Source organism: Streptomyces sp. NPDC051913, assembly GCF_044593635.1.
Classification (GTDB): domain Bacteria; phylum Actinomycetota; class Actinomycetes; order Streptomycetales; family Streptomycetaceae; genus Streptomyces.
In genome coordinates, this window is sequence record NZ_JBIUCI010000003.1 from 226024 (window position 1) to 280644 (window position 54621).

Here is a 54621-nt window from a genome sequence, read left to right on the forward strand (position 1 = left end):
GGCACCCCTGCGTCGGCGAGGTGCGCGGCGTCGGCATGTTCTGGGCGCTGGACCTGGTGAAGAACAGGGAGACCCGCGAGCCGCTGGTGGCGTACAACGCGGCCGGGGAGGCGAACGCCCCGATGGCCGCGTTCGGCGCCGCCGCGAAGAAGCACGGCATCTGGCCGTTCATCAACATGAACCGCACCCATGTGGTGCCGCCGTGCAACGTGTCCGAGTCCGAGCTCAAGGAGGGCCTGTCCGCGCTGGACGCGGCGCTCTCCGTGGCGGACGAGTACACGGAGTAGCCGCAGGGGGCGCCCTGAGGGTCGCTGCGCGGGTAACCACGGGAAACCCGAACGCGTAAGGTGGCGTGCTCGTAGACATGTACGTGCACGCCACCCGAACGCCCCCAGGGAGAGGCCCGACCATGCCCGGCAGCAGCGGCAACGGCGCCGTGACCCGCAACACCCTGCGGCAGCAGATCGCCGACGCGCTTCGCGACGAGGTGCTGGGCGGCCGGCTCCAGCCGGGGCAGGAGTTCACGGTCAAGGAGATCGCCGAGCAGTACGGGGTGTCCGCCACCCCGGTGCGCGAGGCGCTCGTCGATCTCGCCGCTCAAGGACTGCTGGAGGCCGACCAGCATCGCGGCTTCCGGGTCCACGAGTACTCGGTCGAGGACTACCGCGGCATCATCGAGGCCCGCAGCCTCGTCATCGACGGCATGTTCCAGGCCCTGGACCGCGGTCACAAGGGCTTTGTGAACGACCCCGACGGGACCCGCGTCCTCGCCGTCCTCACCGGGGTGAGGCGCCGGGGCGAGGAGGCGCAGCGGGCGGCCGCGGCCGGTGACCTCACCGTGCTGATCGGCTATGACCTGCGGTTCTGGCGCGAGTTGAGCTCGGTCTTCGGCAACCCCTACCTCGCCGACTTCCTGCACCGGCTGCGCGTGCAGTCCTGGGTGTGCGCGGTGCAGCATCTGCGCCGGCTGACCGATCTGCGCGGACAGCTGTGGGCCGACCACACCGAGCTGGTCGACGCCCTGGTCCGCCGGGACACCGCCGCCGCCCGGGAGATCGTCGGCGCGTACAACGCGCAGTCCCTCGCGGTCATCGAGCGCCTGGCCGGGGAATGAACGATGCGCACCGGCTTTGGGTATGGGACGTTCACGACTACTCTTCCCTGACCGCTTCGCTACACGGAGCTATGACCGCCGTGCCGCACCGAGCTATCCGAGGAGCCCTCTTTGGCCTGTGACCTGTGGCTGGTACCGCTCGTCGACGTGTTGTGCCACACGCCCGACAACCCGTTCGCCGAGGAACTCGCGCAGTACAACAAGGTGCTGGCCGAGTCCGGCCTGCCGCCGGTGCCGGTGTACCAGTACATGCCGGGACTGTCCGGCGAGGTCGCCCCGGTGGCCGGCTTCGACTACGACGCCCTGCACTTCCTGCGCCGCGCGTATCTGCTCCAGGTCTGCGGGCTGCCCGTCACGCCGGTCGACGAACTGGGCGGGGACTACGAGCAGTTGCTGGAGATGTTCGAGACGACCGCCCAGCAGTCGCACCTGGTCTGGCACTACGACCACGCGGGCGCGTACGTCCCCGTCGACTTCCCGCACCCGCTGGCCAACGACGAACTCCTCGCGGGCGGCGGTCCCTTGGGTTCCGCGCAGACCCTGCTGCGGGAGCTTCAGCTGGTCGGCCCGTCGATCGGCATAGACCCCGGCAACCCCCCGGCGGCACCCCAGCCACCCCTGGGGCCCACGGAGTTGGAGGAGCCGGCGGTCCCCGCGCCGTACGACCCCAGCCCCTTCTCCCGTGAACGGCACGTCTGGCTTGGCCTGCACGCGGCGGCGACCCGGAGCCTGGCACAGGGCTCGATGATCATCTTCAGCTGACGGAAGCTACCGCAGCTGGGACAACCCCTTCTGCAGATCCTCGGCGTTCATGACCGGAGTCAGGTCCAGCTCGGCGTCGAGGTCCATGAAGAAGGGCTCGCCGAACGGCGGCATCTGGGAGCTGTCCTGCATGTCGAAGACCAGGTAACAGGTGCGGACACCATGGTCGAGGGTGAAGTAGGCGGCCTCGGGCTTGATGTTCCCCAGGGCTTCCTGCATGAGCTGGGGCATTTTGCCGCTGCGGATGACCTCGTTGGCCTTCTCGGTGTTCATGGACGCCTTGAGCAGGACGCGCATCGCACTCACCTTCTTCCGTCGGTGGACACGCGCATGTTTACAGCGTAGGCGCGCCCGCCCGATATGTCCCTTTTCCGTGGGGCCCCTACTCCTCCGGGAGACCCCGGGACGCCTCCCCGGGTGCGACGCGCGCCGAGCCGTCCGGGAGCACGCTGAAGCCGTACCCGAAGGGAGATACGGCGATGATCCTGGTGACCGGTGCGACAGGGCATGTGGGCGGCGAGCTCGTACGACGGCTGGCGGCGTCCGGCGAGCCCGTACGGGCCATGACGCGGCGCCCGCGCGAGGCCCGCTTCCCGGCCGGCGTGGAGCCGGTGTACGGCGACGCGGCCGACCCGGCGAGTCTGGCGGCGGCGTTCGCGGGTGCCTCCGCGGCCTTCCTGATGTCGGCCCAGCCGGTGGGCACGGCCCCCGCCCCCACCCACGACCTGGCCCTGGCGGAGGCGGCGCGGGAGGCGGGCGTACGGCGCCTGGTGAAGCTGTCGGTGCTGGACGGAGGCGGCACGGGCGGCGACGAAGACGGTGACGGCGACCCGATCGTCCGCTGGCACGCGGCGGCGGAGGCGGCGATCATCGACCGGTTCCCGGTCTGGACGCTCCTGCGCCCCGGCCGCTTCATGTCCAACGCCCTGCAATGGGCACCCCGGCTCCGCGCCGGCGACGAGGTGGCGATCCCCTTCGCCGACCGCCCGGCGGCGAGCATCGACCCCGCGGACCTGGCGGAGATCGCGGCCCTGGCCCTGACGACCGACGAACACGCGGGCCTGACCCATGAGCTGAGCGGCCCCGAGTCCCTGACCCCGGCCGAGGAACTCTCACTCCTCGGCCACGTCATCTCCCGCGACCTGCGCGTCCGCCCCGTCCCGCCCGAGGCGGCCCGCGCGGCCATGGAGCGCTACGGCTTCCCACCCGACGTCGTCGACGCGATCCTCCACCACACCCTCGACGACGACCGCGGCACGGAAGTCCTCCCGACGGCGGCGAAGGTACTGGGACGACCGGCACGGACGTTCACGCAGTGGGCGGGGGCGCACGCGGACGCGTTCCGAACGGGGCGACAGGCAGCCGGATCGAACCGCGGGCTGAACGGCTGGTTCACGCGGCAGGTGGGCGCGAGCAACGCATGACAACGCGGCCCGGCCTCACCATGTCCCGGCGTCAGGGGCATGAGGGCTAGAACGTGCCCGCGTTCAACGCCGTCTGGAGATGGCGGGTGGTGTCCGCGCCCCACTGGCCGTCGACGCCCGAACCCACCTTCTTCTGGAGGGCCTTGATCGTGTTGGGGCCGATCACGCCGTCCGGCGTCACCTTCAGATAGGACTGGAGCGCCTTCTTGGTGAGCGGGCCGAAGGAGGCGTCGACGGAGAGCTTGGCGCCGTGCTTGTTGAGGGCGCGCTGGAGGGCCGCGGTGGTGGCGGGGCCGAAGTCGCCGTCCACCTTCAACTTTCCGGCGGCCGGCGGACGCGGGGTCGGCTGGGTGGGCTTGGTGCCACCCTTGAGCGCGGACTTCATGACGGCGGCGGACCGGGGCCCGTACTCGCCGTCGACCGTCAGCCCGTACTTCTTCTGGAAGGCCCGTACCGCGGTGTCGGTGGCCGAGCCGAAGTCACCGTCCACGACGAGGCCCGACTTCATGACGGTGTTCAGGTTGCTCTGCAACGTCTTGACCGCCGCGCCCTTGGAGCCCTTGCGCAGGATGCCGTCGGTCGACGGCAGCGGGCTGGCGTCGCCGTAACTGGGCCGGCCGTAACCCACCACACAGGCGGAGTTGCGGCTGCGCCGCTGGCACTTGTCGCTGGTGTTGCCCTCGATGGTGGTGATGGTGCCGTTGGAGTGCACCGCCTCGACCACACCGACATGGTCGATGCGGCTGATGCTGCGGCTGCCGTCCCAGTCGAAGAAGACGATGTCCCCGGGGCGGATGCCGCCCAGGCCGTAGTGCCAACGGCCCCGCGACTGGAAGTTGTTGGCGTGCGCGACGGTGTACGCGAACTTGCCGCCGACCGCGCTGAGGTTGTCCGAGTGGGCGGCGGCGTAGCTGACGGTCATGTCGCACCACGCGTCGTCGAAGCCGTACCAGTCGGTGACCTTGTTGCTGTTGGAGCCGGGCGGGTACTCCCCGGTGCCGATGAGTGCGCGCATCTGCGCGAGCATCCCCGCTACGGAACCCATCTCAGACCTCCGCGTTCTCGGGGAAGACGGAGATGTCCCCCTTGACGACCTTCTTCGGGTCCTGGCTCACCCCGGACTGGTCCGGGTCGACATCGAACACCCCGGCGCCACCCCGCGGTTCGACGGGCTTCTGCGCGCTCGCCGCCGCAGCGGCGGCGACGGCTTCGTTCTCGGCCATACGGTTCCCCCATGGATGTGAATGCGGTTGGTGCTGGTTCTCATCCCTGAGTCTGCTGAGCCGCGAGGGGAGTGTCGTTGGCGGTACGCGCACTGTTTGTTGGCAGGGAGCGCACCCGGAACGCCGACGGCGCCACGCCGTACGCGGTGCGGAACGCCCGGCTGAAATCGGCGGGTTGGGCGAACCCCCAGCGGGCCGCGATGAGATGCACCGGCACATGGGCGAGGCGCGCGTCGGCCAGGTCGCGGCGGCAGCGCGCCAGCCGCTGCGCCTTGATCCAGGCGGCCACGGTCAGGCCCTCACGCTGGAAGAGCCGATGCAGGTAGCGGGTCGAGATGTGGTGCGCGGCGGCCACGTCGTCGGGAGTGAGACGGCCGTCGCCCAGGTGTTCCAGGATGTAGGCCTGGATCCGCGGGAGGTGGGGTTCCGGGCGGACCTGCGAGGGCTTCAAGTCCAGCAGCGCGCCCGCGAGTTCGAGCACCGCCCGGCCCAGCCGCCGTTCTTCCGCGGGCCGGTACGGGGTGGTGTCCCGGGCCAGTGCCGTCAGTAACCCGGCGACCAGCCCGCCCAGCCCTTCCCGGCCACTGAACGTACGCGCCACACACCGCGCCGGATCGCCGGGGACGACGGGCAGATGGGCGGTGACGACCGTGTTCCGGGGCGCGGTGAACGCCAGCCGGAACGGCCGTCCCCCGTCCAGCAGCACCAGCTCCCCGCACCCGGTCCGTGCCGTCCGGCCCTCCTGGTCGAGGACGAGCTCCCCGGCCAGCAGCAGCGCCAGATGGTACGGCCCCCCGCCGCCCCCGGCCAGCGACCGGGCCGGGCAGCGCACGGCGGACACCCGCACCCCGCCCAGCTCCCGCACGCTCCCCGGTCTGCCCAGCTCGCCGATCCAGCCTTCCGTATCCATCGGTCCCCCCGAAGCGAATGAGTACGTCCGGTACCAGAGTTACCAAGTCCTCATAAACGTCCGGTGGACGCCTGTGTCCCCGTCAGAACACAGGCGTGCCGTCCTGCGTGAGCTTCCAGTTCGTCGCCGCGAAGTCGGCCGGGTCCAGCGTCCCCTTCGCCGTCACGTAGTCGATCATCAGCTGGCGGATCTCGTTCGTGGAGCTGTACGCGATGTCGGCGGTCGCGATGTGCGGGTATCCCGAACCGCCGTTGGCCCGGTAGTTGTTGACGGCGACGACGAAGACCTGGTCGTCGGCGACGGCCGTACCGCCGTAGGTCAGGTTCCTGATCCTGGACCCCTCCGGCGCCGCGATGTCGATCTCGTAGGAGACGCCCGCGGCGGTGTCGTACATGTAGTCCCAGAAGCTGTTGGCGTTGGTGAGCGTGGCGGTGTCCACGGCCGTGCCCGCCGGGACCTGGTGGTAGTACTTCGCCGCGTACTCCAGGTAGTCCCTGAGCTGGGCGCCGGTGAGCTTCTTGCCGTACAGGGTGTTGTCGTAGATGTAGAGCCCGGCGATGTCCTTGATGGTGACGCTGCCGGCCGGGATGTCGGCGGTGCGGGAGAAGGGCGCGGCGACGGAGATGAGCGGCAGCGCCGCGTCGGACGTCGACAGGCCCGTCCTCACCGTGTCCAGCTGCACCTGGTGGATGAAGTCCATGATCGGGACGTCCTTCCAGCAGGAGTCCGCGGCGGACAGGTCCTGTGTGCACGTCCCCACGGCCGTGTTGACGTACTTGACCACCAGCTCGTGGTCGGCCTCAAGGAGCCTCCTGATCTCCGGGTCCTCGTCGACGCCCTTCGGGTCGAGGGTCTGCGCGGTCTTCCTGGTGACCTTCCAACGCCCGTGCTCCAGCTCGACCTCGAAGTCGAAGACGCTGAGCCGGTAGCCCCAGCAGTACGGTTCGGACAGGAGCACCTCCTCGCCCGTCTCGGCGTTCTTCACGGTGTACGACGGGACCTCGACGTGGGTGTGGCCGACGAGGATCGCGTCGATGCCGGGGACCTGCTCGGCGACGAGGTTGGAGGCGTTCTCGACGTACGGGAGCGCGTCGCCGTACGAGGTCGAGCCGTCGAGTCCGGAGTGGTCGGTCAGGAAGACCACGTCACACCCCAGCGCCCGCAGCCGCGGCACGTACTTCTTCGCCTGCTCGACCAGCCCCGGGAAGACCATCCTCCCGCTCACGTTGTCCTTGTCCCACAGGGCGATACCGGGGTTGGTGAGTCCGAGGACGCCGACCTTGATGTCCGGCGCGCCCGGCACACAGATCCGCTTCACGGTGTACGGCGGGAAGGCGGGCCTCAGCGTCCTGGCGTCCAGCGCGTTGGCACCGAGGAGCGGGAAGCGGCACTGCTCCTCGAACTTTCGCAGCACCTCGATGCCGTAGTTGAACTCGTGGTTGCCGAGGGCGGCGGCGTCGTAGCGCATGTGGTTCATGGCGACGGCCATCGGGTGCTTCGGCGCGCCCTTGTCGGTGATGGGCCGCACGCGCGCGAAGTAGTAGGCCAGCGAGGTGCCTTGGATGATGTCTCCGGCGTCGACGAGCAGGACCCGGTGCTCGCCCTTGGCCGCGCGCTGCTGCTTGATGAGCGTGGCGACCCGGGCGACCCCGACCGAGTTGCCCTTGGCGTCGCTGTAGGCGGCGTCGTTGTAGTAGTCCCAGTCGAAGACGTGGCTGTGCAGGTCGGTGGTGCCGAGGACGGAGAACGACCAGGTGCGGGGCGGGTGTTCGGCGGCCTGCGCCTCGCCGGTGGCGAGTGTTCCGGCGACGGCGACGGCCGCTCCGGTGGCGGCTGACTTCTGCACGAACTCACGGCGGTTCATGGGCGGGACGGGCATGGAGGGCTCCTGGGACGGGAGAGGGAGGAGGGCGCAACTACCCGCGTAGATAGTTGCCTTCCGCCACTTCCCGACGGAACCAGGAACACCCCAGAAACAAGCCATGGGCCGGTCAAGGAGTTCCATGACCGGCCCATGGGCGTTGATACGACCTACAGGAACGAGTTGATCTCGATCGTCTCGTCCCGGCCCGGGCCCACGCCGATCGCGGAGATCGGGGCGCCGGACATCTCCTCCAGCGCCTTGACGTAGTTCTGGGCGTTCTTCGGCAGGTCGGAGAAGGACTTCGCCTTGGTGATGTCCTCGGACCAGCCCGGCAGGGTCTCGTAGATCGGCTTCGCGTGGTGGAAGTCGGTCTGGGAGTACGGGAGCTCCTCGACGCGCTTGCCGTCGATCTCGTAGGCCACACAGACCGGGATCTGCTCCCAGCCGGTGAGGACGTCGAGCTTGGTGAGGAAGAAGTCCGTGAGGCCGTTCACGCGGGTCGCGTAGCGGGCGATCACCGCGTCGAACCAGCCGCAGCGCCGGTCACGACCCGTGGTCACACCACGCTCGCCACCGATCCTGCGCAGCGCCTCGCCGTCCTCGTCGAACAGCTCGGTCGGGAACGGGCCCGAGCCGACACGCGTGGTGTACGCCTTCAGGATGCCGATGACCCGGCTGATCTTCGTGGGTCCTACGCCGGCACCGGTGCAGGCGCCGCCCGCGGTGGGGTTGCTGGAGGTCACGAAGGGGTACGTGCCGTGGTCGATGTCGAGGAGCGTGCCCTGGCCGCCCTCGAAGAGGACGACCTTGTCGGCCTCCAGCGCCTGGTTCAGGACCAGGACCGTGTCCGCGACGTACGGCTTCAGCCGGTCCGCGTAGGACAGCAGCTCCTCGACGACCTGGCCGACCTCGATGGCACGCCGGTTGAAGACCTTGGTCAGCAGCTGGTTCTTGCCGTCGAGCGCCGCCTCGACCTTCTGGGTGAGGATCGACTCGTCGTACAGGTCCTGGATCCGGATCCCGACACGGTTGATCTTGTCGGCGTACGTCGGACCGATGCCGCGTCCGGTCGTGCCGATCTTCCGCTTCCCGAGGAAGCGTTCCGTCACCTTGTCGACGGTCACGTTGTACGACGTGATGAGGTGGGCATTACCGCTGATCAGGAGCTTGGACGTGTCGACGCCTCGCTCGTTCAGCCCGTTCAGCTCGGAGAACAGGACCGACGGGTCGACGACGACACCGTTGCCGATGACCGGAGTGCAATCCGGGGACAGGATTCCGGAAGGGAGCAGGTGCAGGGCATACTTCTGGTCGCCCACGACTACCGTGTGGCCGGCGTTGTTGCCGCCCTGGTAGCGCACCACATAGTCAACGGATCCGCCTAGCAGGTCCGTCGCCTTTCCCTTGCCTTCGTCACCCCACTGAGCACCGAGCAGCACAAGTGCGGGCACGCGCGTACACCCCTTCCGGGCGGGGCATGTCCAAGGTCAGGGGCGTACGCGGCACGGCCTTGTGCCTCGTACACCGGCGACCTTCTTCGGCCACCGTCGGCCGTGGTCGGCCGCGAACCCGTCGGACCCGGATGCCCCGGAATAGACGAAGCCCCTGGCGCAATAGCGCAAGGGGCTCTTGCACAAAGATGCTACCCGAGGAAGCGAGGCAGGACCGAGGTGGCGACTTCAGCGACTTCCGATCAGCTGCTGGTGGTCATCGATCCGGTCGCCCGGAGGACCGACGGCGAGTCCGTCCGCATCGCGAAAGACGTGCTCAGCGCGGGTGCGACCACGAAGGTCTGTATGCCGGAGGGCCCCGAGGAGTTCGCCCGCGCACTGGCCCGCAGGGGCTCCAGGCGCCCCGTGGTCGTCGGCGACGACCGGGCGCTGGTGCGCGCGGTGTCCCTGTTGCACCGGCAGCGGGAGCTGGCCGGATGTGCGCTGTCCTTCGTGCCGGTGGGCGGTGCGCTCTCGGTCGCCCGCTCGCTGGGTGTGCCGACGGGCGCGGTGGCCGCCGCGCGGACGGTCCTGGACGGGGTGGAACGCCGCCTGGACCTGCTCGTCGACGACAGCGACGGGGTGGTGCTGGGCGCGCTGCGCATCCCGCCGCTGCACGCGCCGGTGACGCCGGAGGAGGAAGCACAGGTGCTGCCGATGGGCACCCGGCCCTGGCTGCGGACCTGCCAGTCCCTCGTCCGCACCCTGGTCCCGGTCCGCCCCGCCCGCGACCCCGCGCCGCCCGCGCCCGGCCCCTCCCGGCTCCGGGTGGAGGTGGACGGGGTGACGCTGGTCGACCTGGGCCAGCCCGTGGAGGCGGTGTCGGTGACACCGGGCGACGGGGGGCTCGCCGAGGTCGAGGTGCGCCCGGTGTCGGTAGGCGCGGAGGCCTCCCCACTGCGGGCCAGCGGCCGCACGGTGACAGTCACCGGCACGGACTTCCGCTACCGCGCCGACGCGGGCGTGGCGGGCCCGGTACGACGCCGGACCTGGACGGTGTGGGAGGGGGCGCTGGGCCTGACGCTGCCGGGCCGGTGACGGGCCCGGGCCCGCTTCATCGGGCGGGCCGGTGCGGTGCCGGGAGAACGGCGCGCGTTGCGAGGCGTCCGACGGGGGCGGCATGGCGTTGCGAGACGTCTGAGGGCGAGGTCGGCGCGCAGGAGTCACGGCGCGGGTCCATCAGGCGTCCGGCGGGAAGCGGCCGGGGTTCATCCCGCGGGCGGGTTCACCTGGCATCCAGCCGGACGCGGCCGGCGTTCGCCCCGCGGCGCCGTCCGTCAAGCGCCCCCTCCATCAAGCCCCGGCATGCCGTGCGCCTCCCGCCACGCTGCCATCGACGTGTTCCACTCCTCCCCCGACAGAGCCGTCAGTGATGCCGGGAACAGGCCGTCCTCCTCCTTGGTGATGTGATGGTGCAGTTCCTGGACGGTCGTCGTCAGGGTGCGTACGTCGGCCGGGTCGGTGAGGTCCAGGGTCGGCAGCAGCGCGGCCAGCTCGCGGTGCTCGGTGACGAGGGCGTCGATGTGGTCGGCGTACTCAGGGTCGGCCCGCATCACCGCGAACAGGCCGTTCTCCTCGCCCCGCCAGTGGCTGTCCAGCTCGGTGGCCATCGTGTCGACCAGCTCCCGCGCCCGCCCGCTCTCCCCGCGCTCCAGCGCCCGCAGGGCGTCCCCGGCGGCGTCGGTGACCCGTTCGTGCTCGGCGATGAACTCCTTGATGAGCGGAATGTCACGGCACCCGCAGTAGTGGCACATGGGGTTGTTGTTACCGTGCCGCTCCGTCGACCACACCGGAGGCACCACCAGCCATGAGCCAGTACTTCGACCTCGGCGACGAGAGCGCCGAGACCCTGTGGAACCCCTCCGACGGGGCCGCCCGCCTCTTCCTGCGCCATGTGCGGCTCTACGAGGAGGAGCTGGGCCTTCCCTCGGGGTTCGGGCCGATGGAGAACGACGAGTGCGCGATCGACCCGGCGGCCTTCGGGGCCTACGTGGACGCCCTGCTGGCCCTGCACGACCGCACCCGGCACGGCATCATCGACGCCCTGTCCGAGGGGTTCGTGGCGACCGTGCTGGTGCTCGCGGAGCGGGCCGGCGTCGAGGTGCGGCGGCCGGTTGCCGCGGACGGGCCGGAGGGGTTGAGGGATGTGCAGGTGCCGCTGAGCGACCCGGGGGACAGGGCCGGACGGCTGCGGGAACGGGCGGAGCTGCTCGGGCGCCGGATGCCGCGCTAGGCAGACGTCCGACTTGAAGGGCTCGTCTTCTTCCGATTCCTTCCGAGGCGGTCGGTGGCTACTCAAAGAAGCCGATCCTGTAGAACCCCGTCGTCGGTCTCGTCCTTCAACCCCACCCCCGTACCCCTCAGCTCCCGCCCTCTCGCCATCAACCCCGCCAGCTTCCCCGCCGCCCCCTGGTACGACAGCCCCGCGGGCGGCCGGATGTTGGACAGGCAGTTCCGGTCGGCGTCCGTGGTCACCCCCGGCACCGGCCGGTACGTCAGATACGCGCCCAGCGAGTCCGCCGCCGACATCCCGGGCCGCTCCCCCACCAGTACGACCACCATCTCCGCACCCATCGCGGACGCGACGTCGTCGCCCAGCGCGACCCTGGCCTGCTCGGCCAGCACGACAGGCGCGACCCGCCATCCCACGAGCCGCGTCACCGTCGCCCGCACCACCGCCGCCGCGTGCTCGTGCACCGCCCGGCTGGACAGACCGTCCGCGACGACGAACACCACGTCCCACTCCCCCACCGGCAGATGCGCCCGGTCGGTGGGATCCAACCGCCGCCCCAGGTCGGGGCGTTGGAGATACGTCAGCCGGTCATCGGCCGCGCTGCGGACCCGTACCGTCGGCATCCCCGGCAGCCCCGCCGCGACCGTGTCCGGATCGAACGGCGAGTGCACCGCGTCCCGGGCCGCCGCGTGCGCCGTCTGGAGCTCCAGGCGGTGCCGGGTCGGCAGCGCGGAGCCGGAGCGGCCGAGGCCGATGCGGGCCTGGGTGTGGCGGCGCAGGGACGTCCACAACTCGGCGTCACGCAGGGTTGCTTCACTCATGCCGCCAGTTCCCTTCCGATGGCCGTCAGCGCGTGGGAGTCGACCTCTCGGATGCCGCCGCCTTCGTCCAGCAGCCCCATCGACGCCAGCCACGCCTCGAACTCCGGCGCCGGGCGCAGCCCGAGGACCTCACGCAGGTACAACGCGTCGTGGTAGGAGGCCGATTGGTAGTTCAGCATGATGTCGTCGCCGCCCGGCGTGCAGATCACGAAGGACGCGCCCGCGACACCGAGCATGGTCAGCATGGTCGCCACGTCGTCGTCATCGGCGTCCGCGTGGTTGGTGTAGCAGATGTCCAGGCCCATGGGCAGGCCGAGCAGCTTGCCGCAGAAGTGGTCCTCCAGGGCGGCGCGGAGGATCTGACGGCCGTCGTACAGGTACTCCGGGCCGATGAAGCCGACGACCGTGTTCACCAGCAGGGGGTCGTAGCGCCGGGCCACCGCGTAGGCCCTCGCCTCCACCGTCTGCTGGTCCACCCCGTGGTGCGCGTCGGCGGAGAGGGCGGCGCCCTGGCCGGTCTCGAAGTACATGACGTTGCGGCCGACGGTGCCGCGCTCCAGCTTCAGGGCCGCCTCGTGGGCCTCGTCGAGCAGGGCGAGCGTGACGCCGAAGGAGGCGTTGGCCGCCTGGGTGCCCGCGATCGACTGGAAGACCAGGTCCACCGGGGCGCCGCGCTCCATCAGGTCCACGCTGGTCGTGACGTGGCACAGCACGCAGGACTGGGTCGGGATCGCGTACCGCTGGATCACCCCGTCCAGGAGGTCCAGCAGGTCCCGTACCGCCTTCGGGCTGTCCGTCGCCGGGTTGATGCCGATGACGGCGTCCCCCGATCCCAGCAGCAGCCCGTCCAGCAGGGCCGCCGCCACGCCCGCCGGGTCGTCGGTCGGGTGGTTGGGCTGGAGCCGGGTCGCGAGCCGCCCGGGCAGTCCGATCGTGGACCGGAACGCCGTCACGACCCGCACCTTCCGCGCCACCGCCACCAGATCGGCGTTCCCCATCAGCTTGGAGACGGCCGCCACCATCTCGGGCGTGAGCCCGGGAGCCACGGCCGTGAGCGCGGGCGGGTCGGCCGTCAACAGCCACTCCCTGAACTCACCCACCGTCAGCCGGGCCACCGGCGCGAAGGCCGCCGTGTCGTGCGTGTCGAGGATCAGCCGGGTCACGTCGTCGGTCTCGTACGGGATCAGCGGCTCGGTCAGGAACGTCGTGAGCGGCACCTCGGCCAACGCCCAGCGGGCCGCGACCCGTTGCCGTGCGCTCGTCGCCGCGAGCCCGGCGAGATGATCGCCGGAGCGCTCCGGGCTCGCGGCGGCGAGGAGGCGGGCGAGGGAGTCGAAGCGGTGGCGTTCGCCGCCGAGGGTGGACGTGTAGCTCATGTCGGGGACCGTACGAGCCGTGTGTTGCGAGGAGGTTGCGACAGATTTCCTCGAAATTCTAAAGGTCTGGTTGACAAACATTTAACGCATCGAGACCCTTGGCCGACTCATTTCGCCTACAGAGTTCCGGTCCAGCACACCAGCACACCAGTAGGAGAGGGGCCACCCCGATGGCAGTGGATGAGGGAGTCGCCCCGGCGGCGAAGACAGATGAGGGCGGCACCGTCCACCGGCTGAAGCCCAATGCCATCGGCCTGCTCGGCGTGGTCTTCATGGCCGTCGCGACCGCCGCGCCGATCACCGCGATGACGGGCAACGTGCCCTTCATGGTGTCGGCGGGCAACGGCATCGGCGCCCCGGCGAGCTACCTCGTCGCAATGGTCGTACTGGCAATCTTTTCCGTCGGCTTCACGTCGATGGCGAAGCACATCACCTCCACCGGCGCCTTCTACGGCTTCATCTCCTACGGCCTCGGACGCACCGTGGGACTGGCCTCCGGCCTCCTCGCGACCTTCGCGTACGTCGTCTTCGAGCCGGCCCTGATCGGCATCTTCTCGACCTTCGCGACGGAGACCCTGAAGGACCAGACGGGCGCCGACATCCCCTGGTGGGCGTTCGCGGTGCTGATGCTGGCGATCAACGCCACCGGCACCTGGTTCGGTGTCTCGGTCGCCGAGAAACTCCTCGTCGTACTCCTCGCGACCGAGGTGACCATCCTCGCCGCGATGGCGATCTCGGTCGCCTTCCACGGCGGCGGCCCGGACGGCTTCAGCCTCGACCCGGTCAACCCGGTCAACGCCTTCCAGGGGACGTCCGCCGGTCTCGGTCTCTTCTTCGCCTTCTGGTCATGGGTCGGCTTCGAGTCGACGGCGATGTACGGCGAGGAGTCCCGCAACCCGAAGAAGATCATCCCCAAGGCGACGATGATCTCGGTGCTCGGCGTGGGCGTCTTCTACGTCTTCGTCTCCTGGATGGCCATCACGGGCACCGGTGAGTCGAAGGCCGTCGAGGTCGCCACGGCCAACCCCCTCCAGCTCTTCTTCGGCCCCACCGAGCAGTACGTCGGCCACTGGGCGGTCGTCGTCATGCAGTGGCTGATGATCACCGGCTCGCTGGCCTGCGGCATGGCCTTCCACAACTGCGCCGCCCGCTACATGTACGCGCTGGGCCGCGAGGGCGTCCTGCCGTCGCTGAAGAACACCGTCGGCCGCACCCACGCCCGCCACGGCTCCCCGCACATCGCGGGCCTGGTCCAGACGATCGTCACCGCCCTGCTCCTGCTGGCGTTCGCGGCGGCGGGCAAGGACCCGTACACCGGTACGTACGTCCTGCTCGCGATCCTCGGCACCATGGCGATCCTGGTCGTGCAGGCGGTCTGCTCCTTCGCGGTGCTGGTCTACTTCCGCCGCCACCACCCCGAGAGCCGGCACTGGTTCCGCACCCTCACCGCTCCGCTCGTCGGCGGCGTCGCGATGCTCGCGGTGGTGGCGCTGCTGGTCTCCAACATGGGCGCGGCGGCCGGCACGGAGTCCGGCTCACTGGTGCTCAAGGCGACGCCGTGGCTGGTGGCGCTGGTGGCGGCGACGGGGATCGGGTACGCGCAGTATCTGAAGCGCCGGGACCCGGCCCGTTATCTGCTGCTGGGCCGGACGGTCCTGGAGGAGACCAGGGAACGCTAACGGTCGCCGAACAACTCGGCCCTGCGCACCTGCCAGCGCTCCATCATCTCGGCGACGTCCTTCTCGATGAACTCGAAGAAGGCGAGCGTCTCGGCCAGCCTGTGGCCGGCCGGTGTGCCGGCCCCCAGGCTGGCCACGCCCTCGCGCAGGGCGTCCTCCCACCGCTTGATGATCGCCTCGCGGTTGGTGAGGGCCTGGTACCACTGGTCGCTGTGGACCCGGTACCGCTCGCGGCGTGAGCCGGGTTCCCGCTCCCGCGACAGCATGTGCACCTGGGACAGATAGCGCACGGCCCCCGAGACGCCTGCCGGGCTGACTTGCAGCTGTTCGCCCAGTTCGGCGGAGGTCAGGGCGCCGCTGTCGGAGGCGAGCAGCGCGGCGAAGACGCGGGCCGGCATGCGGGGCAGCCCCGCCTCGACCAGCTGCGCCGCGAACCGCTCCACGAAGTTGGACACCGCTTCAGGGTCCCGACCTGCCACCTCACTCATCCCCTCACCCTATCCGGCGTTCATAGGTTTCCTTAACTTCACAAATTTCTGAAATAAGCGTACGTTCGGAACCATGACGAAGGCAATCAGCGTCTCCGGCCTCCACAAGGCCTTCGGCAAGACGCAAGCGCTGGACGGGCTGGACCTCACCGTCGAGACCGGCGAGGTGCACGGCTTCCTCGGCCCGAACGGCGCCGGCAAGTCCACCACCATCCGTGTCCTGCTCGGCCTCCTGCGCGCCGACTCCGGCGCCGCCCAGGTCCTGGGCCGCGCCCCCTGGGCGGACGCGGTCGAGGTGCACCGCCGGATCGCCTACGTCCCCGGCGACGTGACGCTGTGGCGCAACCTGTCCGGCGGCGAGGTCATCGACCTCATGGGCCGCCTCCGCGGCGGCCTCGACACCAAACGGCGCGCCGACCTGATCGACCGCTTCGAACTCGACCCCACCAAGAAGGGCCGCACCTACTCCAAGGGCAACCGCCAGAAGGTCGCCCTGGTTGCGGCCTTCGCCTCGGACGTGGACCTGCTGGTCCTCGACGAGCCGACCTCGGGCCTCGACCCCCTCATGGAGGAGGTCTTCCAGCGCTGCGTCGAGGAAGAGCGCGACCGGGGCCGTACCGTCCTTCTCTCCTCCCACATCCTCAGCGAGGTCGAGGAGTTGTGCGACCGCGTCAGCATCATCCGCAACGGCCGTACGGTCGAGACGGGTTCCCTCGCCGACCTGCGCCATCTGACCCGCACCAGCGTCGCGGCCGAACTGGCGGGCGCCCCCAACGGGTTGGCGTCGCTCCCCGGCGTCCACGATCTCGACATCCAGGGCAACCGGGTCCGCCTCCAGGTCGACACCGACAAACTCGACGCCGTACTGCGGCAGTTGAGCGAGTCCGGCGTGCGCTCGCTGACCTCGACACCGCCCACCCTGGAGGAGCTGTTCCTGCGCCACTACCAGGAGGCGGCCTCGTGATGACCTCCCTCGCGGGCACGGGCGTGCTCCTCCGCTTCTCCCTGCGCCGCGACCGGCTGCTGATCCCCGCCTGGGTCGCGGTGAACGCGCTGATGGTCCTCTCCATGCCGAGCAGCATCGAGTCGCTGTACGGCACGGCCGCCGAACGCGCCGACCTGGTCCACCAGGTGGAGACCAACGCGTCCTTCCGGGCCCTGATCGGCCCGGTCCTCGACACGTCGACCGGCGCGCTGACGGCCTGGCGCGTGGGGGTCTACGCGGGCCTGCTGGCGGCCGTCATGAGCCTCCTGATCGTCGTACGGCACACCCGGGACGAGGAGGAGAGCGGGCGGCAGGAGCTGGTGGCGTCCGGCATGGTGGGCCGGCGGGCGGCACTGACGGCGGCGCTGCTGGCGGCGGCCGTCGCGAACGGGTTCCTCGCGCTGCTGGTGACGGCGGGCCTGGCCGGTCAGGGGGCGGTGGGCGCCCTGGCGCTCGGCCTCGGGGTGGCCGCGGTCGGCATGCTCTTCGCGACGATGGCGGCGATCGTCGCCCAGCTCACCGAGAGCGCGCGGCTGGCACGGGGCCTGACGTCGGGCGTGCTCGGCCTGGCCTTCGTGCTGCGCGCGGCCGGCGACTCGGCTTCGGACGACGGCAGTTCGGCACTGACGTGGCTCTCCCCGCTGGGCTGGCTGGAGAACCTGCGGCCGTACGCGGACGAACGCTGGTGGGTGCTCCTGCTGTTCACCGCGGCGATCGGCGGACAGGCCCTTGCGGCCTACGCGTTGGCGGGCCGCCGGGACGTCGGAATGAGCTTCTTCCCGACCCGCCCGGGCCCCGCCACCGGCCGGCTGTCGACCGCGGGCGGTCTGGCCTGGCGACTGCAACGCGGGAGCGTCTACGGCTGGAGCGTCGCCTTCTTCGTCGTGGGCGTGGTCTACGGCGGTCTGACGGACGGCGTGGCGGACCTGGTCGGCGACAACGAGAACGCGCGCGAGATCTTCGAGCGGATGGGCGGCCGGTCCGGCCTGGAGGACGCGTTCCTGGCGTCGATGGTCGGGATGATGGGCCTGATCGCGGCGCTGTACATCGTGGGCGGCGTGCTGCGCCTGCACGGCGAGGAGACCTCGGGCCGCGCGGAGCCGGTGCTGGCGAACTCGGTCGGACGGCTGCGCTGGGCCGCCGGGCACCTGGTGGTGGCGTTCGGCGGGGCGGTCCTGCTCATGCTGCTGACGGGCCTGGGCTTCGCGGTCGGCTACGGCAAGGAGGCCGGCCCGATCCTCGGGGCCTGTCTGCTCCAGGTCGTCGCCGTGTGGGTGATCGGCGCACTGGCGGTCGCCCTGTACGGGCTGCTGCCGCGGGCGGCGATGGCCGCGTGGGGTGTCGCCGGGGCGGTCCTGCTGATCGGCTGGGTGGGCCCGGCGCTGGACGCGCCACAGGCGGTGCTGGATCTCTCCCCCTTCGGGCATCTGCCGAAGTTGCCCGGCGGGGAGATGAGTTGGGGGCCGGTGCTGGTGCTGCTCGGGCTTGCCGCGGCGCTGGTGGCCGGGGGGCTGGCGGGGCTGCGGCGGCGGGACATGACCGCCTGACGGGGCGCCGGGAACCTCTGCGCGGCCCGCGCGCGTCCGTCCTGGGCATGGGACAACGTGCGCAGGCCGCCGCAGGATGTCTGACCGCGGCCGTGGGTGCCGGAGCGGGACTCGCGTGCTGGTCCGTCGGCGTCCGCGGACGGTTCCGGCGCTTCGAGCAGGCCCCCGACTGGAGCGTGCTCTACGCCGAGCTGCCGCTCATGGTCCTGGGCGGCGTGGCCGCCGCCCTGGCCGTCTGGGCCGTACTGCGCTCCCTCAGACCGCGACGGTGAGCCCCTCCAGCCCCCTGATCACGAAGTTCGGCTTGCGAACCGGCTCCGCCGCCAGGCTCAGGCTCGGGGCGCGGTCCAGCAGCGCCGTCATCGAGGCCGCCAGCTCGATACGGGCCAGCGGAGCGCCGATGCAGTAGTGGATGCCCGCACTGAAGGAGATGTGGGGGTTGTCCGCGCGGCTGAGGTCCAGGCGCTCGGGGGCGTGGAAGACGGCCGGGTCATGGTTGGCGGAACCGAAGAGCATGGCGATCTCGGCGCCGCGCGGGACGGTGGTGCCGTCGATCTCGATGTCGTCCAGGACCCAGCGCTCGAAGAGCTGGAGCGGGGTGTCGTAGCGCATCAGTTCTTCTACGGCCGTGGGGACGAGGGAGTGATCGGCACGGAGTTTCGCCAGCTCCCCCGGGTTGCGGAACAGCGCGTACCAGCCGTTGACGGTGGCGTTGACCGTCGCCTCGTGCCCGGCGTTCAGCAGCAGCACGCAGGTCGAGATCATCTCCTGCTCGGTGAGCCGGTCGCCCTCGTCGTGGGCGGCGATGAGCCCGGAGATCAGATCGTCGCCGGGTCGGTCGCGGCGTACCGCGATGAGCCCCCGCAGATACTCCGAGAACTCGACCGAGGCACGCACCGCCCGCGCCGCGATCTCCTCCGGAGGGTTCAGCTCGTACATTCCGCAGATGTCCGCCGACCAGGGCCGCAGCGGCGCCCGGTCGGCCTCCGGGATCCCCAGCATCTCGGCGATGACCGCGACGGGCAGCGGCTCGGCGACATCGCGGAGCAGATCACCGCCGCCCTTCTCGACGAGCTGCTCCACCAGCTCCCCGGCGAGCCGTGTGACATACGGCCTGAGCCGCTCGACCGTGCGCGGCGTGAACGCCTTCGACACCAGGCGCCGGATACGGGTGTGGTCCGGCGGCTCCAGGTCGAGCATGCCGTGGTCGTTGAGCGTGTGGAACGGCTCGTGCTCGGCGGGGGGCGGGGTGCGGTCGAAGTCCTCGTGCGAGAACCGGTGCTGATACGTCCGCCCCAGCCGCCGCTCCCGCAGCAGCGCCGACACGTCGGCGTGCTGCGGGACGAGCCACTGGTCGGTGGGCTCGTAGTAGTGCACGCGGCCCTTGGCACGCAGGTCGGCGTAGGAGGGGTACGGGTCGGCGAGAAAGTCCGGGTCCCACGGGTCGAAGGCTGCCATGCCGGGACGCTAGCCCGACCCTCCCCCTCCTGACCAGGGGTGTCAGACCCAGACCGGGACGTGTTCCGCGGCGTAGCGGGCACCGAAACCGCCGTGGGGGAGGATCTCGGCGATCGCTTCGAGGTCGGCGTCGGTCAGGGTGAGGTCCGCGGCGGCCGCGTTCTCCTCGATGCGGCGCACGCTGCGGGTGCCGGGGATGGGCACGATGTGCTCGCCACGGGTGAGGAGCCAGGCCAGGGCCAGCTGGGAGACGGTGGCGCCCTTGGCCGCGGCGAGGGCGGCGAGGCGCTCGACGGCCGCCACGTTCTTCTCGAAGTTGCCGGGCTGCCAGCGCGGGTCGCTGCGGCGCATGTCGGTCGTGTCGTACTCACCGGCGGGCTTGGCCGTGCCGGTGATGAAGCCACGGCCCAGCGGGGAGTACGGGACGAAACCGATGCCGAGTTCGTCGAGGACCGGGAAGAGCTGCTCGACGTCCCGCTCGAAGAGGCTGTACTCGGTCTGGAGCACCGACACCGGCTGTACGGCATGGGCGCGGCGGATGGTCTGCGGACCTGCCTCGCTGAGCCCGAAGTACTTCACCTTGCCCGCGTCGATCAGCTCCTTGACCGTCCCGGCGACCTCCTCGATCGGCACGTCCGGGTCGACGCGGTGCTGGTAGAAGACGTCGATGTGATCCACGCCGAGGTGGCGCAGGCTGTTGTCGGCGACCTCGCGGATGTTGTCGGGGCGGCTGTTGAGCCCGAAGCCCTTGGACAGGTCCGAGAGATCGAAACCGAACTTCGTGGCCAGCACGACCTCGTCCCGGAAGCCCTTGACCGCCTTGCCGACCAGGATCTCGTTGGAGCCCGTGCCCCAGCCGTAGAGCTCGGCGGTGTCGATGAAGGTGACACCCAGCTCGTGGGCGCGCTGGATCGCGGCGACTCCTTCCTGCTCGTCGCCGGGCCCGTAGGCCATGGTCAGGCCCATCGAGCCGTAGCCGAGCGCCGAGACGGTGAGGCCCTGGCCGCCGAGTGTCCTCTGCTGCATGACGTACTCCTGCCCATCAAGTCAAACCAAAATGTTTGCTTTGACCGACTGTACGCCCGGGAGGCAGCCATCGCCAAACAGAACGTTTTGGCTGGGTAACCTCGACGCATGACCTCTTCGACGCCCCCGGACTCGACCCGCGACCGCATCGTCACCGCGGCGCGGGCCGAGTTCGCCCGGTACGGGATCGCCGGCGCCCGCATCACCCGTATCGCCAAGGCCGCGAAGACCAGCACGGAACGTCTCTACGCGTACTTCCGCAGCAAGGAAGAGCTCTACGGCTTCATCGCCGAACGGGAGCTGGCCGCGGTCTCCGAGGCGACCCGCCTGGACCCGACCAACCTCCCCGAATACGCCGGCCGCGTGCACGACTACTTCATCCAGCACCCCGACCGCTACCGGCTCGTGAGCTGGGGCCGGCTGGAACTCGCCGGCGACACCGCCGACGACCCCGCGATGAGGGAGACCATCCGCCGCAAGACCGAGCAGATTCGCAAGGCGCAGGAGGCCGGCCAACTGGACCCCTCCTGGGAGCCCATCGACATCCTCGTCTTCCTCAACCAGATCGCCTCGGCCTGGGCGGGCCAGCTCGACCTGGTGGACGCGGTGGCGGACCAGGTCCGCGACCAATCCCTGACGGCGCGCAGGGCGGCGGTGGTGAGAGCGGTGGAACGCCTGTTCCCGGCCACGGGGTCGTAGCGGTCCGGGTTGACCGACGTCGGGACGCCGACCGCGACACGCAACCGATGGTTGCGCGTAATCACCGCCCGGGTCTACAGTGATACGCAACCAAAGGTTGCGAAAGGGCCGGGTGGGAGACATGGAGTACGGCAGCATCGAGCGGGAGATCCACATCGACGCCACGCCCGAAGTGGTCTACGAGGTCGTCAGCAGACCCGAGCACCTGCGGGAGTGGTGGCCGGACGAGGCCGAGCTCAAGCCTGTGCCCGGAGCCACCGGAGTCATCTCGTTCGGGGACAGGAACGCGCCGGACGCGAAGGTCGAATCGCTCACCGTCGTGGACGCCGATCCGCCCCGGCGGTTCTCCTTCCGGTGGGTGTACGACGAGGGCGAGGCCGCGACGCCCGCCAACTCCCTGCTGGTGACCTTCGAACTGACCCCCTCGGGCTCGGGCACGCTGCTGCGCTTCAGCGAAGCGGGGTTCCGGGAACGGGGCTGGGAGGCGGCCGTGCTCGAGAACGCCTACCGCGAGCACGTCACCGGCTGGGACCACTTCCTGCCGCGCCTCGTCGCCTACGTGAACCGGCTGGTGTCCACGCCGTGAGCGTCACCGTCGACGACGAGCTGTGGTCCGCCGTCGGAGACCCGACCCGGCGCCGGATGGTCGACCTGATGCTGGCCGACGGCTTCGGCACGGCGACCTCGCTGAGCGAACGGCTGCCGGTCACGCGCCAGGCGGTCGCCAAACACCTCGGCGTACTCCACCGGGTCGGGCTGGTCCATGCCACCCCGTCCGGACGCGAGCGCCGATACGAGGTGGACGAGGAACAACTCGCCCGTGCCACAGCCCAGTTGGCCTCGGTCGGGGCGAGCTGGGACGCGCGACTGCACCGCATCAAGCGCATCGCCGAGGCGATCCAGCGCGACCGGGAGAACTGACGCCGGCCATCAGGAACACCACATCAGAGAGAGGTACCGAGATGCCCGACATCCTGCACAGGATCGGAATCACCTCATCCCCCGACGCCGTCCACACGGCCCTGACCACCATCGAGGGGCTCGCGGGCTGGTGGACGCAGGACACGGAGGGCGACCCCGGTGTCGGGGGCGTCATCCGGTTCCGTTTCGTACCCGGCGGGTTCGACATGAAGGTCCTGGAGACTCAGCCCGCCGAGCGCCTGGTCTGGGAGGTCGTCGACGGCCCCGAGGAATGGATCGGCACCCGGGTCCGCTTCGACCTCAAGCAGGAGGACGACTTCACCATCGTGCTGTTCCGGCACGAGGGCTGGAAGGAGCCGGTGGAGTTCATGTACCACTGCAGCACCAAGTGGGCGACCTACCTGATGAGCCTGAAGAAGCTGATCGAGACCGGCAAGGGCGAGCCCTCGCCGCACGACGTCCAGATCAGCAACTGGCACTAGGGACTCAGCGGATCACGTCGAAGACGTTCTTCTGCAGGCCGTTCGCGTACGCCTCGTGCTCGACCAGCTTCAGCTGCTGCTTGTCCTTGTCCGTGGTGGAGAAGAGGCGCTTGCCGGCGCCGAGAAGGACCGGGAAGACCAGGAGGTGGTAGCGGTCGATGAGGTCGGCGTCCGCGAGGGAACGGTTCAGGGTGGCGCTGCCGTGGATGATGATCGGGCCGCCCTCGGTCTTCTTCAGCTCGGCGACCTCGTCGAGGGAGCGCAGGATCGTCGTGTCGCCCCAGTTCGAGACGAGGTCGCCCTCGGTGAGGGTCGTCGAGACCACGTACTTCGGCATCACCTTGTAGTCGGCGAACTCCTCCATGCCGGGCCACACCGGGCTGAACGCCTCGTAGCTGGCCCGGCCCAGCATCATCGCGCTCGCCTCCTTCTGCTCGCGGCCCTTGATCTCGAACGCCTCGGGGAGGAACTCGATGTCCTTGAAGGTCCAGCCGGCGTTGCGGTAACCGGGCTCGCCGCCCGGGGCCTCCACGACGCCGTCGAGCGAGATGAAGGCGGTGCTGATGAGGGTGCGCATGTCGGTTCCTCCGTCGTCTGTCTGTGAGTCTGCGTGTGCGGTGTTCAGCTGTGATCTACGACCGCTGATCATGGAGAAACTCATCGGCTGACGCCCACCCTATTTTTTCCGGATCCCCTACGCCCCCTATCCCGGCGTCACCAAGCGCGCCTCGTACGCGAACACCGCAGCCTGCGTCCGGTCCCGCAGCCCCAGCTTCACCAGGACCCGGCTGACATGCGTCTTGATCGTCGACTCCGCCACCACCAGCCTCCCCGCGATCTCCGCGTTCGACAGGCCCTGCGCGATCAGGACCAGGACCTCCGTCTCGCGTTCGGTCAGATCGCCGTAGGCCGCGTGGGCGGAGGGCATCAGACGGGGGGCGTCGGAGAGCTTCGAGAACTCCGTGATCAGACGTTTGGTCACGGAGGGGGCCAGCAGGGCCTCCCCCGAGGCCACCACCCGCACCCCGTCGGCCAGTTGGCGAGCCGAGGCGTCCTTCAGCAGAAACCCCGAGGCTCCGGCCTTCAGGGCCTGGTAGACGTATTCGTCGAGGTCGAAGGTGGTCAGGACGAGGACCTTCGCCGCACCGTCCGCCGCCACGATCTCGCGGGTCGCCTCGATGCCGTTCAGCTCCGGCATCCGGATGTCCATCAGGACCACGTCCGGGCCCAGTTCACGGACCTTCGCCACCGCCTCACGGCCGTTCACCGCCTCGCCGACGACCTCGATGTCCGGCATCGCGTTGAGGAGCACCGAGAATCCCTCGCGCACCATCATCTGGTCGTCCGCGATCAGTACGCGGATCGTCATGCGTCACCCTCGCTCGTACTCGTACTCGTACTCGGCACCGGCAGGTACACCGCCACCTCGTAACCCCCCTCGTCCGTCGCGCCCGCCGTCATCTCGCCGTTCAGCATCGAGACGCGCTCCCGCATCCCCGTGATCCCATGGCCGGCGCCGGGTGACGGCTTCAGCAGGGCCCCGGCGGGCGGCGCGCCGTTGACTATCCGCAGGCCCAGGCCGCCGAGGACGTAACCGATCTCCACCTGCGCGGTCGCGCCCGGCGCGTGCCGCAGCGTGTTGCTCAGCGCCTCCTGGACTATGCGGTACGCCGACAGCTCCACGCCTTGCGGCAGCTCGCGCACCGCGCCGGTCACCGTCTTCTGTACGGACAGACCCGTGTCGCGCACATTGGCCAGCAGTCCGTCGAGGTCGGCGAGCGTGGGCTGCGGGGCGTCCGGGGCCTCGTAGTCCTCGGCGCGCACCACGCCCAGCACCCGGCGCAGCTCGGTGAGCGCCGCCACCGCGTTCTCGCGGATCGTCGCGAAGGCGCGCTCCAGCTCCGGCGGCGGATTCTCGACCCGGTAGGGGGCCGCCTCGGCCTGGATGGCGACGACCGACATGTGGTGCGCCACCACGTCGTGCAGTTCGCGGGCGATCGTCGAACGCTCCTCCAGCAGGGTGCGCTTGGAACGCTCGTGCGCCGTGACGGTCTGCTGGGCGGTCACCTCCTGGCGGGCCTCGCGGCGGGTGTGCCACACGGCGACGACCAGCAGGACCAGCGCGGAGAGGACCAGCATGGGGGCCGTGTCGTCGCCGTAGTAGTAGACCGGGCCGAGGATCACGTCCGCCACGAAGCCGTAGGCCGCGGTGACGGCCCACATGTACGCCGCCGTGCGCGGCTTGGTGCGTATCGCCACGACCGTCAGCACCGTGAGGTGACAGGCGAAGCTGGCCGGCAGCCAGGGGTAGCCGTCCATGTAGCTGCCGAAGACCTGACTGACCGGGGTGGCCGCCATCGACAGCCAGAACGCAGCGGTCGGCCGGAGCATGGTCAGCAGGATCGGAAGCACGGTGAGCGGAGCGAGCAACGGGGCCACGCTGGTGTCGACCGCCGCCAGGAGCAGCGTGATCAGGGCTGCCGCGGAGATCACGGCATGGGGTGTCCAGGCCGCGTACCCGCGCAGGGAGCCGGGCAGCCGCCGGGTCAGCGGGCCGTCGACCCGCATCCGGGGCAGCGGGCGGTAGGCGAAGGCGTCATGGAACAGGTCCTGCCGGAGCCCGCGCAGGGCGCTCGCGGCCAGCCGGTACTCCGGGCTGCGCGGCTTGGCCCCGTCCCCCGCCGGCGGTGTCTGCATGTGGGTCGTCTCGGTCACATACAGAACCGTAGGCCGAGGCCCGGGTCGGGGTCGTCACCAGTGAGAGGGGTCCTTCGGCATCCGTCTCAGGTACTACGGGTCCCGCGCGGACCACGGGCCCAACGGGCCATGGGGCCACCGGGCCATGGGGCCACCGCCCACCACGGCCCACCCGGTTCAATAGCCGGACGGCCGCACCAGCCCCGACTCGTACGCGAACACCGCAGCCTGCGTACGGTCCCGCAGCCCCAGTTTCACCAGGATGCGGCCCACATGCGTCTTCACCGTCTGCTCCGCCACCACCAGCCGCTGCGCGATCTCCGCGTTCGACAGACCCTGCGCGATCAGCGCCAGCACCTCCGTCTCCCGCTCGGTCAGATCGCCGACCCGTTCCTTCAGGGGCGCTCGGGGGCGATGGTCGAGGCGGGAGAACTCGGTGATCAGGCGCCGGGTGATGCCGGGCGCGAGCAGCGCGTCGCCGGCCGCCACCACCCGTACCGCCTCCGCGAGCTGGTCGGCGGAGGCGTCCTTGAGCAGAAAGCCGGAGGCGCCCGCACGCAGCGCCTCGTACACGTACTCGTCGAGATCGAAGGTCGTCAGCACCAGCACTCTGATCTGCGGAGTCGCCTCGGTGATCCGGCGGGTGGCCTCGATCCCGCCCAGCTCCGGCATCCGGATGTCCATCAGCACGACGTCCGGCGCGAGCTCGGCGACCTTCGCCACCGCGTCCAGACCGTCGACCGCCTGCCCCACCACGTCGATGTCCGGCTGGGTGTTGAGCAGCACGGTGAAGCCCTGCCGGACCATCTGCTGGTCGTCGGCGATCAGTACACGGATGGGGCTGCCAGGGCTGATGGGGCTGCTCGTCATACGGAGCCGTCCTTGGAGTCGGGGGCGGTGTCGGGGGTGGCGCCGGGGGCGGGGGCCTCGGCCCACGGGGGCGAGGTCGGCAGGTACGCGGCCACCTCGAAGCCGCCGTCGGGCGCCGGTCCGGCGCGCAGGGTGCCGCCGAGCATCGCCGCCCGCTCCCGCATGCCGAGCAGACCGTGCCCGGCGCCACGGGAGAACGGGGCGGCGCGGGTGGACGGCGAGTTGGTGATCCGCACATCCACGCCGTGCCGATGGTGGACGAGCCGGACCGTGGCCGTCGCGCCGGGCGCGTGACGCAGGACATTGCTCAGCGCCTCCTGCACGATCCGGTACGCCGACAGCTCCACGCCCGGCGGCCGCGGCAGCCGCTCACCCGCCACATCGACCCGGACGCTCAGTCCGGCCGCCCGGGTGTTCTCCACCAGCGCGTCGAGCCGGTCGAGGGTGGGCTGCGGAGTGTGCGGGGCGGTTCCGGTGCCGCTGTCGCCGCCAGGGCCGGCGCCCGGGTCCGCGGTGTCGGGATGTTCCGAGCGCAACACCCCCAGCACGCGGCGCAGTTCGGTCAGCGCCTCCAGCGCGTTCTCCCGGATGCCCTCCAGGTTCTCCTTGAGCTCGTCGGACGGGTTCTCGACCAGGTGCGGGGCGACCTGCGCCTGTATGGAGATCACGGACATGTGGTGGGCCACCACGTCGTGCAGCTCGCGGGCGATACGGCTGCGCTCCTCCAACAAAGTGCGCCGGGCTCGCTCCTCGGCCGTGAGGGAGGTCTGCTCGACGAGTTGCGCCTTGGCCTCGCGACGGCCGCGCAGGGCTGAGCCGAGGACCACGACGACGGTCAGCAGGATGACCGCGAGCAGCCCGGTGGGCTGGAAGTCGGCCGCGCCGAGCAACCCCTCGATGACGTACGTCAGCAGCAGGTTCAAGGCCAGCGCCTCGACCGACACCCGCGTGCGCACCCGCAGGGTGAGCAGCAGCAGTACGGCCATGTGTCCGATCAGCGCGGCCGCCGACCAGGGCCAGGCGAAATCGTGTGCGCCACCGGCCAGCAGCTGGCGACGGACCTCCAGCGCGCCCACCACCATGGCGATCGTCGACAGCCACCACGCGGGCAGGGGCCGCCACATCGCGCACACCACGGCGGCACCCTGCGCCAGTCCGATGAGGAAGGCGAGTTGGGCACCCACCCCGCCGTTGTCACCGAGCTGCGCCGTGGCGCCGAGGGTGACGCCGAAGGCGACCAGGCACAGCAGCCCGTGCGGCAGCCAGCGCAACCACAGGGAAGGAGGCAGCGGGTCCGCGCGGAGCGTGCACAGGTCCTCGCGCAGTACGCGCAGCCCGCGCCGCACCCGGCCCACGACCATGTGCTGGATCCCCGTTTCCGTCACGCGCCCCACCCTAGACACCGCGCACCCCCACGGACCTCGTCCTTTCGGTCGGCCGATGCCTGCGCACGACCCGTGAGGCCCCGCCCCGGCGACCGCCCTGCTCGTAGGAGCGGAACGCCGACCGGCAGACGGCGAGGGCCAGGGCGAACACCGGCAGCCAGGCCAGGCGGGCCGCGACCCAGTCGAGGCCGTCGGGGACGGTGTGCAGACCCGGGAGGTGCCCCACGAGGAGGCCGGTGGCCGTGGTCGCCATCAGTGCCGTCTGATGCCAGAGGAAGACCGTCATCGCGGAGAGGTTCACCAGGGCGACCGCCGCCCAGGCCAGGGGGCGGCGCATCGCCCCGCGCAGCCGGTCGCGCAGCAGCAGCGCCAGACCGCACTGGGCCAGACCGAAGGTGACCGCGGCCAGTGTCGGCGGGTTCAGGTTGGACACCGCGGCGCCGGGGACGCCGACCATCGACGCCGGATAGCCGGCCCACGCGACGAGTACCGCCGTCGCCACCGCACCGCCCGCCACCAGGGCCCAGCCCGCCCGCCGCCGCTCCAGCTCACCGCGCGTCCAGGCCGCGCCGAGCGTGTACGGCACCAGCCAGCCCGCGACCACGTTGACCCAGCCGAGCCAGGCCGGGCCGCCGAGGCCGAAGCGGATCAGGTCGACATGGAGGACGACGGCGAGCGGCCACAGCGGGCTCAGCCGGGTCAGCAGCGGCGTCGCCGCCGTCAGCGCGGCGAACACCACGAGAAACCACATGGGCGACAGCGCCAGCTTGACGAGGGTGTGGACCGTGCCGAACTCCGCGCCCGTCAGGAGCAGTCCGGCCGCCGCCACCGTCCACAGGGTGAGGACCGCCGCGACCGGTTCGAACAGCCGGGACAGCCGGGCGGTCAGCCATGCGCCGTACGTCGTCCCGCGGGCCCGCGCGGAGGTGTAGCTCCGGGTCGCCACATGACCGCCCACCAGGAAGAACACGGCGAGGGTCTGGAACGCCCAGGAGATCGGGGCGAGCCACGGCATGTGCTGCAACGGGCTCGCGGTGTGCAGGGCACCGCCGTCCGCCACGAGGGCGGTCACCAGCCAGTGGCCGAGGACCACGCCCAGGATGGCGAAGGCCCGCAGGGCGTCCACGGCCCTGTCCCGGTCGACGGGCGTCGCCGCGTCCAGACGGGCGGCGCCCTCGCCTATGTGCTTCCGGACCGAGCGCAGGATCGAGTGCGGGGCCGGGGCCTGGGGCCGTTCACGCATGGGTGACCTCCGAGGTCTTGCCCACAACGATCCGGGCCAGGTTCGTCAGGGCGACCGAGCCGGGGTCGAAGTAGTCGCTGTGGCCACCGTCGCCCGCCGCGAAGCGGCTCGCGCCGAAGGACGGGGACATGGGGTCGGAGCCGAAGCCGACGGTCGTGCCGAACAGGTCCGTCTTGATGTGCGGTACCTCCGCCACCCAGTCGTCGCTGCCGCGGCCGGCCCACACGCGGGCGCGGGTGTGCAGGGCCGCGGCGGTGTCCTCACCGGTACCGGGGCTGCCGAGCAGCACGAGATCGGTCGCGTCCAGGTGGGACGCGGCGCGGGCGCAGACGACCGAGCCGTAGGAGTGGCAGAGGAGGGAGACGGTCGGGGTCGGGCCGACGATGCCTCGGAGTTGGCGTATGAACTGCTGTAGGTGTGGGGCGGCTTGGTCGGCTCTGCCGGTGGTCGTGACCGTCGTGCTGATGGTGTCCGGGGTCTTGTAGCCGAGCCAGGTGATGACCGCCGTGCGGGGCGCTGTGCGGTTCAGCTCGCCGTGCAGGGCGGTCGCGTCGGCGCGGAAGCGGGCGTAGGTGTCGAGGGAGGTGTCGGAGCCGGGGACCAGGACGGCGATGTGGTCGGCGTGGGCCAAGTCGCCGAAGACCTCGGTGGCTTGGCCTTCGCCTCGGCCGTCGAAGTGGAGGAGGTGGTGGGTGGGGGCGGCCAGGGCTCGGTCGGCCGTGGCTCGGTGGGTGTCGCCGTGGGCGGAGGCCATGCGGGAGGCTTCGGCGGCGTTTTCTCTGTTCGCCGCGTAGGCCCTGTCCAGGGTGGACACCGTCAGGTGGGGCAGCGTGGCTGGAGCCGGAGCCGGTATCTCCGGGCGGGCCGCGGCGGAGAGAGGGAGTACTACCGCCGCCGTGATGAGGGTGGCGAGGGTCGCTCGGCGCCGTGTGTGGGTGCGGCGGCGTGGGGGTGCGGGTGGCGGCGTTTCGCGTGCCCGCGCTTGCGGGGTACCGCCTGCGCCCACCCGTGCCGCCCCAGCGGCACGACTGCCCGCAGGCTGCGCTGACATACGGTTGATCGAAAACCCCATGTCCGTCTCCCCCTCCCAGTCCGCCCGTCCATCGGGCCTCTCTGAGTGGGAAATTACGGATCCGGACACCTCGTCCGCGTCCCGCCGGGGAGCTCACATCCGCCGTAGCTCTCAGGTATTACGGGTATGAAAGGGGCCCGTCCTCAAAGCCCCCTCAAAGCCCGCTCAAAGCCCCCCACCGCACCCCCAACAACCCCTCACCACGCCAACTGCGCAATCTCCTCCGCCACCACCGCACACGCATCCGCCGCCGGATCGATCAGCGGGAAGTGGCCGACCTCCTCCAGCAACGTCACCCCCACCACCTCCCCCGCCTTCGCCGCCGCGTCCGCGTACGCGTCGGCGACCGCCTGCGGCACCACGTCGTCCGTACGCCCCTGCACCAGCGTCGTCGCGATCCCCGTCGGCAGCAGCAGCGCCGGGTCGGCATACGGCTGCCGGGTCGCGAAGTGCTCGTCGCCGCCCAGGAGTTGCAGCGAGGCACCCCCGCACACGCCCAGCTTCTCCGCCACCGTGAAGTCGGCGATGGGGGCCAGCGCCACCACGCCCCGCAGGGGTGGGGGCCGGTCCACGCGCCAGCCGGAATCGGCCGGCAGCACGTGCCGGGCCGCGGCCCACAGTGCCAGGTGGCCGCCCGCCGAGTGCCCGGTGACCACCGTGCGGCGCGGGTCGGCCTGCGGGAGAGCCGCTCGTACCAGCGCCGGCAACGCGTCCAGCGCCGCAGCCACGTCGTCGAACGTGTCCGGCCAGCGCCCGGCGACCGGCCCGGACGCGTTCCGCCCCCCGGAGGCGTCCTGGCCCCCGGAGGTGTCCTGCCCCGGCAGCAACGCCCCCCGCCGGTACTCCACGTTGGCCACGGCGAACCCCCGCCGTGCCAGATAGTCGGCGAACGGCGTGATGTGCCGTCGGTCGTACGGCGCCCGCCACGCGCCGCCGTGCAACACGACCACCAGCGGAGCGAGCACCCCCGCCGGGATCTCACCCTTCGGAGCGTAGAAGTCGATCACCTGGTCGGGGTGGTCGCCGTACGCGGAACTGACGTCGGGGTCGACGGGCGGGTGGGAGAACGCCGACTCCTCCTCGGCGGCGGCCCGGGCTGCTGCGGAGTCGTCGGGCATGCTCCAACCTCTCAGCGATGAAACGCATTTGGACGAGAATTCGACTGTAGGCGGGGACGGTATCAGGCCCGTGACGTGCGCGGACACACCCATGTCACGCTCGGTGAGGATTAAACGGTTCTGCTGTTTCGTTACGCTGAGCCCGACGCAGCCCGCGTCGAGGCCCGTCTCGTGCGACAGCCCCCACAACCGTCCCCATGGAGGCCGATATGTCCGCCGAACCCGGCACCGTACGTCCCGGAGGACGTACCGCCCGTGTCCGCGCGGCCGTGCTCCAGGCGGCCGGTGACGTCCTCGCCGAGCACGGGTTCGCGCATCTCGACCTGGCCGACGTGGCCCGCCGGGCCGAGGTCGGCAAGACCACCGTCTACCGGCGCTGGGGCTCGGTGACCGGTCTGGTCGCCGACCTCCTCGCCGACATGGCCGAGCAGTCGCTGCCCCGCGAGGACACCGGCACCGTGCTGGGCGACCTCCGCGCCAACGCCCGTCTCGTGCAGCGCACCCTCGCCGACCCCCGCCAAGGCGCCCTGTTCCGCGCGGTGATCGCCGCCGCGACCTGCGACGAACGGACGGCACAGGCCCTACGACGGTTCTACGACATCCGGGTCGCCGAGTGGGCACCCTGCGTTCAACAGGGGGTCGAGCGTGGGGAGTTGCCACCGAGGACGGACGCCGAGGAGGTCGTACGGGCCGTGTCCGCACCGCTCTACTACGCGCTGCTGACCACCGGAACGGCCCCGACCCCCGCCGCCGCCGACCGCGCGGCACACGCCGCTCACGCCGCCGCGACAGCAGGGGTCTACACGCAGGACTAGGGACGCTCCAGCACATCCCCCAACACCCGTGCCGCCCGCTCCACTTCACCGAAGCCGACGTACAACGGCGTGAATCCGAACCGCAGCACATCCGGGTGCCGGAAGTCGCCGACCACGCCCCGCGCGATCAGCTCCTTCATGACCTCCCCGGCGTCGTCGCACCGCAACGCGACCTGGCTGCCGCGCTCCGCGTGGGCCACCGGCGTCACCGACTCCACGCGTCCCGCGGGCGCGTACGCGGCCACGCACTCCAGGAAGAAGTCGGTCAGGGCGAGGGACTTGGCCCGCACCGCCTCGACGGAGACGCCGTCCCAGACCTCAAGCGCCGCCTCCAGGGCCAGCATCGAGAGGATGTCCGGCGTACCGACCCGGCCGCGCACCGCGCCCGCCGCCGGTTCGTACGCGGGCCGCATGCCGAAGGGTTCCGCATGCGAGTTCCAGCCGGGCAGCGGGGAGTCGAAGCGGGCCTGGAGGCCGTGCCGGACGTACAGGTACGCCGGTGAACCCGGGCCGCCGTTCAGGTACTTGTAGGTGCAGCCGACCGCCAGGTCGACCCCGTGCTCGTCCAGCCCGACCGGCAGCGCGCCCGCGCTGTGGCACAGGTCCCAGACCGCCACCGCCCCCGCCGCGCGCACGGCGGCGGTCAGCGACGGCAGGTCGTGCAGCCGGCCCGTGCGGTAGTCGACGTGGTTCAGCAGCACGGCCGCCGTACGGTCGCCCAGCACCCCGGGCACCTCCGCCGGTGTCACCGGGATCAGCGTGCACCCGGTCATCCGCGCCGCCGACTCGGCGATGTACCCGTCCGTGGGGAAGGTCGTGGCATCGACGACGATCTCGTCCCGGCCGGAACCGGGCCCGCCCGCGATCCGCACGGCCGCCACAAGTGCCTTGAAGACGTTGACACTTGTGGAGTCGCCGACCACGATCTGCCCGGCCGCCGCCCCCACCAGCGGAGCGATCCGGTCACCGATCCGCTCGGGCGCCGTCCACCAGCCGCTCTCGTCCCAGGACCGGATGCGCAGCTCGCCCCACTGGCGCCGGACGACGTCCTCGACCCGCCCCGGAACGGCGGCGGGCAGCGCGCCCAGCGAGTTGCCGTCCAGGTACACGACTTCGTCGAGCACGAACTTCCCGCGCACAGCAGCCAGTTCGTCACCGGCGTCCAGTTTCTCGGCCCTTGTCGCGAACTCAGACATGCGACCGCGCCGTCCACAGCTCGGGGAACACGTTCTTCTGCGCCCGCTTCTCCAGCCACGCCACCCCGGCGGAGCCGCCCGTGCCCGCCTTGGCGCCCATCGCGCGCCGGGTGGCCACCAGATGGTCGTTGCGCCAGCGCCACACCAGCTCGGCGACGTCCGTCAACGCCTCGCCCAGCCGGGCGAGTTCAGCGCTGCCGTCACCGGAGTAGAGGGCGGTCCAGACGGACTCGACCTCCGCCGACGGCTCGTACCGCAGCGACACGTCACGCGTCAGCACGGCGGCCGGGATCGCGTGCCCGCGGCGCGCCAGCAGCCGCAGCACCTCGTCGTACAGGCTCGGCTCGTGCAGCGCCTTCTCCAGCTCGGCGTGCACCCGCGGGGCGCCCCGGTGCGGAACCAGCATGGACGCCGACTTCTCGCCGAGCAGGAACTCCATCCGCCGGTACATCGCCGACTGGAAGCCGGAGCCCTCACCGAGCGCGGCCCGGTACGAGTTGAACTGGGCCGGGGTGAGCTGGCCGAGCGGCCGCCAGGAGGCGTTCAGCGCCTCCAGCTCCCGTACGGAACGCTTCAGCGCGTCGACCGCGACGGGCACGTCGTCGGAGCGCAGCGCCCGGGCCGCGGTCTCCCACTCATGGACGATGACCGTGAACCACAGCTCCATCACCTGGGTCGTGACCAGGAAGACCATCTCTCCGGGATCGTCGGAGAGGGTGTGCTGGAGGTGGGTGAGCACGTCCGCCTTGACGTAGTCCTCGTACGGCGTCGTGCCTTCGAAGTCGAGATGCGGGGTCTCGGGCTCCGGGATCTCGTGAGCCTCGTGGGACATCGCTGTCTCCTGTTGTGTACTCCGGGTAGCGGTCCGCCCCTGCCGTTACCGACACGGGGGCCCCGGTCCCCATCCGAATCCTCAGCCGTCACCCCCGAAGAGCGCAAGGCCCGACCGGATCACAGATCACAGCCGGGCCCGCACCGAAACAGAAGGCTCTAGCCCAGCGTCTGCGCCGCCGTCGGCGAGGAGTCCTTCAGGAACTGCGAGCAGCGCTCGTACTCCTCCTGCTCCCCGATGGCACCCGCGGCGCGGGCGAGGGCGTGCAGGGCGCGCAGGAAGCCGCGGTTCGGCTCGTGCTCCCAGGGGACCGGGCCGTGGCCCTTCCAGCCGCTGCGGCGCAGTGCGTCCAGGCCTCGGTGGTAGCCCGTACGGGCGTAGGCGTACGACTCCACGACGCTGCCCCGCTCGAACGCCTCGTCGGCGAGCTGGGCCCAGGCGAGGGAGGAGGTGGGGTACTTGGCGGCGACGTCCGCGGGTGCCGTGCCGGCGGCGAGCAGTTCACGCGGCTCGGGGTCGTCGGGGAGGTGGGTCGGGGGCGGGCCCCCGAGGAGGTTCTCGTGAATCGACATGAGGACAGTGTCTCTCGGTTGTCGGCTGCGGGTGCGTCGTGGCTGGTCGCGCTCACGCGGCGGTAGCCGCAAATTGATACAGCCCCGCGCCCCTAAAGGCCTTCGCCCAGCCGTCCCTTGGAACGCTCACCCTCCAGAGGGGGCGCGGTGATCGACCCATGGGTGATGCACTCCGGGCGCCTGCAATCCGGTGGCAGCGCCCGTACCGTCGTGAACGCCACCGCCGCCCCCACGACCAGCACCCCCGCGCACACCACCATCGCCCGCCCGAACGCGTCGTCGAAGGCGGCCGGGGTGCGGTACGCCTCCTCGCCCATCCCGGCGATCAGCGGGAGCGCGGCGACCGCGATGAGGCCCGCCGCGCGAGCCGCCGCGTTGTTGATGCCGCTGGCCAGACCCGCCCGGGCCACGTCCACGGAGGCGAGGACGGTCGCGGTGAGCGGGGCGACCAGGGTGACCATGCCGAGGCCGAGGACGAGGAGGGCGGGGAGGACGTCGGCGAAGTAGTTCGCGTCCGGCCCGACCCGGAGCATGAGCAGCATGCCGAGCGCGCACAGCAGGGGCCCGACCGTGAGCGGGATGCGCGGACCGATGCGGTCGGCCAGCTCGCCCGACCTGGCCGAGAACAGCAGCATCATCGCGGTCGTCGGCAGCAGGGCCGTACCGGCGCCGAGGGCCGAGTAACCGGCGACGACCTGGAGCTGGAGCGCGGCCAGGAAGAAGAACCCCCCGAAGGCCGCGTAGACGCAGAGGGTGACCAGGTTGACGGCGGTGAACTGCCTCGACGCGAAGATCCCGAGCGGCATCATCGGGTCGGGACGCCGCTTCTCGACGTAGACGAAGGCGACGCCGGTCAGCACGCCGAGCACCGCCGTGATCCAGTCCTCCTCGATCAGCGCGTACGTCACCAGCGCCAGCGCGAGCGCCCCCAGCAGGGCACCCAGCACGTCGAAGCCGGCGTGCTTGCGGCCGTCGCCTGATTCGGGGACGTGCCGTACGGCGATGGGGGCGCACAGCAGCGCGACCGGGACGTTCAGCAGGAAGACCCAGCGCCAGCCGGGCCCGTCCACCAGCCAGCCGCCCAGGAACGGCCCCACGGCCGCCCCGATACCACCGAAGCCGGACCACAGGCCGACCGCCCGCCCCCGGTCGTCGGGATGGAAGGAGGCCTGGATGAGGGCCAGGGAACCGGGCGTGAGGAGCGCGCCGCCCACACCTTGCAGCGCCCGTGCCCCGATCAGCACCCCGGCGTTCGGCGCGAGCCCGCACAGCAGAGAGGCCGCCGCGAACCACACCACACCCACGACGAAGACCTTGCGCCGCCCGTACCGGTCCCCCAGCGAGCCGCCGAGCAGGATCAGCCCGGCCAGCGTCAGCATGTACGCGTTGATCGTCCACTGGAGTGCGGCGAGGTCGGCGTCGAGATCCTCGCCGATACGGGGAAGTGCCACGTTGACGACGGTCGAGTCCAGCATCGCCATGCTGGAACCGAGCACGGTGGTGAGCAGGATCCACTTGCCCTGCGGTGAGGCCAGCCGGACATCGGGCATGACCCCAGTAAACAGTGAGCCCGGTGCCGAAGCACCGGGCTCACCATGAAGTACCGCTTACTTGATCTTCGTACCCGTCGAACGAAGGTCGGCGCAGGCCTGCGTCACACGGGCGGCCATGCTGCCCTCGGCGAGCTTGCCCCAGGTGCGCGGGTCGTAGGTCTTCTTGTTGCCGACCTCGCCGTCGATCTTCAGGACACCGTCGTAGTTCTGGAACATGTGGGCCGCCACCGGACGCGTGAACGCGTACTGGGTGTCGGTGTCGATGTTCATCTTGACGACGCCGTTGTCCAGCGCGGTCGCGATCTCCTCGGCGGTGGAGCCGGAGCCGCCGTGGAAGACGAAGTCGAACGGGGAGGTCTTGCCGTACTTGGCGCCGACACCCTCGTTGAGGTCCTTCAGCAGCTCGGGACGCAGGACGACGTTGCCCGGCTTGTAGACGCCGTGCACGTTGCCGAAGGAGGCGGCGAGCAGGTAGCGGCCCTTCTCGCCGAGGCCGAGGGCCTCCGCGGTGCGCAGGGCGTCGTCGACCGTCGTGTAGAGGGAGTCGTTGATCTCGTGCGAGACACCGTCCTCCTCGCCGCCGGTCGGGGTGATCTCGACCTCAAGGATGATCTTCGCCGCGGCGGTGCGGGCCAGCAGCTCCTGCGCGATGGCCAGGTTGTCGGCGAGGGTCTCGGCCGAGCCGTCCCACATGTGCGACTGGAAGAGCGGGTTCTCGCCGCGGGCGACGCGCTCCTCGGAGACCGCGATCAGCGGACGTACGTACCCGTCGAGCTTGTCCTTCGGGCAGTGGTCCGTGTGCAGCGCGACGGTGACGTCGTACTTCTTGGCGACGATGTGCGCGAACTCGGCCAGGGCTACGGCGCCGGTGACCATGTCCTTGTTGTGCTGACCGCCCAGGAACTCGGCGCCACCGGTCGAGATCTGGATGATGCCGTCACTCTCGGCCTCGGCGAAGCCGCGCAGTGCCGCGTGCAGGGTCTGCGTCGAGGTGACGTTGATGGCCGGGTAGGCGAACTTGCCTGCCTTCGCCCGGTCGAGCATCTCGTTGTAGACCTCGGGGGTTGCGATGGGCATCTGTCCGCTCCTTGGAGTGTGCGGGTTGGCGTACTACGTGCTTACGGCCCTGACCTAGACCTTGGTGTGGGGGTTGCGACGTCGTCGTCGGGCCCCATCTTTCCAGACGAACCGGGATGCTCGGAGCGGTCGGAAGTCCCGGTCGTCAGGCCTTTTCAGTCCAGGCCCAACTCGTCCTTGGAGAAGGCGAAGCGGTACGGCACCCCGGCGCCCTGTTCGATCTTCTCGGCGGCGCCGGTGGCCCGGTCGACGATCGTGGCGACGGCCACGACCTCGGCGCCCGCCTCCCGCACGGCCTCCACGGCGGTCAGCGGAGAACCGCCGGTGGTGGAGGTGTCCTCCACGACGATGACGCGTCGGCCCGCGATGTCCGGGCCCTCGACACGCCGCTGGAGACCGTGGGCCTTGGCGGCCTTGCGGACGACGAAGGCGTCGAGCCGCCGGCCCCGCGCGGCGGCGGCGTGCAGCATCGCGGCGGCGACCGGGTCGGCGCCCATCGTCAGCCCGCCCACCGCGTCGAACTCCAGGTCGGCGGTCAGGTCGAGCAGCACCTGCCCGACCAGCGGGGCCGCCTCCCCGTCCAGGGTGACGCGTCGCAGGTCGACGTAGTAGTCCGCCTCCAGACCCGACGACAGGGTCACCTTGCCGTGCACCACGGCCTTGTCCTTGATCTGCTGCAGCAGCGTGCCGCGTACGTCCGTCATGCCGCCCAGCTTAGAGGCGCCGCCAGCTCCAGGTGGTGGCGGCTTCGAGTGGCTCCAGGGGCGTGACCAGGCGCGGCAGCGTGTTCAGGCCGTTGGGCGGGCCGGTCTGCGGCTCCACGCACACGGCCTCGGCCTGCTCGTCGTAGACCACGACCCACTCCTCGCGGGAGGCGACCTTCAGCTCCAGCTGCCCCGGCCAGGTCAGGGTCACGTCGACGCCGCCGGGCATGCCGAAGCAGTCGTCCCAGGGCCCGGGCTTCGGGTCGATACGCCGCCCGGTGGGCAGGTGGTCGTCCCCGCGCTCCTCCTGCCACCCGGCCTCGAAGGCCACCCGCACGTCCTCGCCGCCGAGGCTGCGGTGGAACCACGGGTGCCAGCCGATCTGGGCCGGGAAGGAGGTGTCGTACGTCTCCACGGACATGGTCAGCGTGACGGAGTCGGGCGTCAGGGCGACGGCCTGGGTGACGCGGCCGGAGTAGGGCCACGGCTCGACCAGGTCGTACGTGATGACGGCCTCGTCGGCCGAGGTGCGCGCGACGCGCCAGGCGCCGTCGCGAGTGGTGCCGTGGATGGCGTGCGGCGGGGAGTTCAGCGGCAGCTGGTGCAGGGTGGCGCCGTTGCGGAACCGGCCGTCCCTGATCCGCCCGCACCAGGGCACCATCGGGAAGCAGCCGAATCGGTCGCCCTGCCGCAGCAGTTCGACCCCGTCGACGCGCAGCCCGCCGATCCGTCCGCCGTTGCCCGGCAGTACGGTCACCTCCGCGTCACCCGCGGTCAGCGTGATGGGTTCGTTACTCACGGGACGACCCTACTGGGGCGATCAAGAGGGCGATCGCGCCACCACCCCGGCGGCCCGTCAGCGCCGCTTGCGCAGCACCCGCCCCACCACGATCGCCGACGCCAGCACCACCGCCGCGGCGGGCGCGGCCCATCGAAGCGCCGGGTTCGGGGCGATGGTCTGCGGCGCGGGGACGGGCGCGTACCGGCCACGTGGCGGCGCGTGATCCACCTCCTCCGCGCTCCGCCCGATCATCGTCCGCCGCGCGTGCGCGGCTTCGGCGGGGAGGTCGCGGGGGGCGGTGAAGTCCTCGTCGGGGGTGGGGACTTGGGAGGGGGTGGGAGCCTCGGGGACCTCGGGGGCTTCAGGGGTCTCGGGGGCCTCGGGGGTCTCGGGCTCGTCCGACGCTTCCGGTGCCGCGGGGGCTTCGGCGGTCTCGGGTGCTTCCGGTGATCGGGGCGCCTCGGTGCCCTCCGTGGCCTCGGAGGCCGGACCCCGTGCCGCGTTCCCCAGGTTCTCCGCGAAACGGTTCAGCAACCGGCCCACGGCCGAGGTCACCGCGTCCCCCGGCAGCTCCGTGATGCGCCCGTCCGCCGAGGCGGTCCCCGTGAAGGTGAGGGTGGTTCCGCCCTCGGCCTGCGTCGGCCGCAGAACCAGCGCGAGCGTCACCGCACCGCTGCCGCGCGCCTCCACGGCGTCGCCCTCGATGCCGTACGTCCCGTCGTCCCGTACGGAGATCCGGGCGGACCCCCGATAGGTGATGGTGTGACCCCCGACGCGTACCTTCAGCCGCCCGGTGACGGGCTCGGCGCCGGCGTCCTGTTGGAGCCCGGGAACGGCCCGGGCGACCCGTAGGGGATCGGCCAGTGCCTCCCTGAGCCGCTCGGCCGGAACCGGAACGAACACCTCATGCTCCATGGTCCGCGAGCCTACCCAGAGGACCGCCGAGTGCACCCCCGTTGGTCGAAAGTGACCGCGCGTCGAACGGACACCCACTCCTCGGCGGGCCCGTCAGTAGCGCGGATGCACCAATGTCGACACCGTCGGCCCGGCCCCCGGCGCGCGCATCCGCTCCGCCGCCCTTCCGTCGGCCTCCAGGTCCTGCTGGGTCAGGGTCTTCAGAGGCGGCTCACGGGGGTCGAGGCGCAGAGGTGGGCGGTGGTGCGCGGCGGCGAGCACGAAGCCCCAGTCGCGGGGGGCGCGGCTGGCGGCCGTGGTGCGGTCGGGGCCGGCCGCGAAGCCCTCGTCACGGCCGCCGACCCGGTAGGGGGCGGTGTGCAGGCCCGCCGCGCGGATGGTCGCCTCGACCGTCCAGAAGACGCGGGGACGGGAGGAGAGCGGACCGGCGTGCACCACGAGGCGTCCGTCGGGGGCGAGCGCGCGGTGGGCGAGGCCGTAGAACTCCTGGGAGTAGAGCTTGGTGCTGGCGGTGATGCCCGGGTCGGGCAGATCGGCGATCACCACGTCGTACGCCGCCGGGCGCACCCCGCGCAGCCAGCCGAAGGCGTCGCCGGTGGTGACATGGACGCGCGGGTCGGCGTACGCGTGGCCGTTGAGGGCGGCGAGGGCGGGGTCCGTGCGGGCCAGCCGGACCACTCCGGCGTCGAGTTCGACGACGTCGACCCGGCGTACGTCGGGATGGCGCAGCACCTCGCGGGCCGCGAGTCCGTCGCCGCCGCCGAGGATGAGCACGCGGGTGTGCGGGCCGTTCATCGCGGGGTGGACGAGCGCCTCGTGGTAGTGGCGTTCGTCGCGGCCGCTGACGCGGAGGCGGCCGTCGAGGAAGAGGTCGAGGGGGCGGCCCTCGGTGCCGCCGGTGAGGACGACCTCCTGGACGTCGGTCTGGAGGGCCACGCGGACGTCGTCGCCGTAGACGGCGTGGCGCGCGGCGCGTTCGAAGTCGTCGACGAGGACGGCGGCCGCGGCGAGGATGCCGAGCACGGCGAGGTTGGCGATCACCAGCAGCCAGCGGGCCCGGCGGGTGAGGTCACGGCGGAACAGGCCGAGGACGAGGGCGCCGCCGACGATCGCGTTGACGGTGCCGGTGATCAGGGCGCCGGTCAGCTGGCCGAGCAGGGGCAGGAGCAGGAACGGGAAGGCGAGGCCGCCGACGAGGCCGCCGACGTAGTCCGCCGCGAAGAGGTCGGCGACCGCGCCGCCCGCGTCCTGGCGGCGGATGCGCTGGATCAGCTCCATCAGCAGGGGGACCTCGGCGCCGATGAGGAGGCCGATCGCGAGGGAGAACGCGACGAGGAGGCAGCGCGGTCCGTGGGCCCACAGGCCGCCCCAGTCGCCGGTCCAGGCGAAGGCGGCGTACAGCGCCATCGCGCTGCACCCGCCGACGAGGGCGAGCGCGGCCTCGATCGCGCCGAAGCCGGCCGCGGCGCGCCATCGCAGCCGCTTGGCGAGGAGCGAACCGACTCCCATCGCGAAGACCATCACGGACAGCACGACGGACGCCTGGGTGACGGAGTCGCCGATCAAGTAGGAGGCGAGGGCGACCAGTTCGAGTTCGTACACCAGTCCGCACGCGGCGCAGACGAAGACACCCGCCAGAACGAGGAACCGTCCGACCGCGGGCCGCACCGGAAGCCGCACGGGACCCGCCCAGGGCGGCGGGGCGCCGGGCGGGGCGGGTGCGTGCGGTTCGATCACGTTGCGACGGTACGTCACTGAAACGGCACGCTTCGTCACCCACACGTGTGGGACTCACGCGCAGCGGGCCGACGGGGGTTTGCGCGGCCGGGGAGGCGACTCGACTGCCAGGGCCTGTGCGGCGGATCCCGCCCTAGAGCGCGGCAGGAACCTTGACGCCGACCCTGGTCCGGGTGGCGACCAACTGGCCGTCCTGCGGATACGCGTGCCAGGTGCGCCAGAGGATCTGCCCCTCGTGGCGCTGGGCGAGGAGGGCCGTGAACGCGTGGGGGCTGCCGGGGAAGACGCCCGCGAGGCCGTGCGGATGGTCGGAGACCAGGGCCAGCAACTCCTGGGCGCGACCCGCGAACTGGCCCGGGGAGAGGAGCTCCACGCGGGCCGCGAACTCGTACTCCCAGTCGCCGACCCGCTTGGCGACGCCGAGCGGCAGGGGTGTGCTGCTGCCCGGGATGCACGCCACCGTCTCCGAACAGATGCCCCGCTCCTCCTCCAGGAGCACTTGGTGGGACGCGCCGAGGAGTCTCAACTGGAGCTTTGTCCCGGTCAGTTCCAGGTCGAGCGTGGCCAGCGCCGGAAGCGGCTCGCGTCCCAGGGCCCAGGCGAGGTCGGCCGCGCGCGTGTCGGTGTAGGAGGTGTTCAGGGTCGTGAGCATGGATCGGCTCCGCAAGCACGCAAAGAAAGGGCGGTGTGGGGGGCGCCGGCGCACCCGGGTCGACACCGGCGGGGATTCGGCCCGGTCGGCCCGGTCGGGATGTCACAGCTGAAGTGTCCTGAGGACGGCCGAGGGCCCGCGTTGGTGATTTAGAGGGAATCATGAACTGTGGCGCCGCCACAGCGTTTTTACCCAACTTCGTGGCGTTTCCATCCCTCAGAGGGCCCCACAGTTCAACTGTTCAACTACGGCGCACGCGGGGCCCGCCAGGGCGTACGCCGGGGCATCCGCGCCCCGGGCGCGAAAAGCCGGGCCCCAGTACCTCCGGGCCCGGCTCGTCCGGACGCGACAGGAGCTCAGCTGCCCCGTGTCAGCTGCCTCCCCCGCATCCGCCCCCACCTCCGCCTCCGTCCGCCCAGCTGTTGCCGCTGGTGTCGACGCCCCCACCGGCGCTGCCGAAGCGGTAGGGCCGCCGGCCCCCCTTTCGGTTCCGGCGCACCGACCATCTGATCAACCACAGGATCAGGGCCCAGTACAGGGCCACCAGGATGATGACGAGGGCCGTGATCACGGCGTCACCCTCCTTCCGTCCCCCCGAGGTCCCGGCCGCTCAGCTGCCGCCGCCGCAACCACCGCCGCCCCCGCAGGACGACCCGCCGCCACACGACGAGCCACCCCCGCAGGACGAGGAGGAGGAACCACAGGAGGAGGACGAGGACGAACCGCACGACGAACCGCCGCTGCTCGACCCCCCGTCGGCCCACCAGCTGCTGCCGCTGGCGCTGCCCCCGCGCCGACCCGCCCGCACCCCGTGCGAGCTCCCACTGGTCGCCCTCACGATGATCAGGACGACGAACCCGATGACCACCACTGCCAGGATGATGCCGAGAACCATGGCGCCACCCTCCTTCCGTGTCCCCCGAGACGACCCCCCGTGGGCGCCTAGGGTCTTGCGTGCGAGGGAGATGCCCCGGCGTCTCATCAGCCAAAGCAGAGTTGAGGAAGTCCAGAGCTTGGGCGCAGGATGACCGCCATGACCTCCACCGCACGCCCGCACCTCAACCGCCGGCTCGCCGAGTTCGGGACGACGATCTTCGCCGAGATGTCCGCGCTCGCCGTGCAGACCGGCTCGATCAACCTCGGCCAGGGTTTCCCCGACACGGACGGCCCCGAGGAGATCCGGGAGGCGGCCGTGCGGGCGCTGCGCGACGGGCGCGGCAACCAGTACCCGCCTGGTCCCGGCGTCCCCGAACTGCGCACCGCGATCACGTCGCACCAGCAGCGGCGATACGAACTGTCGTACGACCCCGACACGGAGGTCCTGGTGACGGCGGGCGCCACGGAGGCGATCGCCGCCGCGCTGCTGGCGCTGCTGGAGCCCGGCGACGAGGTCATCGCCTTCGAGCCGTACTACGACTCCTACGCGGCCTGCATCGCCATGGCGGGCGGCACCCGCGTCCCGGTCACCCTGCGCCCGGACGGCGACAGCTTCCGCCTCGACCTCGACGAGCTGCGCGCGGCCGTGACGGACAGGACCCGGCTGCTGCTGATCAACACACCGCACAACCCCACCGGCACGGTCCTCACCCGCGAGGAGCTCACGGCGATCGCCGAGCTGGCGGTCGAGCGGGATCTCCTGGTCGTCACCGACGAGGTGTACGAACACCTGGTCTTCGACGACGCCGAGCACATCCCGCTCGCGACCCTCCCCGGCATGCGCGACCGTACGGTCACGATCGGCTCGGCCGGCAAGACCTTCTCCTTCACCGGCTGGAAGGTCGGCTGGGTGACCGGCTCGCCGTCCCTGGTCAGCGCGGTGCGGTCGGCGAAGCAGTTCCTGACGTACGTCGCCTCCGGCCCCTTCCAGTACGCCGTCGCCGAGGCGCTCGCGCTGCCGGACAGCTACTTCGAGGCGTTCCGCGCGGACATGCGCGCCAAGCGCGACCTGCTGGCGGCGGGACTGACGGAGGCCGGCTTCGGGGTGTTCCGGACCGCCGGCACCTACTTCATCACCACCGACATCCGCCCCCTCGGAGAGACCGACGGTTTCGCCTTCTGCCGCGCGCTGCCGGAACGCGCCGGGGTCGTCGCCATCCCCAACGCGGTCTTCTACGACCACCGGGAGGCGGGCGCCCCCTTCGTGCGGTTCGCGTTCTGCAAGCGGACGGGGGTGCTGGAGGAGGCGACGAAGCGGCTGAAGGCACTGGCGGGCTGACGCCGCCCCGGCGAGCAGACACTGGGCGCACGATGCTCGCTTATGCCTGAGTTCTTATGCAATGTGCTGATGTGACCCATGTCAGCACGCTCGCGCCGCCCACCGTCACACAGCCCGGCACCGCCGAACGCACCAGGTCGCGCCACCCCCTCGCGGTGGCGCTCGGCCTGTTCGCCCTCGCGCGGCTCACCGGACTGGCCGTGCTCGCCGCGACCGCCTGGGCCACCGGCCACCATCCGCTCACCCTGCTCGGCCGATCGTGGGACTCCCGCTGGTATCTCGGCATCGCCGCGCACGGCTACGGCCACACCCTCCACCCGCGCCCCGGCGTCGTCTACAGCGACCTCGCCTTCTTCCCGCTCTACCCGGCGCTGGTACGCGCCGTGAGCGAGGCCGGCCCGCTGGGCGGCCCTGCGGCGGGCCTGCTCATCTCCTGGACGGCGGCCGCGGCGGCGGCCTGCGGCATCTACGCGATCGGCGCCCGGCTGCACGGCCGGGCGGTGGGCACCGCCCTCGTACTCCTGTGGGCCCTGCTGCCGCACTCGGTCGTGCTGTCGATGGCGTACACGGAACCCGTACTGACCGCGTTCGCCGCCTGGTCGCTGTACGCCGTCCTCAGCCGCCGCTGGCTGTGGGCGGGCACGCTGGCCGCGCTCGCCGGGCTGTCCCGGCCGAACGGGTTCGCGGTGGCGGCGGCGGTGCTGGCGACGGCGGCGTACGAGATCTTCCAGACCGTCCGGCGGCGCCGAAAAGTTACCCACAGCCTGTGGACGGGCGCGGCGCTCGCCCCGCTGGGCTGGCTGGCGTACGCCCTCTGGGTCGGCCACCGCAGGGGCGACCTGCTCGGCGGCTACTTCGCGGTGCAGCGCGGCTGGGGCTCCACCTTCGACCTCGGCCGCGGCTCGCTGCGCTTCGCGCGCCACGTCGTCCTCCAGGGCGACCGCCTGGTCTTCCCGATGACCCTGCTGATCGTCGCCGCGGCGGCCCTCCTGTACGCCCTGCTCCTCCTGGACCGCCCCCCGCTCCCCCTCGCCCTCTACACCGCCGTACTCCTGCTCATCACCCTCGGCGGCTCCGGCTTCTTCGAGTCCAAGCCCCGCTTCCTGCTCCCCGCGTTCCCGCTGCTGCTCCCGCTCGCCCGGGCCCTGGTCCGCACGGCGAGAGCCCGGCCCTGGCACGCGGTCGCGGTGACCGGTGCCCTGGCCGGGCTCTCGTTCGCCTACGGGGCGTATCTGGTCGTACTGGCGGATACGCCGCTGTAGCGGATCTTCAGGTCCTACTCGTCGCCGTCGGCGTCACCCTCGGGCTGCTCGGCGTCGTTGATCTCCTGCTCCAGGCCCAGCTGCTCCACGAGCCACTTGTCGAACTCGATCGCGGCCCGCACCCAGCTGACCGTCGACGACACGAAGTGCTCCAGGCTCACACCGGTGCCGATCAGCATCTGCGCCTCACCGATGAGGCGGACGGTGCCGTCGTCGTGCGTGTGCGTGTAGACCTTGGGCCACAGGGTGCGCCGGTTCCAGTCGTCGATGGACTCGAGCAGCTGCGGCTTCTCGTCGATCTTGTGGGGCCGGTCGTAGAACGTCCGGACGGAGAAGACCTGCTGGTCGCCCTCACCCCGGAACATGAAATACGTACGGAACTGCTCCCACGGCGCCGCGAGGTCACCCTCTTCGTCAACGACGTACTTCAGCTCCATCTGCTCCAGGAGCTGCTTCACGAGGTCCTGATCCGGGACGACGGGGCCCGCCGGTCCTTGGGGCTGCGGCTCGGGCTGGCCCCCGAAGTTCGGAATCGAGGACGGGTCGATGCTCACCGTGTTTTTCCCTTCGTACGGATTCCGCCATCCTCCCCCATGCGGGGAGGGGCGTGGCAACCCCCGGCGGGGCCTGTCAGCCGTGGGCTGACTTGATCCGGTCGCCAGGGGTCCGGGTACCCCCGGTCAGAGCGTCTTGCCCGTGGTCGGGCCGACGATCAGGCCGTTTTCGAAGGTGTCGACGCGGACCGTGTCGCCGTCCTTGATCTCGCCCGCCAGGATCTCCTTGGCGAGGCGGTCGCCGATGGCGGTCTGGACCAGGCGGCGCAGGGGGCGGGCGCCGTAGGCCGGGTCGTTGCCCTCGTCGGCGAGCCAGGTCAGGGCCTCGTCGGTGATCTCCAGGGTGAGGCGGCGTTCGGCCAGACGGGCCGCCAGGCGGTTGATCTGGAGGCGGGCGATACGGCTCAGCTCGTCCTTGGACAGGGCCGAGAAGACGACCAGGTCGTCGAGGCGGTTGAGGAACTCCGGCTTGAAGGCGGTGCGGACCACCTCCAGGACCTGTTCCTTCTTCTCCTGCTCGGTGGTGATCGGGTCGACCAGGAACTGGCTGCCCAGGTTGGAGGTCAGGACGAGGATCGTGTTGCGGAAGTCGACCGTGCGGCCCTGGCCGTCGGTGAGGCGTCCGTCGTCCAGCACCTGGAGCAGGATGTCGAAGACCTCGGGGTGGGCCTTCTCGACCTCGTCCAGCAGCACCACGCTGTACGGGCGGCGCCGGACCGCCTCCGTGAGCTGGCCGCCCTCCTCGTAGCCGACGTAGCCGGGGGGCGCGCCCACGAGACGGGCGACGCTGTGCTTCTCGCCGTACTCCGACATGTCGATGCGGATCATGGCGCGTTCGTCGTCGAAGAGGAAGTCGGCCAGGGCCTTGGCCAGTTCGGTCTTGCCGACGCCCGTGGGGCCGAGGAAGAGGAAGGAGCCGGTGGGGCGGTCGGGGTCGGCGATGCCGGCGCGGGTGCGGCGTACGGCGTCGGAGACCGCTTGGACCGCCTCCGCCTGGCCGATGAGGCGGCGGCCCAACTCCTCCTCCATGCGCAGGAGTTTCTGGGTCTCGCCCTCCAGGAGGCGGCCGGCCGGGATGCCGGTCCAGGCGGCGACGACGTCGGCGATGTCGTCGGAGCCGACCTCCTCCTTGACCATGGTGTCCTTCGCGGCCTCCTCCTCGGCCTGCGAGGCTTCCGCCAGGTCCCGTTCCAGCGTGGGGATCTCGCCGTACAGCAGCTTGCTGGCGGTGTCGAAGTCGCCGTCGCGCTGGGCGCGTTCGGCCTGGCCGCGCAACTCGTCCAATTTCTCCTTGAGTTCGCCTACGCGGTTGAGGGACTGCTTCTCCTTCTCCCAGCGGGCGGTCAGGCCCCGCAGCTCCTCCTCCTTGTCGGCGAGGTCGCGGCGCAGCTTCTCCAGGCGTTCGCGGGAGGCCGGGTCGGTCTCCTTCTCCAGGGCCAGCTCCTCCATCTTCAACCGGTCGACGGAGCGCTGGAGTTCGTCGATCTCGACGGGGGAGGAGTCGATCTCCATGCGGAGCCGGGAGGCGGACTCGTCGACGAGGTCGATGGCCTTGTCGGGGAGGAAGCGGGAGGTGATGTAGCGGTCGGAGAGGGTCGCGGCGGCGACCAGCGCGCTGTCGGCGATCTGGACCTTGTGGTGGGCCTCGTAGCGCCCCTTGAGTCCGCGCAGGATGGCGATGGTGTCCTCGACGGTCGGCTCGGCGACCAGCACCTGCTGGAAGCGGCGTTCCAGCGCCGGGTCCTTCTCGATCCGCTCGCGGTACTCGTCGAGGGTGGTGGCGCCGACCATGCGCAGCTCACCGCGGGCGAGCATCGGCTTGAGCATGTTGCCCGCGTCCATGGCGGAGTCGCCGCCCGCGCCGGCGCCCACGACGGTGTGCAGTTCGTCGATGAAGGTGATGATCTGGCCGTCGGAGTCCTTGATCTCGGCGAGGACGGTCTTGAGGCGCTCCTCGAACTCGCCGCGGTACTTCGCGCCGGCGACCATGGCGCCGAGGTCGAGGGCGACGAGCCGCTTGTTCTTCAGCGACTCGGGCACGTCCCCCTTCACGATCCGCTGGGCGAGACCCTCGACGACGGCGGTCTTGCCGACGCCGGGCTCGCCGATGAGGACGGGGTTGTTCTTGGTGCGGCGGGACAGCACCTGCACCACCCGGCGGATCTCCTGGTCCCGTCCGATGACGGGGTCGAGCTTCCCCTCGCGGGCGGCGGCCGTGAAGTCGGTACCGAACTTCTCGAGGGCCTTGTAGGAACCCTCGGGGTCGGGTGTGGTCACCCTTCTCCCTCCCCTCGCCTTCTGGAAGGCGTCCTGCAACTTCCTGGCGTCGGCCCCCTGGGAGGAGAGTACGTCCCCGGCCTGGCCGCCCTTGGCGGCGGTGCCGATGAGGAGGTGCTCCGTGGAGAGGTACTCGTCGCCGAGGTCCTTGGCGCGGGCGGCGGCGTCGCTGACGACGGCGAGCAGCTCGCGGTTGGGCTGCGGGGGCGCCACGGTGGAGCCGGTCACGCTGGGCAGACCGGCGAGGATCTTCTCGGCTCCGGCGCGCACGGCGGCGAGGTCGGCCTCGACGGCGGCCAGCAGATCGACGATGTTCTCGTTGTCCTGCCCCTGGAGCAGGGCGAGCAGCAGATGGGCGGGGGTCAGGTCCGCGTGCCCCTCGGCGGCGGCGCGCTTCTCGGCCGCGTTGATCGCGTCCCGGCTCCGGTTGGTCAGCTCGGCGTCCACGTTCTCGTGCTCCTCCTCGGTGTTGATGACTCTCCTTGGACTGACTCAGTCAACGTACACAAAGTTGAGTCTATTCCACTCAAGGTGCGGTTCGGGAGGGGGTCGGGGGCCGGGTTCCCCGCCTGTCGGGGTTAAGTTCCGGGACATGGCGACGTACACCCTGGACCCCGGCGCACCGGACCCGCTCTATCTCAGCTTCTGGCGGGAGCGGCACCTGTGCACCCTGACGACCCTGCGCCCGGACGGCAGCCCGCATGTGGTGCCGGTCGGGGTGACCTACGACCCGGAGGCCCGGCTGGCCCGGGTGATCACGAACAAGGCGAGCGCGAAGGCGGGGCACGTCCGGGCTGCGGGGGCGGCCGGCGCCCTGGTGGCGGTGTGCCAGGTGGCGGGCCGGCGGTGGGCCACGCTGGAGGGGCGGGCGCACGTCCGCACGGAGCCGGAGCGGGTGGCGGAGGCGGAGCGGCGGTATGCCGAGCGCTATGAGCGGGTGCCGTCGCCGAATCCGTCTCGCGTGGTGATCGAGATCGAGCTGACGCGGGCACTGGGGCGCGGTTGAGCGGCCGCATGTTTCTGCCGTGACTGATGATTTTCAGCCACGGCCGGGGGGTGCGGGAAAGGGCGGATACCCGGAAATGTCCCCGGAAACTGCAGCGGCGTCACCGTGTTCAGGTCACGGTGACGCCGCTGCGGGGGGAAGCACCTGAGCGATCTGTTACGACGGGGGAATCGCGTCAGGCACTGCGGGGGGTGGCTGAGATGGTCCGTTGGGTGGGGGTTTCGGAATCCACCAGCCGATGGTCTCGTTGGTCGAGGTTCACAAAGATCATTCCGTACCGGATGGCACACCGCACAGGCTGCGGCGCCCCCCGAGGCCGCCGCAGACACCGGTACGCCCGCACGTCCTCGTCGTCGTCGCGGGTGACGACGACCGGCTCGCCGAAGACGGTCACCATCAACGAGTCACCGGAGTGGGGGATCGCGGTGACCAGGTCGATGAAGTGCCATCCGGAGCGATAGGCCGTGGCCATTTCACGACGGAAGGAGCGGTCGTCGGGTGGCGTGGTCATGATTTCGCCTACCAGCCCACGTCCTGCGCGCCGTTGGCGTTCGCCACGACGATCCAACCGACGTCCGGGGAGGAGGCACGGATGTCCCAACCGACGTCACCCGGCGAACTCGCCGCCGCGCTGCTGTCGGCACTCCAGCCGACGTCGCCGAGAGGACCGGCCGCACCCAAGGCCAGCGTCAGAGCAACGACGGCACCGGCAAGCACCGAGCGAAGCATTCTCTTATTCATGGTCGGCTTCGTCCTCACTTGATGGCTTCCTCTCCCCCGCGAAACAAGACGATGGCTCATTCAGGCACGTCAATGCCACACAAGAGATGCATCATGTTCCTGCACGTTCAGGACCCTGGGGGGTGGAGATTTGCCAATAAACCGCACAAAACCGACACATCCTCACGGCATCACTGACCTATGCCCCGAAGGATCGCGCCTCTACGCAAGCGCACTCAGCTCCGGACGCATCTCCCGCGGGGAGGTGGAACCGGCGCCTTGTCTGCTCGAATTCGCGCTGCTCCACCCCGACCCCGACGATCCCGGTTGGCTGCGTCCCGTGCCGCCCTCCGTCGTGCTCGCGCAGCAACTCCAGCCGCTCGAGCGCGAGATCCAGGACCGCCGGCGGCTCACCCTCGACCTCACCGACACCTTCCAGCCGTTCCTCGCGATCAGCGCCCAGAAGCCCGCGACCACCCATGCCATCACGGTCCTGGAGGGTATCGACCGCATCCACTCCGCGCTCGACGTGGCGATAGCCGAGGCCCGCACCGAGGTCCTGACGGTCCAGCCGGGCGGCAGTCGGCCGGAACACATCCTGAGCCAGGCGCTCAAGCGCAGCAAGCCGCTGATCGAGCGCGGCATCGCCATGCGCACCCTGTACCAGCACACGGTCCGGCACAGCCAGAGCACCTTCGCGTACATGGACAAGATGGCCGGCGCCAAGGTCGAGATACGCACCCTCGAAGAACTCATCGAGCGGCTCATCATCTGCGACTCGACGGTCGCGTTCATCCCCGCCCAGGACGACCGGCAGGTCGCCCTGGAACTGCGCCACCCCGGCCTGGTCCAGTACCTCATCAAGGTCTTCGAGCAGCTGTGGCAGCGGGCGACACCACTCATGGAGGAGGTCCCGTACGAGGCGACCCCCGAGGGCATCTCCGGAGTGCAGCGCACCATCGCCAAGCTGCTCATCGACGGCCACGTCGACGAGGCCATCGCCCGCCGGCTCGGCATGAACGTCCGCACCTGCCGGGCCCACATCGCCAAGCTGGCGGCGGCCCTCGGCAGCGGCAGCCGCGCCCAGCTCGGCTTTCTCATCGCCGAGTCCGGGATCCTCAAACAGGAGGAGACGGAGCAGTGAGTGCGGCGCCGCATCCGGCGCACGTCGCGGGAACCCTGTGCGCCGCCGGAACCGAGGTGTACGAGCAGGCGCTGCGCGAGGGGTACGTACGCGGCGCCGACGCCGAGCGGGCCCCCTGTCTGCTGGACTTCGGGCTGCTGCACGCCGCCGCGACGGACCCGGACCGGCTGGAGCCGGTCGCCCCGGCCGTCGCCCTCCACCGGCTGCTGCGCAGCTCCGAGGAGCGGATCGCGGACGAGCGCCGACGCGAGGAACAGCTGGCGGAGCTGTTCGAACCGCTGATGCGGATCGACGGGCCCCGGACCGCGACCGATCCCTCGGCGGTCAGCATCCTCACCGGCTTCGCCCAGATCAACCAGGCCATCTCCGACGCCATGGCCGAGGCCTCGGTGGAGCTGCTCGCCATCCAGCCCTACAACGGCAACACGGCCGCGACCCGGCTGGCCGCCGCCCTGGACCGGGACCAGGCGCTGCTCGACCGCGGTGGCCGTATCCGGGCCCTCTACCAGCACACCCTGCGTCACTCCCCCGCCGTCATCGCCCGCTACGAGCGGCTGCGCGGGGACGCCGAGGCCCGTTCGCTCGACGAGGTCACCGACCGGCTCATCATCGTGGACCGTACCGTCGCCTTCATCCCGGCCAGCACGGACCGGACGCTCGCCCTGGAGATCCGCGTCCCCGCCATGGTCGACTACTTCACCACCACGTTCGACCGCCTCTGGCGCCTGGCCACCCCGATGCACCCCCGGGCGGTCCAGCAGCCCACCCTCAACGGCGTCACCCCCCGCCAGCGCGCCATAGCCGCGCTCCTCATCGAGGGCCACACCGACGCCGTCATCGCCGACCGCCTCGGCCTCAACATCCGCACCGCCCGTGAGCACATCGCCAAGCTCGCCGCGACCCTCGGCAGTGAGAGCCGGGCTCAGCTCGGGTATCTCATCGGACGGTCCGGGATTCTTGATCAGGGATCGTGAGGGCGGCGGGACCGGCGACGGTACGGGCGGAGTTGTCCAGGCCCACCTGGGCGATGCGGACGCCGAGTTGGGTGCGGCTGGCGGCGCCCAGGGTCTCCGAGAGCCGGGCGATGTGGGCCCGGCAGGTGCGGACGCTTATGCCGAGCCGCTCCGCGATCACCGCGTCCTGGTGGCCCTCGGCCAGCAGCGTCGCGATGGACTGCTCGCGGTGGGAGATGCCCTCGATGCCGGTGTCGGGGAGGGGGGCGGTGAGAGGGATCGCCAGGCGCCACAGGCGCTCGAAGACCGTGGCCAGGAAGCCCACCAGCGCCGGGTGACGCAGTTCAAGCGCCAGGGTGCGGTCCGCGTTGGCCGGGATGAACGCCACCGTGCGGTCGAAGAGGATGAGGCGGTCGATGACCTCGTCGAGGGTGCGGGCCTCGACCGCGTCGCCCATCAGCTCCAGATAGTTCAGCAGGCCCTGGCCGTGGCGGGCCACGTGCGTGTACAGGTCGCGCATGCGCACGCCCCGGCCCCGTAGCGCCAGCGCCCGGTGCAGACCCTCCGTCAGTTCGTGCTCGGGGCGGATGCCGCCCGGCTGGACCGTCAGCACCTCCGTGGTGCACGCCTGGGTCGCCTCGTCCATCGCCGCCTGGATGCGGGACAGACCGTCCAGGACGCGCAGCGCCGTTCCCTCCGCGCCGCCCGCGCCCAACTGCGGGCCAAGACCCGCGTACCACTCGAACGCCGCCACGGCCGAGCCCATCCGCCGCTGGCTCGCGCGCACCTCGTCGTGGACGCCGCGCAGCAGCCGGGTCATGACCTCCTGCGGGGACGTCGGGACCAGCCAGTCCATGTCGTCCGGGTCGGGGTGGAGAAGCGCCAGCTCCAGCAGGCACGGCACCGGCTCCGCGTCCACGCGTGGCACCCGGCCCCGCCGTACGGCCCGGGAATACACGCGATCCCCGGCCTCGCACAGTCGGTCAGCACCGTGCGGATGCTCTTCCGTCGCGTGCCCGGCCATCGCCCAGCCCACCCCCGCATCCAGCCTCTTGTGCCCGGCATGCGCGCGCTCGTGACACGGACACACCCCTACGGGTCCGCAACTATGCGCGGACCAGACCTGCTCCGCAACACGGCTCGGGCCGGTGTGACCGAGGGAAACCACTGATTTGCCCCACTATCGTCGTGCCTCCGCCCGCCGCCTTGCAACAAGCTGATGGTCCCCCTCCGTACCCGCCGCGTACCCACCGGAATCCGTTTCTCCGCGTGAACCGCCCGAAATCCACCGGTGATCACCGCGTTACGCAGCGCATCTAACGTCCCCTCATGGCGGACATATTTGACGCGTACGCGTTGGCCGACGCGTGGGACGAGATGTTTGTGCGGCCGGGTGAGGTCAGGACCGCCTATGAGCCGGTCCTGTCGGCGCTTCAGCCGATCGAGCCGAGTGAACTGCGCTTCCGGGCCGACCAGATGGCCCGGGCGTTCACCGACCGGGGCGTGACCTACGCCTTCGCGGGCGAGGAGCGGCCGTGGCCGCTGGACCTCGTACCGAGGATCCTCGACGCGCTGGAGTGGGACCTCGTCCAGCGCGGCGTGGGACAGCGCGTACGGGCCCTGGAGGCCTATCTCGCCGACGCCTACGGGCACTGCCGGGCCTTCGAGGACGGGGTCGTGCCCTGGCGGCTGCTGCTCAACTCCCCGCACTTCCACCGCGTCGCCCACGGGGTCGAACCACCGGGCGGCGTCCGCATCCACGTCGCCGGCATCGACCTCGTACGGGACGAGGCAGGCGACTTCCGGGTCCTGGAGGACAACGTCCGCGTCCCCAGCGGCGTCTCGTACGTCATCGAGAACCGGCGGGCCATGACCCGGATCTTCCCCTCCCTCTTCGCCGAGCAGCATGTGCTCCCGGTCGACGGATACGCGCAGAAGCTCCTCGCCGCGCTGCGCAGCGCCGCGCCGGACGGCACCGAGGACCCACGGGTCGTCGTCCTCACTCCCGGGCCCAGCAACGCCGCCTACTTCGAACACGCCCTGCTGGCCCGGCTGATGGGCGTGCAGCTGGTCGAGGGGCACGACCTGGTGTGCCGGGCCAACCGGGTCTGGATGCGGACCACACGCGGCGAGATGCCGGTCCATGTCGTATACCGGCGGCTCGACGACGACTTCCTCGACCCGCTGCACTTCCGGCCCGACTCGGTCATCGGCTGCCCGGGCATCATGAGCGCCGCGATGGCCGGAAACGTCACCCTCGCCAACGCCGTCGGCAACGGCATCGCCGACGACAAGCTGCTCTACACCTACGTCCCCGACCTCATCCGCTACTACCTCTCCGAGGAACCGATCCTCCCCAACGTGGAGTCCTTCCGGCCCGACGAACCCGGGCAGCTCGACGCCGTCCTCGACCAGATCGACCAGCTCGTCATCAAGCCGGTGGACGGGGCCGGCGGCCAGGGCATCGTCATCGGGCCGAAAGCCGACGCCAGGACGCTGGAGCGGACCAGGCGGGCCGTCGCCGCCGACCCCCGCGGCTTCATCGCCCAGCGGCCCGTCGCCCTGTCCACCTCGCCCACCCTCGCCGGTGAGCGGATGGCACCGCGCCACATCGACCTCAGACCCTTCGCCGTCAACGACGGCAACGAGGTCTGGGTCCTGCCCGGCGGCCTCACCCGCGTCGCCCTCCAGGAGGGCAACCTCATCGTCAACTCCAGCCAGGGCGGCGGCTCCAAGGACACCTGGGTGCTCGCCGAGGGGCCGGCCGAG

58 protein-coding genes (2 of these 58 cut by a window edge) are annotated in these 54621 nt (G+C 70.9%); 21 read left to right on the forward strand and 37 right to left on the reverse strand.

Going from position 1 to position 54621, the window contains the following annotated elements:
- The 3 genes from ACIHIX_RS09975 to ACIHIX_RS09985 all read left to right on the forward strand — a co-directional run.
- A protein-coding gene (locus ACIHIX_RS09975) for an aspartate aminotransferase family protein (RefSeq protein WP_399952481.1) crosses the window boundary here: on the forward strand, positions 1–287 show its final stretch. Its footprint begins 1069 nt before the window's first position; the window shows 287 of its 1356 coding nt (coding positions 1070–1356); its start codon lies off the left edge, out of view; the stop codon is at positions 285–287.
- A 122-nt stretch (positions 288–409) separates the two neighbouring features.
- Positions 410–1114, forward strand: a complete 705-nt coding sequence (locus ACIHIX_RS09980; protein WP_399952484.1) for a GntR family transcriptional regulator — start codon at positions 410–412, stop codon at positions 1112–1114.
- A gap of 111 nt (positions 1115–1225) precedes the next feature.
- The gene (locus tag ACIHIX_RS09985; protein ID WP_399952486.1) at positions 1226–1876 is read left to right on the forward strand and encodes a hypothetical protein; all 651 of its coding nucleotides are present in this window, start codon (positions 1226–1228) and stop codon (positions 1874–1876) included.
- 6 nt (positions 1877–1882) lie between these two features.
- Here ACIHIX_RS09985 and ACIHIX_RS09990 read toward each other — a convergent pair whose 3' ends face one another.
- Positions 1883–2173, reverse strand: a complete 291-nt coding sequence (locus ACIHIX_RS09990) for a hypothetical protein (protein ID WP_399952489.1) — start codon at positions 2171–2173, stop codon at positions 1883–1885.
- 182 nt (positions 2174–2355) lie between these two features.
- Between ACIHIX_RS09990 and ACIHIX_RS09995 the strand changes: the two genes are divergently transcribed.
- Positions 2356–3300 (forward strand): NAD(P)H-binding protein, encoded by a 945-nt coding sequence (locus ACIHIX_RS09995; RefSeq protein ID WP_399952492.1) that lies wholly within the window; start codon positions 2356–2358, stop codon positions 3298–3300.
- A gap of 46 nt (positions 3301–3346) precedes the next feature.
- On the opposite strand, the gene ACIHIX_RS10000 is transcribed toward ACIHIX_RS09995, so the two are convergent.
- The 5 genes from ACIHIX_RS10000 to ACIHIX_RS10020 all read right to left on the reverse strand — a co-directional run bounded on the left by ACIHIX_RS10000 (position 3347) and on the right by ACIHIX_RS10020 (position 8748).
- Positions 3347–4345, reverse strand: a complete 999-nt coding sequence (locus tag ACIHIX_RS10000) for a peptidoglycan-binding protein (protein WP_399952495.1) — start codon at positions 4343–4345, stop codon at positions 3347–3349.
- Between the two features lies 1 nt (position 4346).
- Positions 4347–4523 carry a hypothetical protein gene (locus ACIHIX_RS10005; protein ID WP_399952498.1) on the reverse strand — a complete coding sequence of 59 codons (177 nt, stop codon included), beginning with the start codon at positions 4521–4523 and terminating at the stop codon, positions 4347–4349.
- Positions 4524–4563: 40 nt separating this feature from the next.
- Positions 4564–5433, reverse strand: a complete 870-nt coding sequence (locus tag ACIHIX_RS10010; protein ID WP_399952501.1) for a helix-turn-helix domain-containing protein — start codon at positions 5431–5433, stop codon at positions 4564–4566.
- Positions 5434–5515: 82 nt separating this feature from the next.
- On the reverse strand, positions 5516–7312 hold the full coding sequence (locus ACIHIX_RS10015; RefSeq protein WP_399952504.1) for a bifunctional metallophosphatase/5'-nucleotidase: 1797 nt from the start codon (positions 7310–7312) through the stop codon (positions 5516–5518).
- A gap of 152 nt (positions 7313–7464) precedes the next feature.
- On the reverse strand, positions 7465–8748 hold the full coding sequence (locus ACIHIX_RS10020; RefSeq protein ID WP_399952506.1) for an adenylosuccinate synthase: 1284 nt from the start codon (positions 8746–8748) through the stop codon (positions 7465–7467).
- 219 nt (positions 8749–8967) lie between these two features.
- Here ACIHIX_RS10020 and ACIHIX_RS10025 point away from each other — a divergent pair, with 219 nt between their 5' ends.
- The gene (locus ACIHIX_RS10025) at positions 8968–9825 is read left to right on the forward strand and encodes a diacylglycerol kinase family protein (protein WP_399952509.1); all 858 of its coding nucleotides are present in this window, start codon (positions 8968–8970) and stop codon (positions 9823–9825) included.
- A gap of 239 nt (positions 9826–10064) precedes the next feature.
- Here ACIHIX_RS10025 and ACIHIX_RS10030 read toward each other — a convergent pair whose 3' ends face one another.
- Positions 10065–10577, reverse strand: a complete 513-nt coding sequence (locus ACIHIX_RS10030; RefSeq protein ID WP_399952511.1) for a hemerythrin domain-containing protein — start codon at positions 10575–10577, stop codon at positions 10065–10067.
- 17 nt (positions 10578–10594) lie between these two features.
- Between ACIHIX_RS10030 and ACIHIX_RS10035 the strand changes: the two genes are divergently transcribed.
- Positions 10595–11020 (forward strand): DUF6086 family protein, encoded by a 426-nt coding sequence (locus ACIHIX_RS10035; RefSeq protein WP_399952514.1) that lies wholly within the window; start codon positions 10595–10597, stop codon positions 11018–11020.
- A gap of 62 nt (positions 11021–11082) precedes the next feature.
- Here the strand turns inward: ACIHIX_RS10035 and eutC are convergent, their stop codons facing one another.
- Both eutC and ACIHIX_RS10045 read right to left on the reverse strand, forming a co-directional pair.
- Complete coding sequence (gene eutC, locus ACIHIX_RS10040; protein WP_399952517.1) at positions 11083–11841, reverse strand: ethanolamine ammonia-lyase subunit EutC; 759 nt, start codon at positions 11839–11841, stop codon at positions 11083–11085.
- Positions 11838–13217: an ethanolamine ammonia-lyase subunit EutB gene (locus ACIHIX_RS10045; protein WP_399952520.1), complete on the reverse strand. Its 1380-nt coding sequence runs from the start codon at positions 13215–13217 to the stop codon at positions 11838–11840. Before ACIHIX_RS10045 ends, eutC begins: the two co-directional genes overlap by 4 nt.
- Positions 13218–13387: 170 nt before the next feature.
- Here ACIHIX_RS10045 and ACIHIX_RS10050 point away from each other — a divergent pair, with 170 nt between their 5' ends.
- Positions 13388–14896, forward strand: coding sequence for an APC family permease (locus tag ACIHIX_RS10050; RefSeq protein WP_399952523.1), 1509 nt, complete (start codon positions 13388–13390; stop codon positions 14894–14896).
- Here ACIHIX_RS10050 and ACIHIX_RS10055 read toward each other — a convergent pair.
- Complete coding sequence (locus ACIHIX_RS10055) at positions 14893–15384, reverse strand: GbsR/MarR family transcriptional regulator (protein WP_399952526.1); 492 nt, start codon at positions 15382–15384, stop codon at positions 14893–14895. The two genes, ACIHIX_RS10050 and ACIHIX_RS10055, sit on opposite strands and share 4 nt — an antisense overlap.
- Before the next feature lie 73 nt (positions 15385–15457).
- On the opposite strand from ACIHIX_RS10055, the gene ACIHIX_RS10060 reads away from it, so the two are divergent.
- Genes ACIHIX_RS10060 through ACIHIX_RS10070 form a run of 3 tightly spaced genes read left to right on the forward strand, consistent with a single transcriptional unit; the run spans position 15458 to position 18188 of the window.
- A complete protein-coding gene (locus ACIHIX_RS10060; RefSeq protein ID WP_399952529.1) occupies positions 15458–16348 on the forward strand; it encodes an ATP-binding cassette domain-containing protein in 891 nt (296 codons plus the stop codon).
- Positions 16348–17916 carry an ABC transporter permease gene (locus ACIHIX_RS10065; RefSeq protein WP_399952532.1) on the forward strand — a complete coding sequence of 523 codons (1569 nt, stop codon included), beginning with the start codon at positions 16348–16350 and terminating at the stop codon, positions 17914–17916. The genes ACIHIX_RS10060 and ACIHIX_RS10065 overlap by 1 nt, the downstream gene beginning before the upstream one ends.
- Before the next feature lie 47 nt (positions 17917–17963).
- Positions 17964–18188 carry a hypothetical protein gene (locus ACIHIX_RS10070; protein ID WP_399952535.1) on the forward strand — a complete coding sequence of 75 codons (225 nt, stop codon included), beginning with the start codon at positions 17964–17966 and terminating at the stop codon, positions 18186–18188.
- Here the strand turns inward: ACIHIX_RS10070 and ACIHIX_RS10075 are convergent.
- The gene (locus tag ACIHIX_RS10075; protein ID WP_399952538.1) at positions 18172–19374 is read right to left on the reverse strand and encodes a cytochrome P450; all 1203 of its coding nucleotides are present in this window, start codon (positions 19372–19374) and stop codon (positions 18172–18174) included. The genes ACIHIX_RS10070 and ACIHIX_RS10075 overlap by 17 nt on opposite strands.
- A gap of 42 nt (positions 19375–19416) precedes the next feature.
- The gene (locus ACIHIX_RS10080) at positions 19417–20400 is read right to left on the reverse strand and encodes an aldo/keto reductase (protein ID WP_399952541.1); all 984 of its coding nucleotides are present in this window, start codon (positions 20398–20400) and stop codon (positions 19417–19419) included.
- Between the two features lie 108 nt (positions 20401–20508).
- Here ACIHIX_RS10080 and ACIHIX_RS10085 point away from each other — a divergent pair, with 108 nt between their 5' ends.
- The 4 genes from ACIHIX_RS10085 to ACIHIX_RS10100 all read left to right on the forward strand — a co-directional run bounded on the left by ACIHIX_RS10085 (position 20509) and on the right by ACIHIX_RS10100 (position 22502).
- Positions 20509–21099, forward strand: a complete 591-nt coding sequence (locus ACIHIX_RS10085; RefSeq protein ID WP_399952544.1) for a TetR family transcriptional regulator — start codon at positions 20509–20511, stop codon at positions 21097–21099.
- 121 nt (positions 21100–21220) lie between these two features.
- Positions 21221–21685: an SRPBCC family protein gene (locus tag ACIHIX_RS10090; protein WP_399952547.1), complete on the forward strand. Its 465-nt coding sequence runs from the start codon at positions 21221–21223 to the stop codon at positions 21683–21685.
- Positions 21682–22020: an ArsR/SmtB family transcription factor gene (locus ACIHIX_RS10095; protein WP_399952550.1), complete on the forward strand. Its 339-nt coding sequence runs from the start codon at positions 21682–21684 to the stop codon at positions 22018–22020. Before ACIHIX_RS10090 ends, ACIHIX_RS10095 begins: the two co-directional genes overlap by 4 nt.
- Positions 22021–22061: 41 nt before the next feature.
- Positions 22062–22502, forward strand: a complete 441-nt coding sequence (locus ACIHIX_RS10100; protein ID WP_399952553.1) for an SRPBCC domain-containing protein — start codon at positions 22062–22064, stop codon at positions 22500–22502.
- 4 nt (positions 22503–22506) lie between these two features.
- Here the strand turns inward: ACIHIX_RS10100 and ACIHIX_RS10105 are convergent, their stop codons facing one another.
- From ACIHIX_RS10105 to ACIHIX_RS10140, 8 genes are all read right to left on the reverse strand, one after another.
- Positions 22507–23079 (reverse strand): dihydrofolate reductase family protein, encoded by a 573-nt coding sequence (locus ACIHIX_RS10105; protein ID WP_399952555.1) that lies wholly within the window; start codon positions 23077–23079, stop codon positions 22507–22509.
- A 126-nt stretch (positions 23080–23205) separates the two neighbouring features.
- A complete protein-coding gene (locus tag ACIHIX_RS10110) occupies positions 23206–23871 on the reverse strand; it encodes a response regulator (RefSeq protein ID WP_399952558.1) in 666 nt (221 codons plus the stop codon).
- Complete coding sequence (locus ACIHIX_RS10115; RefSeq protein WP_399953756.1) at positions 23868–25199, reverse strand: sensor histidine kinase; 1332 nt, start codon at positions 25197–25199, stop codon at positions 23868–23870. The genes ACIHIX_RS10110 and ACIHIX_RS10115 overlap by 4 nt, the downstream gene beginning before the upstream one ends.
- A 177-nt stretch (positions 25200–25376) precedes the next feature.
- Complete coding sequence (locus ACIHIX_RS10120; RefSeq protein WP_399952561.1) at positions 25377–26069, reverse strand: response regulator; 693 nt, start codon at positions 26067–26069, stop codon at positions 25377–25379.
- A complete protein-coding gene (locus ACIHIX_RS10125; RefSeq protein ID WP_399952564.1) occupies positions 26066–27472 on the reverse strand; it encodes a sensor histidine kinase in 1407 nt (468 codons plus the stop codon). The genes ACIHIX_RS10120 and ACIHIX_RS10125 overlap by 4 nt, the downstream gene beginning before the upstream one ends.
- Positions 27465–28697, reverse strand: coding sequence for an acyltransferase (locus ACIHIX_RS10130; RefSeq protein WP_399952567.1), 1233 nt, complete (start codon positions 28695–28697; stop codon positions 27465–27467). Before ACIHIX_RS10130 ends, ACIHIX_RS10125 begins: the two co-directional genes overlap by 8 nt.
- Positions 28690–29511: an alpha/beta hydrolase gene (locus ACIHIX_RS10135; RefSeq protein ID WP_399952570.1), complete on the reverse strand. Its 822-nt coding sequence runs from the start codon at positions 29509–29511 to the stop codon at positions 28690–28692. The genes ACIHIX_RS10130 and ACIHIX_RS10135 overlap by 8 nt, the downstream gene beginning before the upstream one ends.
- A gap of 455 nt (positions 29512–29966) precedes the next feature.
- Positions 29967–30887, reverse strand: coding sequence for an alpha/beta hydrolase (locus tag ACIHIX_RS10140; RefSeq protein WP_399952573.1), 921 nt, complete (start codon positions 30885–30887; stop codon positions 29967–29969).
- Between the two features lie 209 nt (positions 30888–31096).
- On the opposite strand from ACIHIX_RS10140, the gene ACIHIX_RS10145 reads away from it, so the two are divergent.
- The gene (locus ACIHIX_RS10145) at positions 31097–31702 is read left to right on the forward strand and encodes a TetR/AcrR family transcriptional regulator (protein ID WP_399952576.1); all 606 of its coding nucleotides are present in this window, start codon (positions 31097–31099) and stop codon (positions 31700–31702) included.
- On the opposite strand, the gene kynU is transcribed toward ACIHIX_RS10145, so the two are convergent.
- The 12 genes from kynU to ACIHIX_RS10205 form a co-directional block, all read right to left on the reverse strand.
- Complete coding sequence (gene kynU / locus ACIHIX_RS10150; RefSeq protein WP_399952579.1) at positions 31699–32898, reverse strand: kynureninase; 1200 nt, start codon at positions 32896–32898, stop codon at positions 31699–31701. The genes ACIHIX_RS10145 and kynU overlap by 4 nt on opposite strands.
- Entirely contained in the window at positions 32891–33730 is an 840-nt protein-coding gene (locus ACIHIX_RS10155) for a tryptophan 2,3-dioxygenase family protein (RefSeq protein ID WP_399952582.1), read from the reverse strand. The genes kynU and ACIHIX_RS10155 overlap by 8 nt, the downstream gene beginning before the upstream one ends.
- A 158-nt stretch (positions 33731–33888) precedes the next feature.
- Positions 33889–34302 (reverse strand): DUF3151 domain-containing protein, encoded by a 414-nt coding sequence (locus tag ACIHIX_RS10160; RefSeq protein WP_399952585.1) that lies wholly within the window; start codon positions 34300–34302, stop codon positions 33889–33891.
- 92 nt (positions 34303–34394) lie between these two features.
- Entirely contained in the window at positions 34395–35852 is a 1458-nt protein-coding gene (locus ACIHIX_RS10165; protein WP_399952588.1) for an MFS transporter, read from the reverse strand.
- 57 nt (positions 35853–35909) lie between these two features.
- Entirely contained in the window at positions 35910–36932 is a 1023-nt protein-coding gene (gene fbaA, locus ACIHIX_RS10170) for a class II fructose-bisphosphate aldolase (protein WP_399952590.1), read from the reverse strand.
- 155 nt (positions 36933–37087) lie between these two features.
- Entirely contained in the window at positions 37088–37636 is a 549-nt protein-coding gene (gene pyrE, locus ACIHIX_RS10175; protein ID WP_399952592.1) for an orotate phosphoribosyltransferase, read from the reverse strand.
- A 10-nt stretch (positions 37637–37646) separates the two neighbouring features.
- Positions 37647–38435 (reverse strand): aldose 1-epimerase, encoded by a 789-nt coding sequence (locus ACIHIX_RS10180; protein ID WP_399952594.1) that lies wholly within the window; start codon positions 38433–38435, stop codon positions 37647–37649.
- 57 nt (positions 38436–38492) lie between these two features.
- On the reverse strand, positions 38493–39332 hold the full coding sequence (locus ACIHIX_RS10185) for an SRPBCC domain-containing protein (RefSeq protein ID WP_399952596.1): 840 nt from the start codon (positions 39330–39332) through the stop codon (positions 38493–38495).
- 93 nt (positions 39333–39425) lie between these two features.
- Complete coding sequence (locus ACIHIX_RS10190) at positions 39426–41069, reverse strand: polyamine aminopropyltransferase (RefSeq protein ID WP_399952598.1); 1644 nt, start codon at positions 41067–41069, stop codon at positions 39426–39428.
- A 133-nt stretch (positions 41070–41202) separates the two neighbouring features.
- Entirely contained in the window at positions 41203–41721 is a 519-nt protein-coding gene (locus ACIHIX_RS10195) for a DUF2617 family protein (RefSeq protein ID WP_399952600.1), read from the reverse strand.
- Between the two features lie 370 nt (positions 41722–42091).
- A complete protein-coding gene (locus tag ACIHIX_RS10200; RefSeq protein WP_399952602.1) occupies positions 42092–42292 on the reverse strand; it encodes a hypothetical protein in 201 nt (66 codons plus the stop codon).
- A gap of 4 nt (positions 42293–42296) precedes the next feature.
- On the reverse strand, positions 42297–42485 hold the full coding sequence (locus ACIHIX_RS10205; protein ID WP_399952604.1) for a hypothetical protein: 189 nt from the start codon (positions 42483–42485) through the stop codon (positions 42297–42299).
- A gap of 260 nt (positions 42486–42745) precedes the next feature.
- Between ACIHIX_RS10205 and ACIHIX_RS10210 the strand changes: the two genes are divergently transcribed.
- Positions 42746–43936 (forward strand): pyridoxal phosphate-dependent aminotransferase, encoded by a 1191-nt coding sequence (locus ACIHIX_RS10210; protein WP_399952606.1) that lies wholly within the window; start codon positions 42746–42748, stop codon positions 43934–43936.
- A 71-nt stretch (positions 43937–44007) separates the two neighbouring features.
- Positions 44008–45198, forward strand: a complete 1191-nt coding sequence (locus ACIHIX_RS10215; RefSeq protein WP_399952608.1) for a hypothetical protein — start codon at positions 44008–44010, stop codon at positions 45196–45198.
- Between the two features lie 14 nt (positions 45199–45212).
- Here the strand turns inward: ACIHIX_RS10215 and ACIHIX_RS10220 are convergent, their stop codons facing one another.
- Together ACIHIX_RS10220 and clpB are read right to left on the reverse strand one after the other, a co-directional pair.
- Positions 45213–45752 (reverse strand): YbjN domain-containing protein, encoded by a 540-nt coding sequence (locus tag ACIHIX_RS10220; protein ID WP_399952610.1) that lies wholly within the window; start codon positions 45750–45752, stop codon positions 45213–45215.
- A gap of 126 nt (positions 45753–45878) precedes the next feature.
- Complete coding sequence (gene clpB / locus ACIHIX_RS10225) at positions 45879–48476, reverse strand: ATP-dependent chaperone ClpB (RefSeq protein WP_399952612.1); 2598 nt, start codon at positions 48474–48476, stop codon at positions 45879–45881.
- A gap of 145 nt (positions 48477–48621) precedes the next feature.
- Between clpB and ACIHIX_RS10230 the strand changes: the two genes are divergently transcribed.
- Positions 48622–49035 (forward strand): pyridoxamine 5'-phosphate oxidase family protein, encoded by a 414-nt coding sequence (locus ACIHIX_RS10230; protein WP_399952614.1) that lies wholly within the window; start codon positions 48622–48624, stop codon positions 49033–49035.
- A 175-nt stretch (positions 49036–49210) separates the two neighbouring features.
- On the opposite strand, the gene ACIHIX_RS10235 is transcribed toward ACIHIX_RS10230, so the two are convergent.
- Complete coding sequence (locus ACIHIX_RS10235; RefSeq protein ID WP_329336666.1) at positions 49211–49546, reverse strand: hypothetical protein; 336 nt, start codon at positions 49544–49546, stop codon at positions 49211–49213.
- 8 nt (positions 49547–49554) lie between these two features.
- A complete protein-coding gene (locus tag ACIHIX_RS10240; protein ID WP_399952616.1) occupies positions 49555–49776 on the reverse strand; it encodes a hypothetical protein in 222 nt (73 codons plus the stop codon).
- 115 nt (positions 49777–49891) lie between these two features.
- Here ACIHIX_RS10240 and ACIHIX_RS10245 point away from each other — a divergent pair, with 115 nt between their 5' ends.
- Together ACIHIX_RS10245 and ACIHIX_RS10250 are read left to right on the forward strand one after the other, a co-directional pair.
- The gene (locus tag ACIHIX_RS10245; protein ID WP_399953759.1) at positions 49892–50899 is read left to right on the forward strand and encodes a helix-turn-helix transcriptional regulator; all 1008 of its coding nucleotides are present in this window, start codon (positions 49892–49894) and stop codon (positions 50897–50899) included.
- Entirely contained in the window at positions 50896–51873 is a 978-nt protein-coding gene (locus ACIHIX_RS10250) for a helix-turn-helix transcriptional regulator (protein ID WP_399952618.1), read from the forward strand. The genes ACIHIX_RS10245 and ACIHIX_RS10250 overlap by 4 nt, the downstream gene beginning before the upstream one ends.
- On the opposite strand, the gene ACIHIX_RS10255 is transcribed toward ACIHIX_RS10250, so the two are convergent.
- Positions 51836–52876, reverse strand: a complete 1041-nt coding sequence (locus ACIHIX_RS10255; protein WP_399952620.1) for a LuxR C-terminal-related transcriptional regulator — start codon at positions 52874–52876, stop codon at positions 51836–51838. The two genes, ACIHIX_RS10250 and ACIHIX_RS10255, sit on opposite strands and share 38 nt — an antisense overlap.
- A 305-nt stretch (positions 52877–53181) precedes the next feature.
- On the opposite strand from ACIHIX_RS10255, the gene ACIHIX_RS10260 reads away from it, so the two are divergent.
- On the forward strand, positions 53182–54621 hold the 5' portion of the coding sequence (locus ACIHIX_RS10260) for a circularly permuted type 2 ATP-grasp protein (protein WP_399952623.1). Its footprint extends 105 nt past the window's final position; only the first 1440 of its 1545 coding nucleotides appear in the window; the start codon lies at positions 53182–53184; its stop codon lies off the right edge, out of view.

Coding starts and splice junctions, on each gene's coding strand:
- ACIHIX_RS09980 (WP_399952484.1), top strand. CDS start 410: ATGCCCGGCAGCAGCGGCAACGGCGCCGTGACCCGCAACACCCTGCGG.
- ACIHIX_RS09990 (WP_399952489.1), bottom strand. CDS start 2,173: ATGCGCGTCCTGCTCAAGGCGTCCATGAACACCGAGAAGGCCAACGAG.
- ACIHIX_RS09995 (WP_399952492.1), top strand. CDS start 2,356: ATGATCCTGGTGACCGGTGCGACAGGGCATGTGGGCGGCGAGCTCGTA.
- ACIHIX_RS10000 (WP_399952495.1), bottom strand. CDS start 4,345: ATGGGTTCCGTAGCGGGGATGCTCGCGCAGATGCGCGCACTCATCGGC.
- ACIHIX_RS10005 (WP_399952498.1), bottom strand. CDS start 4,523: ATGGCCGAGAACGAAGCCGTCGCCGCCGCTGCGGCGGCGAGCGCGCAG.
- ACIHIX_RS10010 (WP_399952501.1), bottom strand. CDS start 5,433: ATGGATACGGAAGGCTGGATCGGCGAGCTGGGCAGACCGGGGAGCGTG.
- ACIHIX_RS10015 (WP_399952504.1), bottom strand. CDS start 7,312: ATGCCCGTCCCGCCCATGAACCGCCGTGAGTTCGTGCAGAAGTCAGCC.
- ACIHIX_RS10035 (WP_399952514.1), top strand. CDS start 10,595: ATGAGCCAGTACTTCGACCTCGGCGACGAGAGCGCCGAGACCCTGTGG.
- eutC (WP_399952517.1), bottom strand. CDS start 11,841: ATGAGTGAAGCAACCCTGCGTGACGCCGAGTTGTGGACGTCCCTGCGC.
- ACIHIX_RS10045 (WP_399952520.1), bottom strand. CDS start 13,217: ATGAGCTACACGTCCACCCTCGGCGGCGAACGCCACCGCTTCGACTCC.
- ACIHIX_RS10050 (WP_399952523.1), top strand. CDS start 13,388: ATGGCAGTGGATGAGGGAGTCGCCCCGGCGGCGAAGACAGATGAGGGC.
- ACIHIX_RS10055 (WP_399952526.1), bottom strand. CDS start 15,384: ATGAGTGAGGTGGCAGGTCGGGACCCTGAAGCGGTGTCCAACTTCGTG.
- ACIHIX_RS10060 (WP_399952529.1), top strand. CDS start 15,458: ATGACGAAGGCAATCAGCGTCTCCGGCCTCCACAAGGCCTTCGGCAAG.
- ACIHIX_RS10065 (WP_399952532.1), top strand. CDS start 16,348: ATGACCTCCCTCGCGGGCACGGGCGTGCTCCTCCGCTTCTCCCTGCGC.
- ACIHIX_RS10070 (WP_399952535.1), top strand. CDS start 17,964: ATGGGACAACGTGCGCAGGCCGCCGCAGGATGTCTGACCGCGGCCGTG.
- ACIHIX_RS10075 (WP_399952538.1), bottom strand. CDS start 19,374: ATGGCAGCCTTCGACCCGTGGGACCCGGACTTTCTCGCCGACCCGTAC.
- ACIHIX_RS10080 (WP_399952541.1), bottom strand. CDS start 20,400: ATGCAGCAGAGGACACTCGGCGGCCAGGGCCTCACCGTCTCGGCGCTC.
- ACIHIX_RS10085 (WP_399952544.1), top strand. CDS start 20,509: ATGACCTCTTCGACGCCCCCGGACTCGACCCGCGACCGCATCGTCACC.
- ACIHIX_RS10090 (WP_399952547.1), top strand. CDS start 21,221: ATGGAGTACGGCAGCATCGAGCGGGAGATCCACATCGACGCCACGCCC.
- ACIHIX_RS10100 (WP_399952553.1), top strand. CDS start 22,062: ATGCCCGACATCCTGCACAGGATCGGAATCACCTCATCCCCCGACGCC.
- ACIHIX_RS10105 (WP_399952555.1), bottom strand. CDS start 23,079: ATGCGCACCCTCATCAGCACCGCCTTCATCTCGCTCGACGGCGTCGTG.
- ACIHIX_RS10110 (WP_399952558.1), bottom strand. CDS start 23,871: ATGACGATCCGCGTACTGATCGCGGACGACCAGATGATGGTGCGCGAG.
- ACIHIX_RS10115 (WP_399953756.1), bottom strand. CDS start 25,199: ATGCAGACACCGCCGGCGGGGGACGGGGCCAAGCCGCGCAGCCCGGAG.
- ACIHIX_RS10120 (WP_399952561.1), bottom strand. CDS start 26,069: ATGACGAGCAGCCCCATCAGCCCTGGCAGCCCCATCCGTGTACTGATC.
- ACIHIX_RS10130 (WP_399952567.1), bottom strand. CDS start 28,697: ATGCGTGAACGGCCCCAGGCCCCGGCCCCGCACTCGATCCTGCGCTCG.
- ACIHIX_RS10140 (WP_399952573.1), bottom strand. CDS start 30,887: ATGCCCGACGACTCCGCAGCAGCCCGGGCCGCCGCCGAGGAGGAGTCG.
- ACIHIX_RS10145 (WP_399952576.1), top strand. CDS start 31,097: ATGTCCGCCGAACCCGGCACCGTACGTCCCGGAGGACGTACCGCCCGT.
- kynU (WP_399952579.1), bottom strand. CDS start 32,898: ATGTCTGAGTTCGCGACAAGGGCCGAGAAACTGGACGCCGGTGACGAA.
- ACIHIX_RS10155 (WP_399952582.1), bottom strand. CDS start 33,730: ATGTCCCACGAGGCTCACGAGATCCCGGAGCCCGAGACCCCGCATCTC.
- ACIHIX_RS10160 (WP_399952585.1), bottom strand. CDS start 34,302: ATGTCGATTCACGAGAACCTCCTCGGGGGCCCGCCCCCGACCCACCTC.
- ACIHIX_RS10165 (WP_399952588.1), bottom strand. CDS start 35,852: ATGCCCGATGTCCGGCTGGCCTCACCGCAGGGCAAGTGGATCCTGCTC.
- fbaA (WP_399952590.1), bottom strand. CDS start 36,932: ATGCCCATCGCAACCCCCGAGGTCTACAACGAGATGCTCGACCGGGCG.
- pyrE (WP_399952592.1), bottom strand. CDS start 37,636: ATGACGGACGTACGCGGCACGCTGCTGCAGCAGATCAAGGACAAGGCC.
- ACIHIX_RS10185 (WP_399952596.1), bottom strand. CDS start 39,332: ATGGAGCATGAGGTGTTCGTTCCGGTTCCGGCCGAGCGGCTCAGGGAG.
- ACIHIX_RS10195 (WP_399952600.1), bottom strand. CDS start 41,721: ATGCTCACGACCCTGAACACCTCCTACACCGACACGCGCGCGGCCGAC.
- ACIHIX_RS10210 (WP_399952606.1), top strand. CDS start 42,746: ATGACCGCCATGACCTCCACCGCACGCCCGCACCTCAACCGCCGGCTC.
- ACIHIX_RS10230 (WP_399952614.1), top strand. CDS start 48,622: ATGGCGACGTACACCCTGGACCCCGGCGCACCGGACCCGCTCTATCTC.
- ACIHIX_RS10235 (WP_329336666.1), bottom strand. CDS start 49,546: ATGACCACGCCACCCGACGACCGCTCCTTCCGTCGTGAAATGGCCACG.
- ACIHIX_RS10240 (WP_399952616.1), bottom strand. CDS start 49,776: ATGAATAAGAGAATGCTTCGCTCGGTGCTTGCCGGTGCCGTCGTTGCT.
- ACIHIX_RS10255 (WP_399952620.1), bottom strand. CDS start 52,876: ATGGCCGGGCACGCGACGGAAGAGCATCCGCACGGTGCTGACCGACTG.